Source organism: Actinotalea lenta (assembly GCF_030586465.1).
GTDB lineage: Bacteria > Actinomycetota > Actinomycetes > Actinomycetales > Cellulomonadaceae > Actinotalea > Actinotalea lenta.
On record NZ_JAUQYP010000001.1, the window covers coordinates 57,672 to 113,706 of the forward strand.

Consider the following 56,035-nt stretch of genomic DNA (forward strand, 5'->3'; position numbering starts at 1 on the left):
GCGGTACCCACCCCCGCCGCGACCCCACGCGGACGCACCGCCACCCCAGCCGGAGCCGCCGGCGCGCAGCGCGGCCATGCTCGACTCGCGCCGGCGCCAGTCGACCAGCTCGTCGGGCACGTCGGCCAGGAACCTGCTCGCCGGGAACTCGTTGGGCGCCCCCCAGGCGGTGCGCACCGCGGCTCGGGAGATGTAGAGCCGGCGACGCGCGCGGGTCAAGCCCACGTAGGCGAGCCGACGCTCCTCGGCAAGCTGATCGGGGTCTGCCAGGGAGCGCATGTGCGGGAAGGTGCCGTCCTCCCACCCGGTGACGAACACGACCGGGAACTCCAGCCCCTTGGCGGTGTGCAGCGTCATGAGAGTGACCACGCCCTGGTCCTCGCGGGGACCGCCCTCGGCGGCGCCGTCTGCGACGTCCTCGGCCGGGATCTGGTCCGCGTCGGCCACCAGCGAGACGCGCTCGAGGAAGTCCGCCAGGTCGCCGTCGGGCTCAGCCTGCTCGAACTCGGTCGCCACCGCGTGCAGCTCGGCGAGGTTCTCGACCCGTGAGGCGTCCTGCGGGTCGTCGCTCGCGCGCAGCTCGGCGAGGTAGCCCGTACGGTCCAGCACGGCACCCAGCACCTCGGCGGGCCCCGCGCCGCCTGCGGCGAGCTCGCGCAAGCCGGTCATCAGCTCCCGGAACCCCTGGAGCTGGGTGACACCGCGGCTGCCGATCCCCGGCGCCTCCTCGACCCGCTCGAGCGCGGCGCCGACGCTGATCCGCTCCCGCTCGGCGAAGGCCGCCAGCATCGCCTCGCTGCGGTCGCCGATGCCGCGCTTGGGCACGTTGAGCACCCGGCGCAGGTTCACGTCGTCGTCCGGGTTGGCGATCGCGCGCAGGTACGCGACGGCGTCCTTGATCTCGCGCCGCTCGTAGAACCGGGTCCCCCCGACCACCTTGTAGGGCAGACCGACGCGGATGAGCACCTCCTCGAGCGCCCGCGACTGGGCGTTGGTGCGGTAGAACACCGCCACGTCGCCGGGACGCACGCCGTCGTCGTCACCGAGGCGGTCGATCTCCTGGGCGACGAACCGCGCCTCCTCGTGCTCGTTGTCGGCGACGTAGCCGACGATCTTCGCGCCGGCGCCGGCGTCGGTCCACAACCGCTTGGGCTTGCGCCCGGGGTTGTGCGAGATCACCGCGTTGGCGGCCGAGAGGATGGTCTGGGTCGACCGGTAGTTCTGCTCGAGCAGGATGGTGCGGGCGTCGGGGTAGTCCGCCTCGAACTCCAGGATGTTGCGGATCGTGGCGCCTCGGAACGCGTAGATCGACTGGTCGGCGTCCCCGACGACGGTCAGCTCCGCACGTGGCACCGCGTCCTCGCGCACGTCGCCGTGCCCGGTGAGCTCGCGGACCAGGACGTACTGCGCGTGGTTGGTGTCCTGGTACTCGTCGACCAGGATCGAGCGGAAGCGTCGCCGGTAGTGCTCGGCCACGCCCGGGTGGGCCTGGAGCAGCTGCACGGTGCGCATGATGAGGTCGTCGAAGTCCACCGCGCTCGCCTGGCGCAGGCGGTCCTGGTAGCGCGCGTAGACGGACGCCAGCACGTCGTCGGCGTCCCCGGATCGCGCGTACGCCTCGGGGTCCACGAGCTCGTCCTTGAGCGCGGAGATGCGCGACGCCAAGCCCTTCGCGGGGAACTTCTTGGTGTCCAGGTCCAGCTCGCGGGTCACCAGGGTGATCAGCCGCTGGGAGTCGGCGGCGTCGTAGATCGAGAAGGACGACCGCAGGCCGACGGCGGCGTGCTCGCGGCGCAGGATCCGCACGCACGCCGAGTGGAAGGTCGACACCCACATCGCGCGCGCGGCGGACCCCACGAGGTCGGCCACCCGCTCGCGCATCTCAGCAGCGGCCTTGTTGGTGAACGTGATCGCCAGGACCTCCGACGGGCGCACCCGGCCGGTCGCGAGCTGGTGGGCGATCCGGTGGGTCAGGACGCGGGTCTTGCCCGAACCCGCCCCGGCGACGATGAGCAGCGGGCTGCCGTGGTGCAGCACCGCCTCGCGCTGGGGAGGGTTCAGGCCCTCGAGCAGCGCGTCGGCGCGGGCCGCACGGTCGGCCTGCCAGCCGGAGTCGTCGTCGGTGCGAGGGGGCACGGCGGTGGGCAGGCGCGCCGGGTCGAGGCCGCGCAGGGGGAGGTCGTCGAAGAGCGTCGTCATCGCGACCTCAGCCTAGGCGCTGCCACCCCCAGGTCCGGCGCCGGTGGCGGCGCCACGGTGAGGGCGTTCATGATCACCGCCCCAGGGCGAGCACGTTCTGCGCGCTCGCCCTGGGCTGGTCAGCTCGTGAGGGTCGTGGCGGTGGACTCCAGGCGGCGAGCCGTGGTCTCGAGCTCCTCCGCCGCCGCGCGGACGGCCGCGATCTGCTCGACAGTGCGGGCGGTGGCGTCGTCGACCTCGGTGAGCGTCTCCGCCACGGAGCGACCGCTCGTGGCGACGTCCGCGACCGTGTGCGCCATCGCCTCCGTGGTGGCCGTCTGCTCCTCGACCGCACCGGCCACGGTGGTCTGGTAGTCGCTGATCCGGCCGACGATCTCCGCGATCCCGGAGATCTCCTGGGTGGCCCGCGCGACCGCGTCCTGGATCGCCTGGACCTGGCCGACGACATCCCCCGTGGCCTTGGCCGTCTGCTGCGCGAGCTCCTTGACCTCCCCCGCCACCACCGCGAAGCCCTTGCCGGCCTCCCCGGCCCGCGCAGCCTCGATCGTGGCGTTCAACGCCAGCAGGTTGGTCTGCTCGGCGATCTGGGTGATCGCGGTCACGACGGTGCCGATCTGGGCGCTGGACTCCCCCAACGCCTCGACGCTGTGCGTCGTGCGCTGCGCGGCGGCGACCGCCTGCTCGGCGATCGCGGCGACCTCGGAGGCGTTGCGGGAGATCTCGCCGATCGAGGCTCCCATCTGCTGCGTCCCGGCAGCCACGGAGTCGATGCCCGAGGAGACCTCGCGCGCGGCGTCGCCGGCCTGGGCGGTGCGCGCGGCCGAGACCCCGGCGACCTCGCCGATCTGCTCGCTGGTGCGTGCGAGACGCTCCGCGGCGCCCAGCAGCTCCACGGACATCCCGCCGACCTCTCGGGCCACGACCGCGTTGCGGTCGAGCGCTTCGTTGAGAGCGCCCGCCAGCCGCTCGAGCTCGGTGCGACCCGACCCCGTGTCCAGTCGCGCGGACGGGTCGCCCTCCCGCAGCGCCCGCGTCACCTTCTCGACCGGGCGGACCACCGAGCGGGCGGTGAAGAAGCCAGCGACCGCCAGCAGGACCACCAGGGCCCCTGCGGCCAGCATGATGCTGCGCGCATCGGCCCACGCGGCACCACGCACGTCGTCCACGTAGACACCGGACCCGACGATCCAGCCCCACGGCTGGTAGCCGGCGACGTAGGAGACCTTGGGCTGCGCCGTGTCCGACCCCGGCTTGGGCCACAGGTAGTCGACGAACCCGGCTCCGTCCGCCTTGACGACGTCGACCATCGTCATGAACAGCGGGACGCCGTTCGCGTCGGTGATCGTCGAGAGGTCCGTGCCGTCCAGCTCGGGCTTGATGGGGTGCACGATCATGGTCGGCGTCATGTCGTTGATCCAGAAGTACTCCTGGCCGTCGTAACGCAGCGACGCCACCGCCTGGGCGGCGCGCTCCTTCGCCACGTCCTGCGTGAGCGTGCCGGCCTGGGCGAGGTCGCCGTAGTGGCTGACCACGCCGAGGGCGGACTCCACCACGGCGCGCGTCGCCTCGCGGCGCTCGGCCATGATGCGGTGCTCGCCCTGCACGACGGCGATGCCGGTGAGGGCAACCATCGCGACCGCGGCCAGCACCACGGAACCTGCGAGCTTCATGCGGATGGACATGGTCGGCTTGCGCATGGTGACACCTCAGCGGGGGGAGCCGGACAGGACCGCTTGCGCCCTGCCCATCGACCGGGGTGCCTACCCCGTGAGCGTTCGAGCACGTCCTGGGACCAACGTCACCTCATCGGACGATCAGAGCAGCCGCCGGGCCGCCGCCCACCGGGTCAGCTCGTGGCGGGACGAGAGCTGGAGCTTGCGCAGCACCGCACTGACGTGCGTCTCCACGGTCTTGATGGAGATGAACAGCTCCGAGGCGACCTCGCGGTAGGAGTAGCCGCGCGCGATGAGCCGCATGACCTCGCGCTCGCGCGCGGACAGCCGGTCCAGCTCGTCGTCCCCCGTGGCGACGTCGGCCGTCGCCCCGAAGGCGTCGAGCACGAACCCGGCGAGCCGCGGGGAGAACACGGCGTCCCCTCCCGCGACCCGGCGCACCGCGTCGGACAGGTCCGCACCGCTGATCGCCTTGGTCACGTAGCCGCGCGCGCCGGCTCGGATCACCGCCACCACGTCCTCAGCGGCGTCCGAGACCGACAGGGCGAGGAACCGGACCTCGCCGGCCAGGTCCGCGCACCGCCGCAGCACCTCGGCGCCGCCGCCACCATCCCCACCGGGCAGGTGGACGTCGAGGAGCACGACCGGCGGTCGCAGCTCGTGCACGACTGCGACGGCCGCGTCCACGGAGTCGGCCTCGCCGATCACCGCCACACCGTCGTCGAGCGAGGCCTTGACCCCGGTCCGGAACATCAGGTGGTCGTCCACCAGCACCACGTCGATCGGACGCCGGCCGGCCGGCTCGCTCATCGCCCGCTTCCTTCCTGTGCCTCCACGGGCAGCCGCAGGGCCACCTCGGTCCCCTCGCTGCGCGAGCGCACCCTCGCGCTCCCGCCCAGCCGGCGCATCCGGCCGACGATCGACTCTCGCACGCCGAACCGGTCCTCGGGGACCGCATCCGGGTCGAACCCGTCGCCGCGGTCCTTGACGAACACCTCCACGGTGTCCGGGCCGATCTCCAGGTACACCGACACCGGCGGACGCCCGTGCCGCACCGCGTTCGTGAGCGCCTCGCGGGTGGCACGGAGCAGGCCCGCGGTGCGCTCGCACGGGACGCGGTCGCCCACCACGACCACCTCGACGGGCACCCCGTGCTGGTCCTCCACCTCGGCGACCACCGCACGCAGGTCCGCCGCGACCGACGTGCCCGGCGTGACCCGGTCGTCGTACAGCCATGTGCGCAGCTCGCGCTCCTGGGCTCGGGCCAGGCGTGCGACCTCCTCGGAGTCCGACGCCCTGGACCGGATCAGCGCAAGCGTCTGCAGTACGGAGTCGTGCAGGTGCGCGGCGATGTCCGCGCGCTCCGAGGCGCGGGCGCGGGCCAGGCGCTCGTCGGAGAGCTCGCGGACCAGGCGCAGCCACCACGGGGCGAGCACCAGCGCCGCGCCCATGAGCACCGCGAGCGCGGCCAGGCCCGAGCGCACCAGGTCCTCCATCGGCGCCTCCCGCCCGACCAGCAGGAACACGCCCGAGGTGGCGAGCGCCGTACCGCCCAGCAGGCGCAGCACGCTGACCGGCGTCCCCCCGCCCCACGTCCCCGGCTCGCGGTGCACGCCGTCGAGCTGGCTCCAGCCCAGCGCGGTGCCACCCAGCAGGATGAGCGCGGGCAGCACCCACGAGCCACCGACGTCCACCCCGTTTCGGATCGCCACGAGCACCCCGGCCGCGGTGAGCAGCAGGACGCCGAGGGCGATCTCCGCGACGGGCAGCCGCCTGCCCGGCTCGCGCAGCCGAGGGGCCAGTCGCACCGACGCGGCCGGCCGCAGCTCCTCCGCCGCTGCGAGCGGGTCGCCCGACGGCACGGTGACCCACCAGAACACGTAGAGCACGACGCCCGCCCCCCCGAGCGCGACGAGGAGCACGAGCGCCACACGCACGGTCGCCACGGGCAGCCCGAGGTGCGCGGCGAGCCCGGCGGCGACGCCGCCGAGCACCCGGCCGCGCTCGGGCCGTCGCAACGGCAGCCGGGCCCTGGTCTCCACGGGAGCATCGTCACACGTACGCGGGCGTCGCAGGCGGGCTCAGGGGGTGGATCCGGGCAAGGTTCAGGGGTGCGGGGCCCGAGTTCAGGGTCGGCTCAGGGATGGGCCCTGATGTGCGCGGCAGGACGGCGGACGAGCATGGCGGTCATGACGCAGATGCCGTACGACCCGCCTCCCCCGCCGCCGCAGGCTCCCCGGCGGGGCATGGACGCCTTCTTCGACTCGATCCGCGGCGTCGGGATCCGACGCTCGACCGAGCGGTGGATCGGCGGCGTCGCGGGCGGTGTGGCGCGACGGCTGGACGTCGACCCGCTCGTCGTCCGCGGCGTCCTGGCCGCCTCGGTGCTGCTGGGCGGGCTCGGCCTGGTGCTCTACGGCATCGCCTGGCTGCTGCTCCCGGAGGAGTCCGACGGGCGCATCCACGCCCAGCAGATGCTGCGCGGCGACGTCGACGTGGCCGTGCTGGGCGCGGGCGCCGCGATCCTCGCGGGGCTGTCCGTCCCCGAGATGTGGCTGCCGTGGTTCGCCCAGGGGTTCGCCGGTTGGTGGCGCGGTCTGACGTGGCTCGCCCTCCTCGGGCTGGTCGTCGTGGTCATCGTGACCGCGTCCCGCGGACGCCGGAACGCACCGCGCTGGCAACCCCCTCCGCCTGCCTGGCAGCAGACCCCGCCCGGCCCGGCCGGCTGGCAGCAGCCGCACGGGCAGCAGACCCCGCCCGGCCCGGCCGGCTGGCAGCAGCCGCGCGGGCAGCAGACCCCGCCCGGCCCGGCCGGCTGGCAGCAGACCCCGTGGAGCGCAGGCGCGCCCGCGGCCCACCCGACAGGAGAACCGATGAGCACCACCAGCGAGCCCTTCGCCGGTGACCGCGGGGCGGTCACCGAGAACGTCCCCGCGGACCCCGGTCCGGCGGACGAGCTCCCGGCCCAGGAGGCCGAGCCGACCGCGCCGACGACCCCCGGCACACCCCCGCCCCCCGTGTGGAGCAGCCAGGGTTGGAGTGCTCAGAGCTCTGGTGCACCGGCACCCGCGGGACCCGGCTGGCCCGGGGGCCCGGGCACGCCCGGCGGACCCGGCTGGGGCACGCCCGGCCCACAGCCGTCCGGCGGCGGGTGGCCCGTCACCCGCACCCGCGAGCGCGGGCCCGGCGGCGCCGTCCTGGGCGTCGTCGGCGCGGTGACCCTGCTCACGCTCGCGGGCCTGCTGTACGCCGAGCGGATCGGGGCCTTCGACGGTCCGGTGGCGCTGACCACGCTCACCGTGGGGCTGGTGCTGCTCGGCGTGGCGATCGTGATCAGCGGCGTACGTGGCCGACGCGCCGGCGGCGTGACCGCCCTGGCGATCATCGGGCTGCTGGTGGCGGTGCCGCTCGCGGGCACGGCCCGGTGGGACGGCGACCTGCACTGGGTGGGCGACGTCCAGGTCGGTCAGGTGACGCACACCCCGACCACGGTCAGCGCGGCAGAGGGCGGTTTCCGGCTCGGGGCCGGCCAGGCGACGGTCGACCTCACCCAGGTCCCGCTCAGCTCGACGACGACCGTGGACGTGCCGATCCGGATGGGGGCCGGGAACCTCGTGGTGATCCTGCCCGCGCACGCAGCCGTGACGGCGCACGTGGAGATGGGGGCCGGGAACGTGACCTGGGTCGACGGCTCCAGCCGCTCGGGCGCCGGGGGCAACACCCACGAGCTGGAGACCAGCGCGGCAGCGGCCGGCCGGCACGTCGAGCTCGCGCTGGACGTGCGGACCGGGCTGGGCGACGTGACCTTCGAGGAGGAGAACCGATGAGCGAGCAGCCTGCCGAGCGCCCCGAGGAGCGCCCGGCCACGACGACGGCCCCGATGACGACCCCGCGGGGCCCGGCCGAGAACCGCGGCATCCGGGTCGGCACGGTCGTGTGGGGCCTGGTGGTCATCGCCGTGGCCCTGGGCCTGCTGGCGATCGGCAACGGGTTGGTGTTCGACGTCCAGCTGGCCGTGATCCTGCTGGTCGCGGGCGCGGGCCTCGCGGTGCTGGTCGGCTCGTTGCTGGGCGCGAGGCGCCGGGCGAGCTGACGGTCGGCCGGGAGGAGGGCCCGGCCGACGACGACAAGGGCGGCCTCCCCGATCGGGGAGGCCGCCCTTCGTCCTGGCAGTCTGTCGACTGTGGGTCAGACCGTCGCGGCCGTGGCGGTCGCGGCGACCCGGGTGCCGGCCAGGGCGGTGATCGCCCAGCCGAACAGGATGGTCAGCACGCCCATGCCCATGGCGAACGCGGCGACACCGAAGGCGACGACCGAGGTGAACAGCGAGGCACGCAGGAAGTCACCGTTCATCGCGGTGGCCCGCTTCGGGTCCTCGCGGTCGAGCTGCGCGTAGGTCTTGCCACCGGTGGCCTTCAGCACGTGGTGCTTGATCGCCTCGGCCTGGTAGTACGCGTCCAGCGGGCCGTTGACCTCCTTGTTCCCGAAGGCGGGAGCGTCGGCGGACACCGTGATGTGCTCCTCCTTCAGCTGGCTGGACACCAGGCCCCAGGTGACCCCACCGGCGATGATCATGAGCAGGCCGGCGACCATGGCCACGATCCCGGCGATCTTGACGCCCTTGGCGTTGAACATGTGAGTGATCCCTTCCCATACGTTCGGGCTTCGGGCCCGAGAGCCGCTTGTCACGGCGTCTGCCAAGAGAATCGCGGATCGCGAAGGTCGATTTGTAGGTCCAATGTCCGGGGGACATTGGACCCGGGACATCAGACCCAGGTCATGGGACGACTTTCTTCCGAGGGGTGAGACCGGCGGGTCGCCGGCCAGGACGACCGCGACATCCCGGGGCAACGACTCCTCAGCGGTCGACCAAGGTCCTGGCGCGCGCGTACTCGACCAGTGCCCGGTCCAGGACCAGGTCCCAGGTGAAGGGCGGCCGGGACGCACGCGCCGCGCCCTGCAGCCGGGCCAGCAGGCCGGGGTCGCGCACCAGCCGGACCAGGGCGCGCGCCATCCCGGCATCGTCGTCCACCAGCAGCCCGTCCTGGCCGTCGGTGACGAACTCCGCCACCCCGGTCCCCCGGTGGGCCACCACGACGAGGCCTGCGGACCGCGCCTCGAGGGCGGCGATCCCGAACGCCTCGAGCACGGCCGGCGCGAGGAACACGTGCGCACCCCGGTAGGCGTCCCGGAGCGTCTCTCGGGGAACCCCGCCGCGCAGGGTGACGACGCCGTCCAGACCGCGGCGGTGCACCGAACGCGCCATGCGTTCCCGCACCGGGCCGTCGCCGAACACGTCCACCACGAGCGACCCGGGCTCGAGCTGGGTCATGACGTCCTCGAGCACCGCGACGAGGGCGGGCCCACGCTTGCGCGGGGCGAGCCGCATCGTCGCCACCGCGCGCAGCGGGCCGGACCCCGGCTCGGCATCCGGGGCCCACCTCGCCACGTCCATCCCGTTCGGGATCACGTGGACCTCGGACCCGAACACCTGGGCCACCCGCTCGGCGGCAGCGGCGCTCACGGCGGACAGCGCCACCGGGGCGCGCCGCCAGCGCGTCCGCGCCGCGAGCGCACGCAGTGCCGGCACCGCACCGTCCAGCATGCAGTGCCAGGTGATGGCGGTCGGCACCCCGGCGTCCAGCGCCACCCGTGCCCCGTCGTACGCGAACGGGGAGACCACGCCGGCGTGCACGTGCACGACGTCCGGCGCGTGAGCGGTGAGCAGGCGGCGCATCTCGGGCACGGCCGCCGGGTTGACCGGCAGGTCGAACGGGAGCCGGGCACCCAACCGGTGCACGGTCACCCCCTCGTCGTCGGTGACGGCCCCGCCGCGTTCACCGGCCGGCCCGAGGGTCGCCGTCAGGACGTGCACGTCGTGCCCGGCGCGGACCTGCGCCCTGGCCAGGTCCCGGACCTGGGTCTCGATGCCGCCCGTGCGCGGGGCGTAGCAGTCGGAGACGTGGACGATGCGCACCGCCCCAGGCTAATCCCGCCCGCAGGGATGCCGATTCTCCCGTCGAGCGGCGGAGGAGGGCTGCGTGGACCCACGCGTGGTGCACGTCGGTGTCGGGGCGGGCGTCACCGCCCTGGCCCTGGTGTGCGCACTCGGCGGGGCCGTCGGTCAGGGCCTGGCTGTGCTGATCGCGAGCATCGTGCCGGTGGCGACCTTCACCGCGCAGCGCCGGACGGGCAGGTCCCTGCACTCGGACGCCTGGTCCCTGCTGCTCGGCGGGTTCGTCCTCCTCGTCGTGCACAACGCCGTCTCGCTCGCGGCGTACACCGCGAGCGGGGGGCCGTACCGGGGGCTCTGGTACGGCGCGACCCTCGCGCTCGGCTATGCGCTGCTCGCCGCGGGAGGGTTGGTCGCGACCGCCCCGATGCTGCGCTCGGACCCCGGGGCCGCGATCGACACGGCGATCGTGGCGCTCGCCGCCGCGGGCCTGGTCTGGGTCACGTCGCTGGGCCGGGACACCTCCGGCGCGTCGACCGGTTCCCAGGTCCGGCAGGCCGTCGTCCTGGTCCTGGTGTGCGCGATCGTCGGCCTGGTCGCCCGTGCGGCGACCATGCGGATGGTCTCGTCCTACGCCCTGGGCTACCTGGTGCTCGCGGTGTCGGCGACCCTGCTCGGCACGGTCTCGAGTGCGCTGAGCGAGTGGGCCGAGCCGCACCAGCGGCCCTGGTGGGTCGCCCTGACCTGGTGCACGGCCAGCCTGGCGGTCGCGGCCGTCGGTGCGCGGCCGGCCAGCGTGCAGGTGGTCTCTCGGGCGACGCCGGGACGCCTGTCGGCACGTCGGCTGACCTTCCTCGGGGGCGCCCTGGCGCTGTTCCCCGCGATGGCGACCCTGGAGCACCTGCGCGGTGCACACGGACAGGAGACCGTCGTGAACCTGGCGGCCCTGGTGCTCGTTCCCCTGGTCGTGGCGCGCATCGCCCTGCTGGCCCGGCTGCATGCGGCAGCCGTGCACCAGCTCACGGTGCTGGCGACCCGGGACGACCTCACCGGCCTGCTCAACCGCCGCGCGCTGTCGGCCCACGTGACCACGGTCCTGGAACGGGTGGCCGGCAGGACGTCACCGGGTCTGGCCGTGCTCTTCCTGGACCTGGACGACTTCAAGGTGGTCAACGACCGCTACGGGCACCACGTCGGCGACCGCTTCCTGGCCGAGGTCGCGCGCCGGCTGAGCGCGCAGGTGCGCTCCGCCGACGCCGTGGGCCGGTTCGGTGGTGACGAGTTCGTGCTCGTGCTCGAGGGCGAGCCGCACGCGGCCCGGTCGGCCGGGCTGGTGGCGGTCGAGCGCGCCCTGGCCCAGCCGATGGACCTCGGCGAGGTCGTGGCGTCCAGCCACGCGTCGGTCGGCTCGGCGGTCGCGCGGACGGGAGAGCGCACCACCGCCGAGCGCCTGCTCAGCGCCGCGGACGCGTCGATGTACCGCGTCAAGCGCGCCCGGCAGGGCGCAGACGGCGCAGCCGAGAACGTGGCCGACGCCGACGTGGCCGACGCCCCGTCGGGGTGAACCGCGACCCGGTCTCCTCACATCACGGCGTCGACGGCCGATGCGGACGTCGAGCGCCGAGGCACCCCCGGCCGAGGCGCCCTCGAAGGCACCTCGGAGGCACGTGATGCTGCGACGCCAGCCCGTCCGGCTGGCGTTGCCCGCTGCCCTCGTGGTGCTCACGCCGCTGTGCGTGCTGGGCGACGACGTGGCGCGCGCCGGTGCGGTCGCGCTGGCCACCGCGGCCGCGGAGATCGCGCTCGCGACGTCCCCCCTGCGGCGGGTCCGGGCCGCCCGGATCCGGACCGCCCACGCCCTGCTGATCGCCGGGATGACGATGCTCCTGGCCCACAACGTCCACACGTTGCTCTCCCTGCTGCGACACGACGGCGCCCCGGACGGCATGGCCTACGCGGCGACCCTGGTGCTGGGCTACCTCGGGCTGCTGGTCGGGGGGACGGTGATCACGGTGTCCGGGGACGACGTGGGCGGCCACGCGGACAACGCGATCATCGCGGTGGTGGCCACCAGCCTCGCGTGGACCGTCATCATCCAGCCGGTCGAGCTGGCCGCCGGCCACTCCCTGGCGGCGCAGACCTACGAGGCCGTGCTCATCCTGCTCGTCGGGGGGATGGCCGGGGTCGGGATCCGCGCCTGGACCACGAACGCCAACGGCCGCGACCCCGTCGGCCACCTCGTGGTGGGCGTCCTGGCGGTGCTCGCGGGCCACCTGGTCGCCGTCCTGTCCGACGACCCCGCGACCGGGGCCGACAGCCCGTGGGTGGACGTCTGCTGGGTGATCTCCTACCTGGCTCTGGCTGCGGCCTTCTCCCACCCGAGAGCGGTCCTGATGAGCGCGCCGCAGCAGCGGACGCCGCGCCTCACGCGGGGCAGGCTGGCCATGCTCGGGCTGGCTCTGCTCGTGCTACCGGTCGCGATCGCCGCGACCGACCTGCACTCGGGGAGCCGCAGGAGCGTCGTGCTGGCCGTCGCCGCCGCGGTCCTGGCGCCGCTCGTCCTGGGCAGGATCGCGACCCTCGCCTCGCTGCACGCCGCCGCCGAACGCCGGCTGCACACCCTGGCCACCGTGGACGAGCTCACGGGCCTGCCCAACCGGCGCGCGATCTCGGCCCACCTGACCGAGATCCTTGCCCGTTGCGCCACCGCGGACTCGCCCGGCGTCGTGGTGCTGTTCCTGGACCTGGACGACTTCAAGCTGGTCAACGACGGGTACGGCCACGCGACGGGCGACCGGTTGCTGGTGGAGGTTGCGCAGCGGCTGCGCTCCGCAGTGCGCTCGACGGACCTCGTCGGCCGGTTCGGAGGCGACGAGTTCGTGGTGGCGATGGAGGGCCGCCCGGAGGCGACCCGGGACGCCGCCCTCACCACCCTGAGCCGGGCGTTGGCAGCGCCCGTCGTGCTGGACGACGCGGAGGCGTCTGCAGCGGCGAGCATCGGCGCGCGCCTGGTCCGCCCGGGCGAGAGGGTGAGCGCCGAGCAGGCCCTGTCAGCCGCCGACGCCGCCATGTACGTCGTCAAGCGCGGGCACCGGAGCGACGTGGAGGTGGCCGGCAAGCCGGCCTAGCGGCGGGTCACTCCCACTCGATGGTGCCCGGCGGCTTGCTCGTGACGTCCAGCACCACGCGGTTGACCTCGGGGACCTCGTTGGTGATGCGCGTGGAGATCCGGGCGAGCACGTCGTAGGGCACGCGTGTCCAGTCGGCGGTCATGGCGTCCTCGGAGCTGACCGGGCGCAGCACCACGGGGTGGCCGTACGTGCGCCCGTCGCCCTGCACACCGACCGACCGGATGTCGGCGAGCAGCACCACCGGGCACTGCCAGATGTCGCGGTCGAGGCCCGCGGCCGTCAGCTCGGTGCGCGCGATCGCGTCGGCGGCGCGCAGCACCTCGAGGCGCTCGTGCGTGACCTCGCCGATGATCCGGATGCCCAGCCCGGGGCCGGGGAACGGCTGGCGCCAGACGATCGCCTCGGGCAGGCCCAGCTCCAGGCCCACCGCGCGGACCTCGTCCTTGAACAGCCGGCGCAGCGGCTCCACGAGCTCGAACTGCAGGTCGTCGGGCAGGCCGCCGACGTTGTGGTGGGACTTGATGTTCGCCGCGCCCTCGCCGCCCCCGGACTCCACGACGTCCGGGTACAGCGTGCCCTGCACGAGGAAGCGGACCTCCTCGCCGTGCGCGCCGGACTCGGCGACGACGTCGCGCGCCGCCTGCTCGAAGACCCGGATGAACTCCCGGCCGATCGTCTTGCGCTTGTCCTCCGGGTCGGTCTGGCCCGCGAGCGCGGCGAGGAACCGGTCGCGCGCGTCGACGGTGACCAGGCGCACACCGGTGGAGGCGACGAAGTCGCGCTCGACCTGCTCGACCTCCCCGGCGCGCAGCAGGCCGTGGTCGACGAACACGCAGGTCAGCTGGTCGCCGACGGCGCGCTGCACGAGCGCAGCCGCGACCGCGGAGTCGACCCCGCCGGACAGGCCGCAGATCACCCGGGCGTCGCCGACCTGCTCGCGGATCGCCTCGACCTGGTCGGCGACCACGTTGCCCGGCGTCCAGGTGGGCGACAGCCCGGCGCCCAGGTACAGGAAGTTCTCCAGCGCGCGCTGCCCGAGCGAGGAGTGCTTGACCTCGGGGTGCCACTGCATGCCGTACAGGGACCGGTCGGCGTCCTCGAACGCGGCCACCGGGGAGCCGGCTGAGGTCGCCAGCACCCGGAAGCCCTCGGGTGCGCCCTGCACCGAGTCGCCGTGGCTCATCCACACCGACTGCTCCACCGGGGAGCCGGTCAGCAACGTGCCGGGAGCGTCCACCGTGACGTGCGTCCCGCCGTACTCGCGCGTCCCGGTGCGGGCGACCTCGCCGCCGAGCGCCCGCGCCATGGCCTGGAAGCCGTAGCAGATGCCCAGTACCGGGACGCCGGCCTCGAACAGGGCACGGTCGACGGACGGCGCCCCCTCGGCGTACACGCTGGCCGGACCGCCGGAGAGGATCACCGCCGACGGGCGCCGGGCGAGCATCTGCTCGACGGACCAGGTGTGCGGGACGATCTCGGAGTACACCCTCGCCTCGCGCACCCGGCGCGCGATGAGCTGGGCGTACTGGGCCCCGAAGTCGACGACGAGGACCGGCCCGGCGGGGCCGTCCGGATCGGTGGTCGGGGTCTGCGCAGCTGCCACGCGGGGAGTCTAGTGAGCGGCGTCCGCGGCTCGGAGGGTCTGCCCACCGGCCGGGCCACCCGTGGCGATCTGCGCCGCCGCGTCGGTGTGCACGCGACGCTCGAGGACGAAGGACATCACGGGCACCACGCCGGCGAGGGCCATCGTCACCAGACGACCGAAGCCCCAGCGGACGGTCGACCACAGGTCGAAGACCGTCACGAGGTACACCACGTAGATCCAGCCGTGTGCGTACGGGATCCAGCCGATCAGGCGGACCACCGACTCGTCGACGCCGACGACGTACTTGAGCAGCATCTCCGCGACCAGCAGGAGAAGCATCGTCCCGGTGACGTAGGCCATCACGCGGTATCGGGTGAGTGCTCCGGCGGCCCGGTCCGGCCACGCCTTCTCAGCCACTGCTCCTCCTGTCCGTGCGACGCTCGCGCCCCCCATCCTGCCCGACGAGGGCGCCGGTCTCTCGCCGAGGGACGTGGCGCCCCGGCCGGTCCCGGCGGGATCAGAACCCGTCGTCGTCGGGCGAGACGTTCGCGTACCGCACCGAGGTGCGCGGTCTGGCCATCATCGGCTCCACGGTCGCGCGCCAGAGGGCGTAGTGCGCGGTCTGCTTGTGCGCGGCCGCGGCATCCTCGTCCCGGTACACCTCGACGAGCACCAGGTGGGTCGGGTCGGCCCGGTCCACGAGCACGTCGAACCGAAGCACCCCCGCCTCTTCGCGGCTCGCCTCGGCGTTGACCAGTGTCGCGGCCCGGAACTCGTCCTCCCGTCCCGGCACGACGGCGACGTCCACATGCACCACCAGCAGCATCCAGCCAGGGTATCCCCGACCCCGCGGGCGGACCGGAAAAGTCGTCGCCCGGTGTCGGTGGCGGGACCTACCGTCTCCGGGTGCGCCAGATGCCCTACGCCGACCCGGGACGCCCGCCGCTGACCTCGGCCTCCGCCTACCTGTGGTGGGTGGCCCGAGGGCAGGCCGGGCTGGTCGGGTCCTGCGTGGCGTGGTCGTCGCTGGCCTTCGTCTCCGCCGCCGCGCTGCCCTACCTGCTGGGCGTCGCGGTGGACGCCGGCCTCGAGCGCGGCCCGGTCCGCGCGCTGTGGTCGGCCGTGCTGCTGCTGCTCGCGGTGGGGCTGCTGGGCGCCCTGGCGAACGTGATGGAGCACCGGCGCCTCGTGGAGGGCTGGATCCGGGCTGCTTTCCGGTCCTCCCAGCTGCTCGGGCACCACGTCACCCGCACCGGGGACGCCGTGACCGCCGAGCTGCCGACCGGCGAGGTCGTCGCGACCGTGGCGTCCGACTCGCTGCGCGTCGGCGAGGTGTTCTGGATCCTGCCGAGGCTCGTCGGGGCGCTGGTCTCCTACGCCGTCGTGGCCGTGCTTCTGCTGCGCGCGTCGGTCGCGCTCGGGCTCGCAGTGCTCGTCGGGCTGCCGACGGTGGCCGCGATGCTCGCCCTGATCGTGCGTCCGCTGTCGCGCCGCGAGGCGGATCAGCGGGCAGCGGGCGGACGGCTGACGACGCTCGGTGCGGACACCGTGGCCGGGCTGCGCATCCTGCGCGGCATCGGCGGCGAGGACGTGTTCGCCGGCCGCTACCGGGACCAGTCACAGCGCGTGCGGCGCGCAGGCGTACGCGTCGCACAGACGGAGTCGGTGCTCGACGCGCTCAAGGCGCTGCTGCCGGGGCTCTTCCTGGCCGCGGTGGTCTGGTACGGGGCCCGCCTGGCGATCGCGGGGACCATCACGCCCGGCGAGCTCGTGACGTTCTTCGGCTACGCCGCGTTCCTCACCCAGCCGCTGGACGTGGCCACCGAGGCGCTGCGCATCGTCACGCGCGCGGTGGTGGGCGTGCGGCGGATGCTGCGCGTGCTGTCGGTGCCGCCGACGGGTGCCGACACCCGCGAGCAGCCGCTGGACCTGGGCGAGCGGCCGCCGGCGACCGAGGCGTCGTCGCTGGTGGACGAGGCGACCGGCGTGGCGCTCCCTGCGGGCCGGCTCACCGCCGTGGTCAGCCCGGACCCGGACGAGTCCGCCGCGCTTGCGCTGCGGCTCGGGCTGCTGGGCTCGGGGCACGACCGACGCGTGCGGCTCGGCGGCATCCCGCTGGCCGAGCTGGGCCTGGCGGAGGTGCGGCGACGCATCGTCGTGGCCGAGTCCATGCCGCACCTGTTCACCGGTTCGCTGCGCGAGGAGCTCGACGTGCGGGGCGGCAGCGACGACGCCGCGAAGCTCGCGGCCCTGCACGTCGCCGACGCACACGACGTGCTCGAGTCGGTGCCGGGTGGGCTCGACGGGCACGTGGCGGAGAAGGGTCGCTCGCTGTCCGGCGGCCAGCGTCAGCGCCTCGCCCTGGCGCGCGCGCTGCTCACCGAGGCCGAGGTGCTCGTCCTGGTCGAGCCGACCAGTGCCGTGGACGCCCACACCGAGGCACGGATCGCCCGGCGGCTCGCCGCGGCGCGGGCGGGCCGCACCACCGTCGTGGTCACGGCGAGCCCTCTGGTGCTGGACCACGTGGACCACGTGGTTCTCCTGGCCGGCGGGCGGGTGCTGGCCGAGGGGACGCACCGCGGGCTGCTCGCAGCCGACGACGAGGGCGGCCGGCGGTACCGCGGCGTCGTGTCGCGTGCGGCCGCCGAGGACGACCTCATCGACCCCTACGACCCCCGGGAGGAGGACCCCCGTGCGACTGCCCATCGCTGACGCCGCGACCCTGCGCGCGCACACCCTGGCCCTCGTGCGCCGCCACCGGCGCCCCCTGGCCGGGGTGCTGGTGCTGCACGCGCTCGCGGCCCTCGCCGGGCTCGCGGGACCGTGGCTCCTGGGCCGGCTCGTCGACGCCGTCGGGCGCGGCACCACGGTCGGGTTCGTCGACCGGGCGACCGCCTGGCTGGTCGCCGCGGTCCTCGTGCAGACCGTGGCGATCCGCTATGCGCAGCGCGCCTCGCGCGTGCTGGGCGAGACCGTGTTCGCGGACCTGCGCGAGGAGTTCGTCACCACCGTGACCCGACTGCCGCTGTCCGTGGTGGAGCGGGCCGGCACGGGCGACCTGCTGGGCCGGACCACCAACGACATCGACCGCGCGCAGCACTCCGTCCGGTTCGGTGTCCCGCGGATCCTGGTCACGTCAGCCACCGTGGTCCTGACGGCGGTGGCGGCCGTCGCCGTGGACTGGCGGGTGGCGGTCGCGCTGCTCGTCGGCGTGCCGACCCTCACGGCGACCGCCCGTTGGTACCTGCACCGCGCCGCAGCGGGCTACCTGCGCGAGTCCGCCGCCTACGCGACGCTCAACGGGACGATCAGCGAGTCCGTCGAGGGTGCGCGGACCACCGACGCCCTCGGCCTGGGCCACCGGCGCCGCAGCCGCATCGACGACGACCAGCGCGAGGCGTTCGCCGCCGAGTCGCGAACCCTGTTCCTGCGCACGGTGCTGTTCCCGGGCGTGGACGTGTCCTTCGTGCTGCCCGTCGCGGCCTCGCTGCTGTGGGGCGCGTGGCTGGTCTCGCAGGGCCTGAGCACGGCCGGCGCGGTCACCACCGTCGCGGTGTACGCGTTGCAGATCCGGCACCCGATCGGCGAGCTCATCTACTGGCTGGACGAGATCCAGATCGGCGCGACGTCGCTGGCGCGGATCCTGGGCGTGGGGTCGGTCGAGCCGGACCGGACCGCGGGGGCCGAGCGGCCCGCCGGTGACCAGGTGGTCGCGAGCGACCTGCGGTACGCCTACCGCGAGGGGCACGACGTGCTGCACGGCATCGACCTGGCACTGCAGCCCGGTGAGCGGCTCGCCGTGGTGGGGCCGTCCGGTGCGGGCAAGTCGACCCTCGGCCGGATGCTCGCCGGCATCCACCCGCCGACCGGCGGCCGGGTCGCGATCGACGGCGTGCGGCTGGTCGACCTGCCGCTCGCGGAGCTGCGCGGGCACGTCGCTCTGGTCACCCAGGAGCACCACGTCTTCGTCGGGACGCTGGCCGACAACCTCCGCCTGGCGGACACGGAGGCGGACGACGCGGCCCTGCGCCGTGCCCTGGCCGCCGTGGACGCACTCGCCTGGGTGGAGGCGCTGCCGGGTGGGCTGTCGACCGAGGTGGGGTCGGGCGGTGTGACGCTGACCCCGGGGCAGGCCCAGCAGGTGGCGCTCGCCCGGCTGGTCCTGCTCGACCCGCACACCCTGGTGCTGGACGAGGCGACGTCGCTGTTGGACCCGCGCGCAGCCCGGCACCTGGAGCAGTCGCTGTCCCGGGTGCTGTCCGGGCGCACCGTGGTGGCGATCGCACACCGCCTCTACACCGCGCACGACGCCGACCGGGTCGCGGTCGTCGACGACGGCCGGATCCGCGAGATCGGCCCGCACGAGGAGCTCGTCGCCGCGGGTGGGGACTACGCAGACCTGTGGCGGTCCTGGCAACAGGAGTGACACGCGAGGTCGGCGGCCCGCCGGATCGCCCCCTCGTCCAGCGGACCACCGGTGACGTAGCGGCGGTGGAACAGCGGACCGGCGAGCGCGTCGAGGATGGCGTCGGCATCGGCCGGCGAGTCCGCCAGTGCCCGGGCCAGCCCCGTCGCCAGCGCGAGCAGATCGCCCGCGAGCGTGCCGGTGTCGGGCGCCGCGGGCATCGGCAGCGCGACACCGAAGGCGTCCCGGACCAGGGCTCGCTGGTCCGGCCAGTGGCGGTAGATCGTCGTCTTGGCCACGCCCGAGCGCGCGGCGACCGCCTCGATGGTGGTGCCGGCCACGCCGTCGGTGGCGAGCAGCTGTGTGGCCGCCGCGAGGACGGCGGCGCGCGACCGGACGACCCGGGGGTCGGTGCGGGTCATGTCCGGGCCCCCGACGCGAGTGCCCCGGGGAGCGCCCACCGGCCGCGATGGTCGTGGACGTACTCCGCCACGGTCCGTCCCGGCCGGCCGAGCAGGCGCTCCAGGGTGGGATCGACGTGGTCGGCCTGACCGCGGCGCAGCCCCACGTGCAGCACGGTCTGGACGGCGACCTGGGCGAGCGGGAGCCCGGTCCGCCGCAGATGCGCCGCGTAGGGCAGGACGCCTGCGGGTCGGTAGGTGATGGCGCGGCCGAGCTCAGCGGCCAGGATCGCCGCGACCTGCGGGAAGTCGAGGGCTTCGGGACCGGTCAGGGTGTAGCCGGCGCCGTGGTGCGCCGCCGGGTCGCCGAACACCCGCGCCGCGACCCCGATGTCGCGGGTGTCGACACCGCCCGGCCCGCACCGAGGGGGTGGACGCACCTCGGCAAGGTGGCATGGTTCGGGCTGCTGGCTGGTTGTCCACAGATGGGGTTGCTGCGCCCCGCGTGTCAGGGGTTCTTCGTACACTTGTTCGCATGGCGGGTGGCGAGCGGGTGGCGGGGGTGCTGTCCCGGTTGCGCGCGGACGTGGCCGACCTGGCCGCCGCGGACCTGTCGGGGGTGGACGGCGCGGACGGGCCGAGCCTGCACGCCGAGCTGGCCCGGTTGGCCGGGCAGATCACCGCGGTGGCGGCCCGGGTCCTGGCCCGGGTCGAGGACGACGGGCGCTGGCAGGCCGGACCGGCGCGCACGTTCGGTCAGTGGGTCGCCCGCCGGGAGGGCACCTCGGTCGGCGCCGCGCGCCGCCAGGCCACGTTGGGGCGGGCACTGGACCACGACCTGCCCGCCACCGCCGCCGCTGTTGTCGAGGGGGCCTTGACCCTGGAGCACGCCCAGGTGCTGGCCCGGGCCGCGACCTCCCCAGCCCACAAGCAGGCCCTGGCTTCCTCCAACCCGGCCGTGAACGAGGCATGGCTGGTGCGCCAGGGGCGCCACCAGGGCGCCGACCAGTTCGCCCGGACCGTGGCCCGCTGGGCCCAGACCGTGGACGCAGGCACCGCAGAACGCGACCACCAGGCCGCCGCGGCCCGCGAACACCTGACCCTGTCCCGCCGCGGCGACGGCCTGGCCCTGCACGGCTTCCTGACCCGCGAGCACGGCGAGGTCCTGGCCACCGCCCTGCGCGCCGTGGGCGGGGTCCCGCCCGCCGAGGAGACCCGCACCGTCGACCAACGCCACGCCGCCGCGCTCGTGGACACCGCCCGACTGGTCCTGGACCGCGGCCTGGCCGGCACCGGACAGGCCGTGCGCCCCCACCTCAGCGTGCACGTCGGCTGGGAAGCCTTCCACCACCAGGTCGCGCGCGCCGCCCAGGCCGACGGACCCGGCGCGGCCACCTGGCTACCGGCCACCTGGCACCGCGTCGGCGAGGACCCCGACCGGCCCGACTGGGCCGCGTTGGCACCGGCCCAGTTCGACGACGGCACCCCCGTGCCGCCCTCCGTGCTGGCCCGCCTGGCCTGCGACTCGGAGATCACCCGCGTGATCTTCGGCCCCGACTCGGCCGTGCTGGACGTGGGCCGTGCCCAACGCACCTTCACCGGACAGCAACGCCGCGCCGTCATCGCCCGCGACCGCACCTGCCAATACCCCGGCTGCCACGCACCCCCCACCCTCGGCGAGATCCACCACGTCCGATGGTGGCAACGCGACACCGGACCCACCGCCGTGCCCAACGGCATCCTGCTGTGCTTCCACCACCACGACCGCGTCCACCAACACCACCTACACATCACCCGCGACCACGACCGATGGCTGTTCACCCGACCCGACGGACACGCCATCACCCACCACCGCGCGGGTCCACCCGACGACCCGCCCTTGCCTGAGCACCCCGGGCCACCCGGACCCCACCGCCCACCAGACGACCCGCCCCCACCCGACGGCACGACGGCACGCGGGCGACCCGACGTGGACCAAGGCGAGCTTCCGCTCGCCGGTTAGGACGCGCGCGTGCAGCGACTGCCCCGCAGCGACCTACGCAGAGTGCGCTTCGTCCCGGGGCCCGGGCCGGACACCGTCAGGGCGCTCGGGCCGGTCACCGTCCGGGTGCGCGCGCCCGAGATCGTCGTGCGGCTCGGGCCGGACGTCGCTCTCAGGCCGGGGCTCGCCACCGTCCCCCGCGTCGGCAGCCCTGCGCTCGCGCGCCTCGTCGCCGAGCATGCGCCACCACAGCGCGAGCGCGAAGCCGCCGAACAGCCACCACTGCAGCGCGTAGCCGAGGTTGCGCCAGTCGACCCCGCCCGCCGTCGTGCCGGGGGGACCCAGGGCGACCATGCCCGCGGGGGGCGCGCCGTCGATCGTGTCGACGACCAGGTAGCCGGTGTAGATCGGGCCACCCCAGCTGTTGACCAGCTCGGCGGGGCTGATGGCGTCGGTCTGGCCCGCCGGGAACCCTCCCCGGCCCGCGGCCTCGCCCACCTGGAGCCAGCCGACCACGGTCACCTCGCCGGCCGGCGGGGGCGCCGTGCCAGCCGGGTCCTCGACCCCGGACACCCAGCCCTGCACCACGGGCAGGACGGCGCCCGTGCCCGCGACCCGCAGCGGCGTGAGCACCAGCGCACCGGTCCGTCCGTGCACCACGCGGCCCGTCACCAGGAGCTGGTCGGACTCGAAGGTCCCCGTGACCGTGACGTGCTTGCCCACCAGGTCGGAGGTGAACGTGGTCTGCGGAGGCAGCACGCTGCCCAACGGAACGGGTGCGGCTCTCTCGGTCCGCTCGGCGGCCGCCTGAGCTCGCGCCTCACCGCGAGACAGGGCCCGGTCGAGCTGCCACACGCCCAGTCGCGCGAACACCGCCGCCATGATCAGGAACGCCGCGAGCACCGCAATCATCCGCGGACGCGCTGCGGCACGCAGCCGCTCGCGCACGGTCGGACCCATGGGACCACGGTAACCGGGACCAGCCGACGAGACCGCCGCGAGCAGGCTCGTCGCTCTCCGTGTGGTGGGCACCTGGATGTGGTGAAGTGGGAACCGCACAGTCCAGCACGAACGGCTCGACCAGCCCCCCGCAGGGCCAAACGTCCCATGTTTGGCCGAGGATGAGCGCGAGACCCTGGGGCGGACCACGGCCGGGCCCCGGCAGCACAGGAGACGACATGACCGAAGTGCCCGCTGCGACCGGTGCGTGGCGTACCGGTTCCGGTGAGATCAGCGACAGCGTCCTGAGCCGGATCGACACGTGGTGGCGCACGGCCAACTACCTGTCGGTCGGCCAGATCTACCTCCTGGACAACCCCCTGCTGCGCGAGCCGCTCACCGCGGACCACGTCAAGCCGCGGCTGCTGGGGCACTGGGGGACGACGCCTGGACTGACCTTCCTCTACGCGCACCTCAACCGCGCGATCGCCGAGCGTCAGCAGTCCACGATCTACATCACAGGCCCGGGTCACGGCGGCCCGGGCCTCGTCGCGAGCGCCTACCTGGACGGCACCTACTCCGAGGTGTACTCCGACATCACCGAGGACGCGGAGGGCCTGCGCAGGCTGTTCCGGCAGTTCTCCTTCCCCGGTGGTGTCCCGAGCCACGTCGCACCGGAGACCCCAGGGTCGATCCACGAGGGCGGCGAGCTGGGCTACGCCCTCTCGCACGCCTACGGCGCCGTGTTCGACAACCCCGACCTGCTGGTCGCCGCCGTGGTCGGCGACGGCGAGGCCGAGACCGGCCCGCTCGCCACGAGCTGGCACTCCAACAAGTTCGTCAACCCGAGGGCCGACGGCGTCGTGCTGCCGATCCTGCACCTCAACGGGTACAAGATCGCCAACCCGACCGTGCTCGCCCGGATCAGCGAGGACGAGCTGACCGACCTCATGGTGGGCTACGGGCACAAGCCGCACGTGTTCACGGCGGGCTTCGACGACGAGGAGCCCCTCTCCGTCCACCGCCGCTTCGCGACCCTGCTGGACGAGGTCCTGGACGAGATCGCCGCGATCAAGGCCAAGGCCGCGCAGGGCGACCTCGAGCGTCCGATGTGGCCGATGATCGTGTTCCGCACGCCCAAGGGCTGGACCGGTCCCGACTACATCGACGGCAAGAAGACCACCGGGTCATGGCGCGCCCACCAGGTCCCGCTGGCCAACGCGCGGGACACGCCCGAGCACCTCAAGGTGCTCGAGGACTGGCTGCGCAGCTACCGCCCCGAGGAGCTGTTCGACGCCGACGGTCGGGTGATCGAGGACGTGCGGGCGCTCGCCCCGACCGGCACCCTGCGGATGAGCGACAGCCCGTACGCCAACGGCGGGCTGCTGCTGCACGACCTGCGCCTGCCGGACTTCCGCGAGTACGCCGTGGACGTGCCCTCCCCCGGCGGCTCCATCTCCGAGGCGCCGCGCGTGCTGGGCCAGTGGCTGACCGACGTCATCCGGCTGAACCCGGACAACTTCCGGATCTTCGGGCCGGACGAGACGGCGTCCAACCGGCTCCAGGCCGTGTTCGACGCGACCGACAAGCAGTGGAACGCCGAGTTCGACGGCCCCGAGGTCGACGAGCACCTGGCCCGCGCCGGCCGCGTCCTCGAGATGCTCTCGGAGCACCAGATGCAGGGCTGGCTCGAGGGCTACCTGCTCACCGGGCGGCACGGGTTGTTCAACTGCTACGAGGCGTTCATCCACATCGTCGACTCGATGGTCAACCAGCACGCCAAGTGGCTCAAGGTCACCGCGGACATCCCGTGGCGCCGACCGATCGCGAGCCTGAACTACCTGCTGTCGAGCCACGTGTGGCGCCAGGACCACAACGGGTTCTCGCACCAGGACCCCGGCTTCATCGACCACGTGATCAACAAGAAGGCCGAGGTCGTCCGGGTCTACCTGCCGCCGGACGCGAACACCCTGCTGTCCACCTACGACCACTGCCTGCGCAGCCGCGACTACATCAACGTCGTGGTCTCGGGCAAGCAGCCCGCGCCCAACTTCCTGACCATGGAGCAGGCCGTTGCGCACTGCACCCGCGGGCTCGGGATCTGGGACTGGGCAGGTACGGAGATCCCCGGCAAGGAGCCGGACGTCGTGCTCGCCGCCGCGGGTGACGTGCCGACCCTCGAGGTGCTCGCCGCCGCGGACATCCTGCGCCGCGAGCTTCCCGTGCTCATGGTCCGCGTGGTCAACGTCGTCGACCTCATGCGCCTGCAGGACGAGCGGGAGCACCCGCACGGACTGTCGGACCGCGAGTTCGACAACATCTTCACGGCGGACCGGCCCATCGTGTTCGCCTACCACGGGTACCCGTGGCTCATCCACCGCCTGACCTACCGCCGCAACGGGCACTCCAACCTGCACGTGCGCGGCTACAAGGAGGAGGGCACCACGACCACGCCCTTCGACATGGTCATGCTCAACGACCTGGACCGCTACAAGCTCGTGATCGACGTCATCGACCACGTGCACTGGCTGCGGACCGGGCAGGCGAACCTGCGCCAGAAGATGGTCGACGCACGGCTGCGGGCCCGGGAGTACACCCGGGCGTACGGCGAGGACATCCCCGAGGTCCGCGACTGGGTGTGGCCGGAGGCCGGCGACGGAGCCGCCGCGGCCATGTCCGCCGCATCCGCGACCGGCGGCGACAACGAGTAGACCCCCCACCGCCGGCCGACGGTCGGCACGACACAGCAAGAAGGACACCGTGGCACGCAGCATCTACATCACCTCTGCCGAGGGCGACACCGGCAAGTCGACCGTCGCCCTCGGCCTGGTCGACCTCCTGACCCGGACCGTGGCCCGGGTCGGGGTGTTCCGCCCCGTCGCCCGGTCGGTGCAGCAGCGTGACTACGTGCTCGAGCTCCTGCTGTCCCGGGAGGGCGTGGACCTCAGCTACGACGAGTGCGTCGGCGTCACCTACGAGGAGGTGCACCACGACCCGGAGGCCGCACTGTCGCGCATCGTGTCGCGCTACCACGAGGTCGAGCGGAAGTCCGACGTCGTGGTCATCGTGGGCACGGACTACACCGACGTCGCGGCGGGGCCGACCGAGCTGGCGTACAACGCCCGGATCGCGGTGAACCTCGGTTCGCCGGTGCTGCTCGTGATCCGCGGGTCAAACCGTCGGCCGGACGAGGTGCACTCGATGGCCGAGGTCTGCCTGGCCGAGCTGCGCACCCAGCACGCCGAGGTGATCGGCCTGGTTGCCAACCGGTGCCCGGGCCAGCACCTGCTCGCGATGCGGGCCGCGCTCGGCTACGACCTGCCGGCCTGGGCCATCCCGGACGACCGCGTGCTCATGGCACCGACCGTGCGGGCGCTCATGGAAGCCGTGGACGGCCGCCTGGTCGCGGGCGACACCGACCTGCTGTCCCGCGAGGCGCTCGACGTCCTGGTCGGCGCGATGTCCGTGGAGCACCTGCTCGAGAAGCTCACCGACGGGGCCGTGATCATCACCCCCGGTGACCGCTCGGACGTCCTGCTCGGTCTCCTGTCCGCCCACGCCGCGGAGAGCTACCCGTCGCTCGCCGGCGTGATCCTCAACGGCGGCTTCTACCCGCCGCCCCAGGTCGCGAAGCTGGTGGACGCGCTCGGTCAACGGCTGCCGATCATCCGGTGCGACTACGGGACGTTCCGGACCGCGAGCGCCGCCGCCTCGATCCGGGGCCGGCTGTCGGCGGACTCGCAGCGCAAGGTCGACACCGCGCTGGCCCTGTTCGAGAAGCATGTCGACGGCGAGGCGCTGCTGGCCCGGATGGACGTGTCCCGGCCCAGCGTCATCACGCCGCTGATGTTCGAGTGGGAGCTGCTGTCCCGCGCCCGGTCGGACAAGAAGCACATCGTGCTGCCCGAGGGCGAGGACGACCGGATCCTCCGGGCCGCCAGCACGCTGCTCCAGCGCGAGGTCGCCGACCTGACCATCCTCGGCAACGAAGCCGCGATCCGCGGACGCGCCACCGAGCTGGGCCTGGACATCTCCGCGGCGGACGTCATCGACCCCAAGGACGGCGAGCTGCACGAACGGTTCGCACGGGACTACGCCGAGCTGCGCAAGCACAAGGGCATGACGGTCGAGCGGGCACGGGAGATCGTCGGCTCGGTGTCGTACTTCGGGACCATGATGGTCCAGCTCGGGCTCGCCGACGGCATGGTCTCCGGCGCGATCCACACCACCGCGCACACCATCAAGCCATCGTTCGAGATCATCAAGACCCAGCCGGGGACGTCCATCGTCTCCAGCGTGTTCTTCATGTGCTTGGAGGACCGGGTCCTGGTCTACGGCGACTGCGCCGTGAACCCGGACCCCACCGCGGAGCAGCTCGCTGACATCGCGATCTCCTCCGCGGACACGGCCGCGCAGTTCGGGATCGCACCCCGGATCGCGATGCTGTCCTACTCGACCGGCGAGTCCGGGACAGGCGCGGACGTGGAGAAGGTCCGGGAGGCGACCGCCCTCGTCCGCGAGCGCCGCCCCGACCTCGAGGTCGAGGGTCCTATCCAGTACGACGCCGCCGTGGACGCGTCCGTTGCCAAGACGAAGATGCCGGACTCGACCGTGGCCGGCCGGGCGACGGTGTTCATCTTCCCGGACCTCAACACCGGCAACAACACCTACAAGGCGGTGCAGCGCTCCGCCGGGGCCGTCGCCGTCGGACCGGTGCTCCAGGGTCTGCGCAAGCCGGTCAACGACCTGTCGCGCGGCGCCCTGGTGCAGGACATCGTCAACACGGTGGCGATCACCGCGATCCAGGCGCAGGCCCTCTCCGGGGTGCCTGCCGCCGGCGCGGCGGACGGCACCCCCGTCGCGGTGAGCCCGGCGGGCACCGCCATCACTTCCGGAGGAACCCTCGCATGAGCACCCACGTCCTGGTCGTCAACTCTGGGTCGTCGTCGATCAAGTACCAGCTGATCGACGTCGGCACCTCGGAGTCGCTCGCGTCGGGCATCGTCGAGCGGATCGGCCTGGAGATGGGCCACGCCAAGCACGAGGGTCCCGACGGCAGGACCGAGATCGACCGTCCCGTGCCCGACCACACCGCGGGCATGGCGATCATGATGGAGCTCTTCGAGGCCCACGGCCCCGAGATCGACCCCGAGCACCTGGCCGCCGTCGGGCACCGCGTGGTGCAGGGGGGCGCCGTGTTCTCGGGCCCCGCCCTGATCGACGACACGGTGCAGCAGCGGATCGCCGACCTGTCGCCGCTGGCTCCGTTGCACAACCCGGCGAACGTCGAGGGCATGGTCGCCGCGCGCACGACCTTCCCCGCCGTGCCCCACGTGGCCGTGTTCGACACGTCCTTCCACCAGGGCATGCCGCCGGAGTCCTACACCTACGCCCTGGACCGTGAGGTCGCGGACCGCTACCAGATCCGCCGGTACGGGGCGCACGGCACCTCGCACCTGTACGTGTCGCGCACCACCGCGGAGTACCTGGGGCGGGACTACGGCGAGCTCAACACCATCGTGCTGCACCTGGGCAACGGCGCCTCGGCCTCGGCCGTACGGGGCGGGGTGTGCTTCGACACCTCGATGGGCCTCACGCCGCTCGCGGGCCTGGTCATGGGGTCACGGACCGGGGACATCGACCCGGCGGTGATCTTCCACCTGCGGCGCGTGGCCGGGATGTCCACCGACGAGCTGGACGACCTGTTCAACCGGCGCTCGGGGATGCTCGGCATGTGCGGGATGTCGGACATGCGCGACGTGCACGACGCCGTCGCCGCCGGCAACGAGGAGGCCCGCACGGCGCTCCAGGTGTACTACCACCGGATCAAGGGCTACGTCGGCAACTACTACGCCCAGCTCGGGCACGTCGACGCGATCGCGTTCACGGCGGGCATCGGCGAGAACGACGACATCGTGCGGCTGAACTCCCTCGCGGGGCTCGAGCGGCTCGGGATCCGGGTGGACCCCGAGCGCAACGCAGGACGCAAGAAGGAGATCACCGTCATCTCTCCCGACGACGCGGAGGTCACCGTCCTCGTGGTGCCCACCAACGAGGAGCTGGAGATCGCCCGCCAGGCCGTGGAGCTGCTCGGGGCCTGACACCCTCCCCGCGCGTGATCAAGGAGTTCGTGCCCTGTCGCCGGGCACGAACTCCTTGATCACGGGGATCAGTCCAGGGCCAGGACCTCGCGGACCTTGGGGTCCACGAGGTCCAGGGCGGCGGCCCGGGCCTCCGGTGCGGTGAGCGCGCCCCGGGCGGCGGCCGCCATCTGGCGGCAGACGTCCAGGGTGTGCGCCCGTAGGGCGTAGCGGACGCCGGGGACCGCCGCCGGGGACATGGACAGCGAGGTCACCCCGAGGCCCGTCAGGACGAGCGCCATCACGGGGTCGGCGGCCGACTCGCCGCACACCCCGACGGGCTTGCCCAGCTCCACGCCGGCCTCGGCGGTCATCGCCACCAGGTCCAGGACCGCGGGCTGCCACATGTCCAGCAGGTCCACCAGCTCGCCACGGAGCCGGTCGGTCGCCATCGTGTACTGAGCCAGGTCGTTGGTGCCGATCGAGACGAAGTCGACCTCGGCGAGCACGTCGCGGGCCCGGAGAGCGACCGCAGGGACCTCGACCATCACCCCGACGGTGTGGACCCCCGCGTCACGGGCCAGTGCGGCGAACTCCGCAGCCTCGGCCACCGTGGCGATCATCGGCGCCATCACCCAGGGCCTGCCGCCGGTCTCGGCCTGCGCCCGGCCGATCGCCGCGAGCTGGGTCGCCAGGAGCTCGGGGGCGGCACGCACGAGCCGGTAGCCACGCACGCCAAGGGCGGGGTTGTCCTCCCCGGGCTGCGTGACGAAGGCCAGCGGCTTGTCTGCGCCGGCATCCAGGGTCCGGATCACGACCTTCCGCTCGCCGAGCGCGGTCAGTGCCCGGGCGTAGACCGCGGCCTGGTCGTCCTCGCTCGGCGCGGTCTGGGCGTCCAGGAACAGCACCTCGGTGCGGAACAGACCCACGCCCTGGACGGCCGCGTCCGTGAGACGCTCGGCGTCCTGGGCCGTGCCGATGTTGGCGAGCAGCTGCACGCCGTGGCCGTCCGACGTCGCTCCGTCGGCGGTGTCCTCCGCGAGCGCCGCCAGCGCCGCGCGCCGCGCCACGACGGCGGCCTTGACCTCCTCGTCGGGCTCCACGATGACCGTGCCGCGTGCGGCGTCGACCGCGACCTCCTCGCCGTCCGTCAGCTCTGCGACCTCCGCGGCGCGCACCACGCAGGGCAGGCCGAGCTGGCCGGCGATGATCGCGGTGTGCGAGGTCGGGCCACCCTTCTCGATCACGATGCCCAGCACGTTGGCCAGGTCCAGCACCGCCGTGTCCGCCGGGGACAGGTCCTCCGCGACGACGATCGACGGGCGGGTGAGCGCCGGGACACCGGGCTCAGGCAGGCCCTCGAGCTGCGCGATGACGCGGTCGCGCACCGACGCGAGGTCGGTGGCACGTTCGGCCATGTAACCGCCGGCGGCGGTGAACATGTCGATGAACTGCCCGGCCACCTCCTGCACCGCCCTCGAGGGGGCGACGCCCTCACGAACCTTGGCCGCAGCCTGCCCGGCGAGCGCCGCGTCCTGCGCCATCAACGCGGTCGCGGACAGCACGTCCTTCAGCGTCCCCGTCGCGGCGTCGGCGCGCGCCTGCAGCGTCTCGGCGACCTCGGCGAACACCGTTCCCAGCTGCTCCGCCGCCGCCTCCGGGTCCGCCGGTGCCGGCGCGTCGGCGGGCACCGTCGGCACCGGATGGGCCCGCGCGACCGGGCCGACCACGGCGCCACGGCCCACCCCGACACCTGTGATGGTCCGCATGATCACTCCGCGTCCATGTCGGTGGCGAGCATCGCCACCATGTCGTCCAGGACCTTCTCGTCGTCGCAGGCCAGCACGACCTCCTCGCCGTGCTTCACCCCCAGGCCCATGACGAACAGGATGCTCGAGGCATCCACCGGGGGCTGCCCCGGCCGGGCGATGGTCACGGTCGTGCCGCTGGCGGCGACGGCCTGGGTGAACAACATCGCCGGACGAGCGTGCAGCCCGACCTTCGACGCGACGGCAACGGTCCGCTCAGCCATGGTGGTCCTCCTCGGGGTTCCCGGCGTGCTTGAAGCCAACCTAGCGCCGCGCACGGCACCAAAGGTCCTGATCGTCCGCTCTCGCGGCCCGTCATGGTGCGCCCCGGGGCCGGTCGGCCCCGGGGCGCTTTCGACGACAGTGTGCACCGACCCCGAGCCCTCGGCGCGGTGCTCCGCCGTCAGGGCAGGATCGTCACCTTGATCGCCTCACCCCGAGAGACGATCCCGATCCCGTCCAGCACCTGGTCGAGCGGGAGGCGGTGAGTGATGAGGTCCTTGACCGGGACCTTGCCCTCCGCGATGAGCTGCAGAGCACGCTTGTTGTGGTCGGGGCTCGACCCGTTGGCGCCGACGATGGTCAGCTCGCTGTAGTGCACCAGGTTGGAGTCCAGCGTGATCGTCGGCTTGTCCTTGGGCAGCCCGCCGAAGAAGCTGATCCGGCCACCGCGCGCGAGCATCTGCAGCGCCTGCTCCTGGGCGGCCCCTGAGGCGGCCGCGGTGATGGCGACGTCCACGCCGCGCCCGTCGGTCAGCTCACGGATCGTGGCGATCGGGTCCGCGTCCGCGCTGCAGATCGCCGCGTCCGGCGACACCAGGGCCGCGGCCATGTCGAGCCGCTCGCGGGACAGCTCGACCAGGAAGACGCGGCCCGCGCCGAACGAGCGTGCCAGCCGCACGTGCAGGCAGCCGATCGGGCCGGACCCGACGACCACGACGTCGTCGCCCGGGTTGATGCGAACCAGCTCCTGGGCGTTGAGCGCGCAGGCGAGCGGCTCGGCGACGCTGGCCTCCTCGAAGCTCAAGCCGTCAGGGATCCGGTTCAGCCCGTCGACGTTGAGCACGTTGACCGGGACGATCATGAACTCGGCGAAACCGCCGTCGAAGTGGTAGCCCATCGACACCTGGTTGGGGCAGATGTTCTGCTGCCCCGCGGCGCAGAAGGAGCACTCGCCGCACGGGATCGCGGCGATCACCTGGACCCGGTCACCGGCCGTCCAGCCCGGGACGTCGGCGCCGACCTCGACCACCTCGCCGGCGATCTCGTGCCCCATCACCCGGGGCGGGTCGATGTGGTGGTGGCCGAACCGGGAGATCTTGACGTCCGTGCCGCACGTGGAGCACGCGCGCACCCGGATCTTGACCTCCGCCGGCCCCGTGGTCGGCTCGTCGATGTCCTCGAGCCGGATGTCACCGGGGGCGTAGAAGCGGGCGACTCTCATCATTCTCCTTCGTTGGCGGGGCTCGGGGTGAGCATCCGCAGGACGGTGTCGGGGTCCGCGGCGTTGCGCAGGGCCGCGGCCTGCTCGGGGACCATGAGGATCTGGGCGAGCTGGGCCAGGACGTCGACGTGCCCGTCGCCCTGCGCCGCGATCCCGATGCAGATCGTGACAGTGCTGCCGTCCCAGTCCACGCCCTCCGGGAAGCGGAGGAAGCACAGGCCGTCACGCAGCACAGCCTCCTTGCCGGCCAGCGTGGCGTGCGGGATGGCGACCCCCTCGCCGATGTGGGTGGAGATGCTCTTCTCGCGCTCGAGCATCGCGGGCACGTAGGCCTCCTCGACCACACCGGCCTCGACCAGGGCGCGGCCGCACGCCTCGATGGCGGCCTTCTTGTCCGCAGCCTTCTCGTCGAGCCGGATCGACTCGCGCGCGAGGAGCACCGCGAGGTTGATGTCAGACATCGAACGGCTGCCCGCTCTTGAGGCCGTTGACGACCTTGGTGACGGCGGGGTCACCGAGGAAGAGGTTGAACGGCACCACCGGGGTCGAGCCGGCCACACCACGCGCACGGTCGAGCAGACCGGCGTGGGTCAGGACGATGTCGGCGTCGGCGGGGATGCCGGCGACCGCGGTGTGCTCGACGGTGATGCCGTCCTTGGCCAGCTGCTTCTTCAAGGTTCCGGCGAGCATCGCGCTGCTGCCCATGCCTGCGTCGCAGGCGACGACGAGCTTCTTCACGGTGCCGGGGTCGATGGTGGTCATGGGGTCCTCCAGTGGGGCTCGGACGCGGGGTGGGGTGTGCCGGCCTGGGCCGGCCGGGGGTGGTGCGCGTGCCGCGAGGCGGTGGCACCCGCAGCCGCCGGGTCGGGACCGCGCTCCCGACCCGGCGACGGCGTCAGGCGGTGGCGGTTCCGGCGGCGGCTGCGCCCTTGGACTCGGACTTGCGCGCGGCGACCTCGGCCTGGGCGGCCTCGAGGTCCGCCTCGGACTTCTCCTTGCGACGGAATCCGAGCAGTGGAGCGGCCACGAGGAAGGAGACGACGGTCGCGACCAGGACCGCGAGGAGCGGGCCGATGACGCCGCTCTTGGGGAGCATCGCGAAGTAGGCGAAGATCGACCCCGGCGACGGCGAGGCGACGAGCCCGGCACCGGTGACCACGGCGGTGAACACACCGGCCATGCCACCGAGGATGGTCGCGGCGATCAGCTGCGGCTTCATCAGGATGTACGGGAAGTAGATCTCGTGGATCCCGCCGAAGAAGTGGATGATGATCGCGCCCGGCGCCGAGGGACGCAGCGCGACGGGACCGAAGAACATGATCGCGAGGAGCACACCGAGGCCCGGGCCGGGGTTCGTCTCGAGCATGAACATGATGGACTTCCCGGCGTCCTGCGCCTGCACCACGCCGATCGTGTCGAGCACGCCGTGGTTGATCGCGTTGTTGAGGAAGAGCACCTTCGCCGGCTCGATGATGAGGGAGGCGAGCGGCAGCAGGCTGTGATCCACCAGCCACTGCACCCCGTTGCCGGCAGCGGTGGTCAGCGCGTTGACGATGGGGCCGATGATGTACAGGCCGAAGATGGCCATGGCGCCGCTGATGATGCCGGCGCTGAAGTTGTCGATCAGCATCTCGAAGCCGGCCTTGACCCGTCCCGCGAGAGCCTCGTCGAGCTTCTTGACGACCCATGCCGTCAGGGGGCCGATCCCCATGGCGCCGAGGAACATCGGCACGCTCGAGCCGATGATCACGCCGACCGTCGCGATCGCGCCGACGACGCCACCGCGGGTGCCGTGCACCATCTTGCCGCCGGTGTAGCCGATGAGCAGCGGCAGGAGGTAGGTGATCATCGGGCCGACGAGACCGGTGTGGGCGGTGCCCGCAGCGTCCTCGAAGCCGCCGATCGCAGCGACCGGGGTCCACCCGGTCTTGATGAAGAACGCGGTGATGAGACCCCAGGCGATGAAGGCACCGATGTTCGGCATGACCATCCCGGCGAGGTAGCCGCCGAAGCGCTGGACGGTCGCCTTCACCCCCGTCCCCGTGACGGTCGGTGTGTATGCGCTCACTGGAACTCCTTCGTTGCCAGACGTGCACGAGGCCTGCTGACCCCGCGCGGTGGGTGGGCTATGCGGTCCCGACGAGTGGTTGGGGCAGGAACGCGTCGGTCTCGTTGTCCGGCAGGACCACCGCGGCGGCGGGATCCACGTCGGACGGCCCGGGCATCTGGGTGCCCGGGAGCTGGACTGCGGCCGCGCCCCACGCGAGGGCTGCGGCCATGGCGGCGCGGCGGCCACCGTCGTGCGCGGACAGGAAGCCCGCGAGGAAGGCGTCACCGGCGCCCACGGTGCTGCGGGGGGCGATCGCGACGGATGTGCCCACCAGGACGCCGTCGGCGTCCACCAGCACGGCGCCGGCCGGCCCGAGGGACACCAGGACGGCGCCCACGCCCGCCGAGCGCAGCTCGCGTGCGGCCTCCACGACGTCGGACCGGTTGCGCAGCCGACGGCCGACGGCCTCCGCCAGCTCCTCCGCGTTGGGCTTGACCAGGGCCGGGCATGCGGCGAGCGCCTCGACCAGGGCCGGTCCGGAGGTGTCGACGGCGACGCGGGCCCCGCGCTCGACGAATCGCGGCACCATGCGCGCGTAGGTGTCCGCCGGAGCGCCGGCGGGCAGGCTGCCGCAGAGCACGACCCACGCCCCGGGGCGCGTCGCGCCGAGGGCGGCCTCGACGACCGCGTCGAGCTCATGGTCGGCGAGCGCCGGACCAGGTTCGTTGATCTTGGTGACGGTGCCGTCGGCCTCGGCGATCGTGACGTTCGAGCGGGTCTGCCCGGTGATGGCCACCGTGATGGCGTCCACCCCCTCGGCGCCGAGGAGGTCGACGACCTGGCTGCCCACCGATCCCCCGACCGGGAGCACGGCGCGCGCCGCGACACCGTTGGCCAGCAGGGCGCGTGTGACGTTGACACCCTTGCCGCCAGGGTGCAGGTGGCCGCCGGTCGCCCGGTTGACCTCGCCGATGCGGAGCCGGGGCACCTCGACGGTCCGGTCCAGGCTCGGGTTCAGGGTGATCGCCAGCACTGCCCGATCTTGCCCGTTCGCGCCCATCTCATCTCCGTTGACCGCCCGAATGTTTGGCAAGACCTGTGTCTAGTTGGGAAACGGCGCTTTGTCAAGCCAATCCACAGATGTGCGGACCGGAACGGGCTGACTCGGACTCTTCTCGTGTCCGAACGGACGTGCGCTACTCGGGCTGCACGCGCGTCGCGATGCGCGGGGCGCTCACGACACCACCACCTGCCTGGTGACGATGTCCGCGACGGTGGCGGCATCGGGGGCCTGCAGGATCGAGGTGCGGAAGGAGTCGTGCACCAGGCGGCGGGAGAGGGCCGCGAGGAGCCTCAGGTGATCGTCACCGCCGCCGGCGGGGACGGCGATGAGGACGACCAGCGTCGCCGGACCGTCCGGGGCACCGAAGTCCACGCCGCGGGGGGCCCGCCCCACGGCCAGGCTGGGGGCGAGCACGCACGCGGACCGGGCGTGCGGCAGGCCGATGCCCCCGGGCATCCCCGTGGCAGTCTGCGCCTCACGGGTTCGCACGTCGGCATGGAACGCCTCGGCGTCGGTGACCCGGCCCGCGGCCACCATGCGATCGATGAGGACCCGGGTCGCGGCGTCGCGGTCCGCCACGCCGAGGTCCATGACGACCAGGCCGGGCGTGATCAGCGGGTGTCCCATGTCACTGCTCCTTCGACGCCACCTTCCCTGCGTCAGCTGCCGGTCGCGTCGAGGTGCGTGCCGCCCGGTCGGCCCCCTCGACCGGCAGCCGCGCTCCACCCGGGATCCGGTCGGGAGCCGGGTCGAGCGCCGTCATGCACGTATCACCCGCGTGCCCGTCTGCTCGATCTCCTCGGCGAGCTCGAGGTCCAGATCGGTGTCGGTGATCACCGTGTCCACCGCGGACAGCGGGGCGACGTGCGCGAACTCCGAGCGCCCGATCTTGGTGTGGTCGGCCAGGACGACCGTCCGTCGCGCAGCGGCGACCAGGGCGCGCTTCACGCCGGCCTCCACGAGGTCCGGGGTCGTCAGCCCCTGCTCCACCGTCAGCCCGTTGATGCCCAGGAAGACGACGTCGGCGTACACGTCGCGCACGTCACGCTCGGTCCAGGTGCCCACCGCGGCGAGAGTCCGGCCGCGGATCACCCCACCCAGCAGATGCACCGAGAGGTGGGGCCGACCGGCCAGGGCCATCGCGATCGGCAGCCCGTGGGTCACCACGGTGAGCTCGCGATCCGCGGGCAGCAGCTCGGCGAGCCTGGCCGTCGTGGTCCCGGCGTCCAGGATGATCGCTCCCCCGTCGGGGAGCTCGTCCAGCGCCGCCCGGGCGATGCGCTCCTTCTGCGCGGCCATCACTGCCTCGCGCTCGGAGACCGCCGGCTCGAAGCCGAGGCGCTCGACCGGGATCGCGCCACCGTGGACCCGATGCAGCAGGCCGCGACGCTCCAGGGCCGTGAGGTCGCGACGCACCGTCTCAGGTGTGACGTCGAGCTGGTCGGCGAGCTCACGCACCTCGACCCTGCCGTCCAGTCGCGCCTTGCTGAGGATCTCCTGCTGCCGCTCCGTCGCGTACACGCGTGCCTCCTAGTGCGGGGTGTAGGGCGAGACCACGACCTCCACCCGCTGGAACTCCTTGAGGTCGGAGTACCCCGTGGTCGCCATCGCCCGGCGCAGCGCCCCGATGAGGTTGAGCGTGCCGTCCGCCTGCCGTCCGGGCCCGAACAGGATCTCCTCGAGCGTGCCCGCGGTGCCGACCTCGACGCGCTCGCCGCGCGGCAGCTCGGGATGGTGCGCCTCGGGACCCCAGTGCCAGCCCCGTCCCGGCGCCTCGACCGCGCGCGCCAGGGTCGCGCCGACCATCACCGCGTCGGCGCCGCAGGCCACCGCCTTGACCAGGTCGCCCGATCGGCCGACCCCGCCGTCGGCGATGACGTGCACGTACCGACCGCCAGACTCGTCGAGGTAGTCCCGCCGCGCGGCGGCCACGTCGGCCACCGCCGTGGCCATCGGCGCGTGGATGCCCAACGAGACGCGGGTGGTGTGCGCGGCCCCGCCGCCGAACCCGACCAGCACACCCGCCGCGCCGGTGCGCATCAGGTGCAGCGCGGCGGTGTAGGTCGCCGCGCCGCCCACGATCACGGGCACGTCGAGCTCGTAGATGAACCGCTTGAGGTTGAGGGGCTCGGCGCGTCCCGACACGTGCTCGGCGGACACCGTGGTGCCACGGATCACGAACAGGTCGACGCCGGCGTCCACCACCGCGCGCCACAGCTGCTGGGTGCGCTGCGGCGACAGGGCACCGGCGACGGTGACACCCGCGGCCCTGACCTCGGCCAACCGCGCGGAGATCAGCTCCGGGATGATGGGTGCCGAGTAGATCTCCTGCATCCGGGACGTGGCCCGCTCCGGCGGCAGGGCGGCGATCTCGTCCAGCAGCGGGGCCGGGTCCTCGTACCGGGTCCACAGACCCTCCAGGTCGAGCACGCCCAGGCCGCCCGCCTGCCCGAGCGCGACGGCGGTCGCGGGGCTCATCACCGAGTCCATCGGCGCCGCGACGATCGGCAGGCCGAAGTGGTAGGCGTCGATCTGCCAGGAGACCGAGACCTCCTCCGGGTCCCGCGTGCGACGCGAGGGCACGACGGCCACGTCGTCGAACGAGTACGCGCGGCGCCCGCGCTTGCCACGGCCGATCTCGATCTCGTTGCTCACCGGGCCAGGCTAGCGGCGCACGGCGGGTGGCCGCGGGGACGTCCTTCCGGCGAGGTTCGCGGGCCTCAGGCGGCAAGCTGTGCGAGCGCCTGGTCGAACGCCCCCAGGTCGTCGGGCCGGCGGCAGGTGAGCAATGGGTAACGCTCCCCGGAGAGCACGATCGGCTCGTCGACCCACGACGCTCCGGCGTTGCGGATGTCCGTCGCGAGGCTCGGGTACGAGGTGAGTTGCTTGCCCTCGACGACGTCGGCCTCGACGAGCAGCCAGGCACCGTGACAGATCGCCGCGACCGGCTTGCCCGCCTTGGCCATCTCCCGGACCAGTCGGACGCTGTCCGGATCGGTCCGCAACGCGTCGGCGTTGAGGGGGCCACCGGGGATCACCAGCAGGTCGAGGTCCCCCTGACGGACGCGGTCCACCGGCCGATCCACCCGGTAGACCCCGGCAGGGGCGACGTCGTGCACGACCGTCAGCACGTTCCCCGGGCCGGGCGCGAGCAGCACCGGTCGGCCGCCGGCGAGCTGCACGGTCCGCCACGGCTGGGTCAGCTCGGCGTCCTCGACACCGGCATGGCTGGTGAGAAAGCCCACCGTCCGGCCAGCCAGCACGCCACCTCCCTCGACGTCGTGATCGAAGGATGCCGCCACCGCGCCGGGACCGCATCCCGGCGTGGCGCGCCGGGCTCTGTCGGAGGCTGCTGGCACAGTGGCGAACGAGGGGCCGGCGGGGCCCGGTCGAGGAGGTCGGCGATGGGCTGGATCGACGAGCCGCTCGTCGGGTTCGACACGGAGACGACAGGCGTGGACGTCGACCGGGACCGCATCGTCACCGCGGCGCTCGTCCGCCGCACCGCCACCGGGACCCGGACCAGCCGGTGGCTGATCGACCCCGGGGTCGAGATCCCCGCCGCCGCCACCGCCGTGCACGGCATCACCACCGAGCACGCCCGCGCGCACGGATGCGCACCGCGGGAGGCCCTGGGCGAGATCGCCACGGCCCTCGCCGACGCCGTCACGCGGGCCGAGCCGATCGTCGCCTTCAACGCCTCGTTCGACCTCACGCTGCTGGACGCGGAGCTGCGCCGGCACGGCCTGCCCACGATGCCGGAGCGGCTCGGGCACCCGGTGCGGGCGGTGCTCGACCCGCTCGTGCTGGACCGCCACGTCGACCGGTACCGTCGCGGCAAGCGCCGGCTGGGCGACCTGTGCACGCACTACGGCGTGCTGGCGGACGGCCTGCACAGCGCCGACGTCGACGTGATCGCCACGCTCGACGTGCTGGCCGCGATGGCGCTGGCCCACCCGCACCTCGCCACGACGGACCTGGACACGCTGCACGAGCGCCAGGTCGACGCGCACCGGCTGTGGGCCGAGTCCTTCAACGCGTGGCGACGGTCCCAGGGGCTGGCGGGGCCGGGCGCAGAGCTGCACTGGCCGTGCCGGACGGTCACGACCGACCGGGCAGGTGGCGCGCGGGTCGCCTAGGGCGCACTCCGCACCTCGTCGATCCGCCTCGCCCTCGATGCGATCGCGGCCCCATTGCCGCAGGGTCTGACCGCGGCCACGGGCGCGCGGATCGCGGATCGCGGATCGCGGATCGCGGAAAGCGGATCGAGCGTGCTTGAGCAGCCGGCGCGGTTCATGTGACAGGGGTGGCGGACGGGGCAGGTGAGGCAGCGGCTCCGTCCCTGCCGCGCCCTTGAACCGCGTGGGCGGCTCGCCGACGCCGTCGGGCACCTCGCTCTGGCGGCGGCCGACGCGGCGAAGCGGGTCGGAGCCACGGATCAGCGTCCACACTGTGGACCGCCCCGCACGGAAGGGTGTCTGAGCGCCGCCTCGCCGCGTGGGGCGCCGGGACCACGTCGCCGGACACGGCCCGCCGAGCGCTCATCGGTCCCGGGCGGGGGCGCGCATCACACCGCGATCGCACCGCAATCGCACTCGTAGGGCCTCGCCCGCACCGGGCCGCCGAGCGCGGTCGCGTCCGTCACTCTCCCTGCATCGCCGCGCGCAGCAGTGACGCGGTGCCCGGCTCGGCCGCGACCACGAGCGGCCCACGCCACCGCCCGACCGGCCGGTAGTCCGCTCCGTCGATGCCGACCACCGCTCCGCCCAGCTCGCGCACGAGCACCGTCCCCGGTGCGTGGTCCCACGGCCAGCCACCCCAGTAGCCGAGGCCGTCCAGGGTGCCCCCGGCGACGTCACCGTAGAACCGCCCGCACCACAACGGTCCCTCGACGGCCAGGTCGAGCCCGGGGAGGGCCGTCGCGTCGGGACGGCCACCCCGGCGGGGCGAGACGCGTACCCGTGGCACCTCGGGGCGTGCGGGGGGCGCCACCCGCGTGCCGTCGCGGAAGACCCCCGATCCGCGCTCGCCGACCCAGGTCGTCGCGCGGGAGGGCAGGCAGATCCAGCCGGCGACCGGTTCGCCGCGGACCACGAGCGCGACCATGACCGCGTAGTCGGGCCGCCCCTCGACGAACGCGCGGGTGCCGTCGATCGGGTCCACCACGAAGGCGGCCGCCGAGTCACCGAGAGCGTCGAGCACCGCCGGATCGGCCGCGACGGCCTCCTCCCCCACCACCGGGACGTCCGGGGCGATGGCCGTCAGGCCTTCCACGATGGCGGCCTCGGCCGCCGTGTCCACCACGGTCACCAGGTCGCCCGGTGCCTTGTCGGCCACGTCACCCGAGGCCAGGTGGCCGAACCGCGGGAGGACCACCTGGTAGGCGACGTGCTCCACGAGCGCGGTGACCGCGTCGACGTCGACCCTCATCGGCTGGAGTAGTTGGGCGCCTCGCGGATCATCTGCACGTCGTGCGGGTGCGACTCCTTGAGCCCGGCCGAGGTGATCCGCACGAACTTCCCGCGAGCCTGGAGCTCCGGGACCGTGCGGGCTCCGACGTAGAACATCGACTGGTGCAGGCCGCCGACGAGCTGGTGGGCGACCGCACCCAGCGGACCGCGGTACGGGACCTGGCCCTCGATGCCCTCGGTGATGATCTCGTCGTCGGACAGGTCGCCCTGGAAGTAGCGGTCCTTGGAGTAGGACCGCCGGTCCCCCCGGGACTGCATGGCGCCCAGCGACGCCATGCCGCGGTACCGCTTGTACTGCTTGCCGTTGACGAAGACCAGGTCCCCGGGCGACTCGTCGCAGCCGGCGAGCAACCCGCCGATCATCACCGAGTCCGCACCGGCGACGAGGGCCTTGGCGATGTCGCCGGAGTGCTGCAGACCACCGTCGCCGATCACGGGGACACCGGCGGGCTTGGCGGCCTTCGCGGCCTCGTAGATCGCGGTGACCTGGGGGACGCCGACACCCGCCACCACCCGCGTCGTGCAGATCGACCCCGGGCCGACACCGACCTTCACGGCGTCCACCCCGGCGTCCACGAGCGCCTGGGAACCCTCCCGGGTCGCGATGTTGCCGCCGATCACCTGCACGTGCCGGGTGCCCCGGTCGGACTTGATCCGCCGCACCATGTCCAGCATTTGGCGGGCGTGCCCGTTGGCGGTGTCCACGACGAGCACGTCGACGCCGGCCTCGACGAGCGCCGTGACCCGGTCCCACGCGTCGCCGAAGAACCCGACGGCGGCACCGACCCGCAGCCGACCCTCGGCGTCCTTGGTCGCGTGCGGGTACTTCTCCGACTTGGCGAAGTCCTTGACGGTGATCAGGCCCTCGAGACGGCCGGCGTCGTCGACCAGCGGGAGCTTCTCGACCTTGTGCTTGGCCAGGATCGCCTGGGCGTCCTGGCGAGCGATCCCGACCGGGGCTGTGACCAGGGGCATCGCCGTCATCGCGTCACGGACCCGCATGCGCGAGAAGTCGGCCGGGTCCAGGAACCGCAGGTCCCGGTTGGTGATGATCCCGACCAGGCGCCGATCGTCGTCGACCACCGGCAGGCCCGAGACACGGTAGGTGCCGCACAGCGCGTCGAGTTCGGCGAGCGTCGCATCGGGGCCGACGGTCACGGGGTCGGAGATCATCCCCGACTCCGAGCGCTTGACGAGGTCGACCTGGTGCGCCTGGTCGGCGATCGGCAGGTTGCGGTGCAGCACCCCGAGGCCGCCCTCCCGGGCGATCGCGATGGCCATGCGGGACTCGGTCACGGTGTCCATGGCCGCAGAGACCAACGGGATGCGCAGCGAGACGTCCCGGGTCAGCCGGGTGGTGGTGTCGACCTCACTCGGTACGACGTCGGTCTCGCCCGGCAGGAGCAGGACGTCGTCGTAGGTGAGGCCGACGAACGCGAAGGGGTCAGGGTCGGGGTGCGGGCTCACGCCACGATGGTACGCACCCGTCGGACCGGGCCCCGCGCGCGTCCGCGACGCTCAGCTGATCAGGCCGGTACGCAGGCCGATGGCGACCGCCTGCGCACGGTCGGAGGCACCGAGCTTGCGGAACAGCCGCCGGGCATGCGTCTTGACGGTGTCCTCGGACAGGAACAGGTCGGCGCCGATCTGCGCGTTGGAGCGCCCGTGGCTCATGCCCGACAGGACCTCGAGCTCCCGGCGGGTCAGCTCACCGGTCGGCGCAGGGCGGGTGCGCGTGGCGGTCGCCCCCGTCGCGCTGTCCGAGAGCCCGGGCGGCGTGACCTGGGCCTGCTGCGGGACCGCGGACAGACCGTGGGCCACGACGGCGGCGAGCTCGCTACGGTCGACGTCGGGTGGCAGGTACCCACGCGCGCCGAGCGCCATCGCCCGGTCCAGCGTGATCTCGTCGCCGGGCACGGCCAGCATGATGACGGTCGCGTCGGCGCCCAGGCCGCGGATGCGGCGCAGCGCCTCGACAGCGCCGACCCCGGGCAGGTGTGCGTCGAGCAGCACGAGGGCGGGTGCGGTCCGGCGAACCAGGGCCACGAGCTCCTCCGCCGTGGCGGCTGCTCGGGCCGGTGCCAGCGAGGGCACCCCGTGGGCGGCGGCGACGATGCGATCGCGCACGCCTGCCGAACCGTGGCAGACGATGACGCCGCTCATCGATCACCCCTCCCGTGGGCCACCACGGCGCTGAGCCCGGTGGGCGCGGCTCCCTGCCGCGCACTGTGCTCATCGGCCGACGGGGCCCGGGACCTTAGCGCCGTAGCGGGTGAGAACCCGCGCGAGCGCTGCACCGGACGCCGGCCGGGTGTGGTCGCGAGTGGGGTGCGGTAGCGGGCCGGGTGAGGGTCGGCGGGTACTGCGTCTCAGGACAGCACGGCGGCGACTTCGTAGCACGCACCGGCGAGGCTGCGGACACGGTGCACGCGCAGGCCGTCGGGGACGGGGCCGCGGCCCTCTTCGTGCCAGAAGACCATCAGGTCGTCCGCGCCGTCGAGGCGGCGCACCAGGTCGACCGCGTCCGGCGTACCCCGATGGCCCGCGTGCACCACGAGCACCTGGGCGCGTGCCCGGGCGACGGCCTCGGCGGCCGTCTCCGGGGTGCCGCCGACCAGCACCGACGCGGGCACCCCGCGCCCTGACAGTGCACCGGCGAGCACGTGCGCCTCGAGGTCCGTCGCGGCCCCGGTCGGCGCCACCAGTGCCACGGGGGCGGCGGGGACGTCCTCGGCCGTGCGCGTGGCGAGCGCCACGGAGCGGCTGCGCAGCTCGGCGTAGCAGGAGGCCTCCAGCCGGTGGCACGAGCTCTCGCCGGCCCGCTCGAGGACCGGCTCCGCCGCCAACGTCGACATCGCGGGTCGCACGAGCGTGGCGTACCACTCCAACGGGTCGCGCGGGTGCACGCGTGCGAGCATCCACCGCACGGCGGCGTTGTCACCGTGCCGGGCCGCCGCGACCAGGGCGTCGGGGTCCGGGGGCATCTCTGCGTCGGCGTAGGCGTCCAGGACGTCCAGCTCCGAAGGGGCGGCCTCCTGCCGCGGCGTGCTCAGGGCCGTGCGCGCGGCCTCGCCGGGCGCCACGCCCTCGAGCGTGAGCCGGCGCATCGTCAGCAGGCGTGCCAGGTCGTCCGGCGAATACCGCCGGTGCGCGCCGGCGGAGTGCTCGCTGGGGCCCAGGCCGTAGCGGCGGTCCCACGTGCGCAAGGTGGCCGGGGCGATGCCGAGGCGTCGGGCGACTGCCGCGACACTCAGTGCCGCCTCGGGCTGCTCGCTCACTGCGTCCCCCGCAGCGGGCGGCCATCGATGCCGGTCATGGCGCGATTCTGCCCAACCTCCGGCGCGCTTGCCACCAGGATCGCGGGGGAATCGCGTCATTGCCGCGCCACAACCGCGTCGAGGCGGCCTGGCGACCCGGATCGCCACCACCGGGTCCGCGCGAGGGGCCGGTCTGTCCCGATCCGCCCGGCACTCCCAGGGGTTTCCCAGTGAATCAGAAGGAGATTCGAAGTGAAGCGGTTGTGTGGGGTCCTTGACGCGCTTCTGGCGCGGTTCTAGGTTGGTCAGCAACGTCGTCAGGCACGCACCACAGGAGGAAGCATGACGGAGATCTCTCGCCTTCCGGGCCCCGTGATGGACCTGTGGGACTGGCAGTACGAAGGAGCGTGCCGCGAGGCAGACCCCACCTTGTTCTTCCACCCGGAGGGCGAGCGTGGCGCCGCTCGCCGCCGCCGCGCCGCGGCCGCCAAGGCGGTCTGCGCCGAGTGCCCCGTCATCGATCAGTGCCGCGAGCACTCCTTCCAGGTCCGCGAGCCCTACGGGGTCTGGGGCGGCCTGTCGGAGGACGAGCGGGCAATGGTCCTGTCCCAACGCCTGCGGCGCGCGAGCTGACCGCCGCAGCCACCTGCACCAGCAGCGAGGCCCCGGACCGAGAAGGTCCGGGGCCTCGCTGCTTGCGGCTCGCCGGCTGACGACTCAGCGTCGTCAGGTTCAGCTGACGACTCAGCGTCGTCAGGTTCAGCTGACGACTCAGCCCGACGTCGTCAGGTTCAGCTGACGACCGCGAGGATGTCGCGGGCGGACAGGATGAGGAACTCCTCACCGCCGTACTTGACCTCGGTGCCGCCGTACTTGGAGTAGATGACCTTGTCACCGACGGCGACGTCGACCGGCACGCGCTGGCCCTTGTCGTCGATCCGGCCGGGACCCACCGCGAGGACCTCGCCCTCCTGGGGCTTCTCCTTCGCGGTGTCCGGGATGACCAGGCCGGACGCCGTCGTCTGCTCCGCCTCGAGCGTGCGGACGACGACCCGGTCCTCAAGCGGCTTGATGGAGACCGACACTGCGGACCTCCCCTTCACAGTCGTGGGAACGGATCATGGCCGCGGGCTCGGTCGCCCGTCGTCGCGGGTGCCGGTCGACCTGACCGTTGCGGCTGTTTGGCCCCGTGCGGAGCCAGGACAGCAATCTATGCGGCGGTTAGCACTCGGTCAACACGAGTGCCAGCGCGCCGTCACGTCGCGGTGCACCGCAGGGGCCCCGCCTGGCAGGATCGAACCATGGACGCCGCCGCCCTGACCCAGCTGCTCAGCCCCGAGGGGTGGGCCTTGCTCGGCGCGCTGCCCCCGTACGACGAGCGACTCGCGCTCGTGCTGTCCGAACGGCTGCGCTCGGAGGGCGTCGCGCCCGACCTCGTCGCCGCCGCCCTGACCCAGTCCCGGTTGCGCTCGGCCGGCCGCGCGAAGTTCGACGACTTCGCGGACGGCATGCTGTTCACCCAGGCGGGCCTGGAGCAGGCCACCCGCTTCAGCGTCGCGGCGCGGCACGCCCAGCGCTACGCCGCCGCGGGCTGCACCACGGTCGCGGACCTCACGTGCGGGATCGGCGGCGACTCCATGGCGCTGGCCGCTCTCGGGCTCGGCGTCGTCGCGATCGACTCCGACGAGCTCACCGCGGCCCTGGCCACCGTGAACCTCCGGCACTTCCCCGAGGCCGAGGTCCGGCACGGCGACGGCCTGACCACCGACCTCAGCGGGGTCGACGGACTGTTCGCCGACCCCGCGCGGCGCACCACCGCGGGCCGCCGCGCGCACGACCCTGCGGCCTACAGCCCGCCCCTGGACGCCGTGCTCGCGCTGCGCGAGAAGGTCCCGGCGCTCGGGGTCAAGGTCGGACCCGGCATCCCGCACGCCGCGCTGCCCGAGGACGCGGAGACGCAGTGGGTCAGCGTGGACCGGGACGTGGTGGAGGCCGGGCTGTGGTTCGGCCCGCTCGCCCCGGAGGGGCCGGGACGGGGCGCCCTGGTGCTGCGCGGCACCCGGGCGACCGCGGTGCGCGAACCCGCGGACGGGCTGCCGGAGGTGGACGCCGGGGCGCCCGCGACCTACCTGTACGAGCCGGACGGCGCCGTGATCCGGGCCGGTCTGGTCGCCATGGTCGCTGCCGAGGTGCAGGGCCGCCTGCTGGACCGCACCATCGCCTACGTGACCGCCGACCATCTGGTCCCCACCCCGCTGGCCACGGCCTACCGGGTGCTCGACGTCATGCCGTTCGGGCTCAAGCGACTGCGCACCGCGCTGCGCGAGCGCGGCGTGGGCCGGGTCACCATCAAGAAGCGCGGCACCGCCGTGGTGCCCGAGCAGCTACGCCGCCAGCTCGACCTGCGTGGCGACGCCGAAGCCACCGTGGTGCTCACCCGGGTGCGCGGTGCCCAGCAGGTGCTGCTCGTCGAGCCCGCCGGGGAGGAGCCGTGACGACGCACGTCCCGTTCGCCCGCTCCGAACGCTCCACGATCGGCGTGGAGTGGGAGCTCGCCCTGGTCGACACCGACTCGGGCGACCTCCGCCAGGTCGCCAAGACCGTGCTCGACGCGGTCGCCCCGCCGGGCGGTGGCGAGCACCCGACCATCAAGCAGGAGCTGCTGCTCAACACCGTCGAGATCGTGACCCGGGTGTGCCGGACCGTCGGCGAGGCCGGCCGCGACCTGCAGCGCTCGATCGAGGAGCTGCGGCGGGTGACCGACCCGTTGCGGGTGGAGCTGATGTGCGCCGGCACGCACCCGTTCGCGCGGTGGAGCCACCAGAAGGTCACCGACAAGCAGCGCTACGCGACCCTCATCGACCGCACGCAGTGGTGGGGTCGGCAGATGCTCATCTACGGCGTGCACGTGCACATCGGCATCGAGGACCGCGCGAAGGTGCTGCCGATCCTGCGGGCGATGCTCACCTACGTCCCGCACATCCAGGCCATGAGCGCGTCGTCGCCGTTCTGGGGCGGCAAGGACACCGGCTACGCGTCCAACCGCGCGCTGATGTTCCAGCAGCTGCCCACCGCCGGGCTGCCGTTCCAGTTCGAGACGTGGGAGCAGTTCGAGGCGTACGTGGCGGACATGCTGCACGTGGGCGTCATCGACGAGGTGGACGAGATCCGCTGGGACATCCGCCCCTCGCCGCGGTTCGGCACGCTGGAGATGCGGATCGCCGACGGGTCGCCCAACCTCACGGAGGTGCTGGCGTTCGCTGCGCTCATCCACTCCCTGGTCGAGCACTTCTCGACGATGCTCGACGAGGGCAAGGAGCTGCCCAGCCTGCCGCCGTGGTTCGTGCAGGAGAACAAGTGGCGCTCGGCGCGCTACGGCATGGACGCGATCATCATCCTGGACCGGCACGGCAACGAGGAGCTGGTCACCGACAACGTCGACAAGCTCCTGCGGACCCTGGAACCGACCTCCGAGCGGCTCGGCTGCCACGAGGAGCTGGGCCAGATCCGCACCATCCTGCGCAAGGGCGCCTCGTACCAGCGCCAGCGGGCCGTGGCCCGCCGCAACGACGGCGACCTGGGCGCAGTGGTCGGGTCGCTGGTCGCCGAGATGCGGGCGGGCCGACCGCTGTAGGACCGCCGGCGCGCGGGCCGGGCCCGGGCCCGCGCCGGACACCGGCGGCCCACGCGGCGAAGCGCCCCGCGCCCTCCGGAACGGTCCGCATCCCGGACGGCCGGTGCTGCGGCACCGTCGTCGGTGTGCCGTCGCCGCGTGGGGCGCCGCCCGGACCCCCTGCCCAGAGCTGCACGTCGATCACCGCCCCCTGCGAGCCGAGCCCGGCGCACTACTCTGCTCGACCACCTGGCCCCTGCGACGCCAGGCGAGACCCGCCGGCTGCACGCCACGGTCAGACCAGCACCTGGGTCAGCGGCATCGAGGAGTCGACCGGCAGGTCCAGCGGGGAGGGCGGCAGGTCGCGACGCAGCACCGCAGCACCGAGCGCGGCGATCATCGCGCCGTTGTCCGTGCAGTACTTGATGGGCGGGATCCGCACGTCGATGCCGGCCTCGGCACAGCGGGTCGCGGCCATGTCCCGCAGCTGGGAGTTGGCGGAGAACCCGCCGCCGACGATCAGGGTGTCCACGCCGTGCGCGCGGCACGCCGCGATGGTCTTGGCGGTCAGGACGTCGGACACCGCGTCGGAGAACGAGGCCGCGACGTCGTTGAGCGGGATCTCCTCGCCGGCGTCCTGCTTGGCCTCGACCCACCGCGCGACGGCGGTCTTCAGGCCCGAGAACGAGAAGTCGGTGGCGTGCTTCGCCTGGTCCTTGGCCGCGGTCAGGCCGCGCGGGAACCGGATCGCGGTGGGGTCGCCCTCGCGGGCGAGCCGGTCGATGTGCGGCCCGCCGGGGTAGGGCAGCCCGAGCAGCCGGCCGACCTTGTCGAACGCCTCGCCCGCCGCGTCGTCGAGCGTCTGGCCGAGCTCGGTGACGCCCACCGTGTCGTCGATCATCAGCAGGGAGGAGTGCCCACCGGAGACCACCAACGCCATCACCCGCTCGGGGAACGGCCCGTGCACGAGCTCGTCGACCACCGCATGGCCCACGACGTGGTTGACCCCGTACAGCGGCACCTCGAGCCCCACCGCGAGCGCCTTGGCCGCCGCCGCACCCACCGTGAGCGGCCCCACCAGGCCCGGCCCGGCCGTGACCGCGATCGCGTCCAGGTCGCTCAGCTCGACCTCGGCGCGCTCCAGCGCCGTGGTCACCACCGGGATCATCTGCTCCAGGTGAGCGCGCGAGGCGATCTCGGGGATGATCCCGCCGAACCTGGCGTGCTCGTCCATCGAGGATGCGACCACGTCGGCCAGCAGCTCGCTGCGCTCCGCGTCCAGCCGGACGACGGCGGCGCCCGTCTCGTCGCACGAGGTCTCCAGGCCCAGGACGAGTCGCGACATGGGACCAGCCTAGGTCCAGGTCGCCCCGATCTCCCCGCCGGACGGGAGAGCGCACCGCGATGGCCGTGGGCGCTCGCCGCTAGTGTGCCGCCCATGGGCAACGGCATCGTGGTCCTCGTCGTCGTGGGCCTGGCACTCATGGGTACCGTCACTTACCTGTCCTGGCTCAGCGCGAAGCGTAGGCGCGAGGCGCTCCAGGCCGTCGCGGCCCAACGCGGCTGGCGCTACGCGGCCAGGGACGACGCCTGGGTCGACGCGTTCGACGGCGAGCCCTTCGGAACGGGGCACAGCAGGCGCGCCACCAACGTCCTGCGCGGCGAGTACGACGGGCGCGGCTTCGTGGCGTTCGACTACGTCTACTCCACCACCGAGTCGTCGACCGACGCCCAGGGCCGCACCACCTCACGCGAGCAGTCGCACCCCTTCACCGTGATCGCCGTCGACACCGGGTTCGTGCTGCCCTCGCTGCACGTGACGCCCGAGACGTTCTTCGCCCGGACGGTCGGCCGGCTCGTGATCCGCGACATCCAGTTCGAGTCCGAGGAGTTCAACCGGGCCTTCACCGTGCAGTGCCCGGACCGGAAGTTCGCCTTCGACGTGCTGCACCCCCGCATGATGGAGTTCCTGCTCGCGCACCGGGACGCCGCGTTCCGGTGCGACCGTGGCCACGTCCTGGCCGTGCGAGAGGGACGCGCCTCGGTCGCGCAGATCGACGACTCCCTCGCCCTGGTCGACGCGGTGCTCGACCGGATCCCGGAGTTCGTCTGGCGTGACGCCCGCGGAGCCTGACGCCCGAGGGCCGCGACGACGGCGCGCCGGCGTAGTCATCCCATGTCCGGGAATTCCGCGCGGGTGGTGCACCGTTCAACCCCCCGTGACGACCACCACGGAACCCACGCTGACCACCGTCGAGCAGATCTTCCACGAGGGCCGCTCCGCCCGAGCGTGGTCGACCCAGCCGGTCGACGACGCCCTGGTGCGCCGCGTGTACGACACGGTCCGGTGGGGACCGACGCTCATGAACACCTCGCCGCTGCGGCTGCTGCTGGTCCGCTCGCCCGAGGCCCGCGAGCGCCTGGTGAGCCACATGGCCGAGGGCAACCGCGAGCGGGTTCGTAGCGCGCCGCTGGCCGTCGTGGTCGCCGCGGATGCCGACTTCCACGAGCACCTGGACGCCCTGGTGCCGCACGTCCCCGGGGCACGCGACCGGTTCGCCGACGAGGCCACCCGCGCCCGGATCGCACGCGAGCAGGCCTGGCTGCAGGCCGGGTACCTCGTGGTGGGCCTGCGCTCGGAAGGCTTGGACGTCGGCCCGATGTCCGGGATGGACGCCGCCGGCATCGACGCCGACCTCCTGGGCGGTACCGCGTGGCACTCGCTCATGGTGCTCAACCTCGGCTATCCCGCGGCCGAGGAGGCCGCGTTCCCGCGCGCGCCGCGCCTGGAGTTCGACGCTGCCGCCGCGGTCGCCTGACCGTCACAGCTCCAGGCGCATCGTCCAGGCGTCGACGTCCTCGGGCTGGTAGTAGCGACGCCGGCGCGTGAGGATCTCGAACCCCTCGGACCGGTACAGCGCGATCGCCGGCTCGTTGTCCACCCGCACCTCGAGGAAGAGGGCCTGAGCGCGGTCCGACCTGGCCCGGTCCAGCAGCGTGCGCAGCAGGGCGCGCCCCCAGCCCCGGTGCTGGGCCCGGGTGGACACCGCCAGCGTCATCACCTGGGAGACGTCGCCGTCGAACCAGGAGCCCGCGTAAGCAGCGAGGCCGGCCTCGTCGTCGATGCCCACGTAGTAGCGGCCGAAGGCGTCGAGCTCCTCGCGGATCATCACCTCGGGCCAGGCGGACCGCTCGAACAGCTCGCGTTCGAGGGCGGCGACCGCGGGCACGTCGGCCGGGGTCAGCGGGCGCACGACGGGCACCGCGCCGGACGCGGGCGCGAGCGGAGCGCCGGCGGTGGGCTCGCCGGCCGGCCCGGGTGCGAGCTCGTCGGCCATGCGGTCAGCCGGTGACCCGCTTGCCCGCCCCGGGCGGCGCGGCGTCGGGCCGCCGCAGGTACAGCGGTTCGGTCGGCACGGCCACCCCTCGGGCGGCGCGGTCCACGGCCAGGCGCGCAAGCACCGCCGGGTCGACGGAGTGCGGCGGGCTCGCGGGCAGACCCACGACGTCTGCGACGGCGACGGCAGCGGGACCGACCAGGAGCGTCGCCCCCCCGCGCGACACGTCGGCAGGGTGCAGCACGGCCAGGGGCTCGACCGCCTCGACCTCGTTGCCCGGCGCGGCGCGGAACCGGCCCACGTAGACCTCCTTGCGCCGCGCGTCGGAGACCACGAGCGCCTCGGCGTCGACCGATGCGTCGGCAAGGGACTGCGCCGCTAGCACCTCCAGGCTCCCCACGCCGTGCACCGGCACGCCCACCGCGAGCGCGAGGCTGCGGGCCGTGACCAGCCCTGCCCGCAGCCCGGTGAACGGCGCCGGGCCGGTCCCCACCGCGATCGCGTCCAGGTCCCGGGGCCGGGCCCCGGCCTCGGCGAGGGCCTCGGCGATCAGCGGGCTGAGCAGCTCGGCGTGCCGGCGCTGCTCGTGGGCGGACCGCGCAGCCACGGCCGCGCCGTCCCGCACGAGAGCCACGGCGATGTCGGCGGAGGTGTCGAGGGCGAGGACCAGCACGCCCCCATCCTGGCATCGGTCGGCCCCGCCGGCCCACGGGGTCGCGAACCGGCGCCGTCGCGACGTGGATAGGGTGCGAAGGGAAGGGAGTCGCCATGCGTGTGGTCGTCATCGGCGGGACCGGGCACGTCGGATCGTTCCTGGTGCCGCGTCTGGTCCGAGGCGGGCACGACGTGGTCGTCATCAGCCGCGGCGCGTCGACGCCGTACACGGACGACCCGGAGTGGACCGACGTCGAGCGGGTCACGGCGGACCGAGCCGACGAGGACCGCACGGGAGTCTTCGCGGACCGCGTCGCGGCGCTGCGCGCGGACGCGGTGATCGACCTGGTGTGCTTCACGCTGGAGTCCGCCACGGCCCTCGTGCAGCGCCTGCGTGGCGAGGTGGGCCACCTCCTCCACTGCGGGTCGGTGTGGCGGGCCGGTCCCAGCCACGTGCTGCCGGTGTCCGAGGAGAACGCGACGCCGCCCTTCGGCCGGTACGGGGTCCAGAAGGACCTCATCGCGCGGATGCTCAAGGAGGAGACCGCCCGGGGCGGCCTGGTGACCACCTCGCTGCACCCGGGTCACATCAGCGGCCCCGGTTGGGTCCCGATCGGACCGACCGGGAACCTCGACACGTCGGTGTGGACGACCCTGTCGGCCGGGCTGCCGCTGCAGGTCCCGGGACTGGGCGCCGAGACCATGCACCACGTGCACGCCGACGACGTGGCCCAGGCGTTCGAGCGTGCCCTCGCACACCGCGACGCCGCCGCCGGTGAGGACTTCTTCATCACCGCCCCGGACGCGTGGAGCGTCCGAGGCTACGCCGAGCTGGGTGCGTCGTGGTTCGGGCAGCGTGCGCACCTGGAGTCGGTGACGTGGGAGCAGTTCCGCGCCGGGCTGAGCGCGCAGGACGGCGAGGCGAGCTGGGAGCACCTGGTCCGCAGCCACGTGTTCACGATCGACAAGGCACGACGGCTCATCGGCTACGACCCGCAGCACTCCGCCGGGCAGACGGTGCTGGACGCTGTGCGCTGGCTCGTCGAGCACGGCTCCGTGCAGGTGGCGGCACCGCTGCTCGTCTGACCCCGCCGCTCAGGCCACCCGCGGTCACACGGGCGGCAGCGCGACCCCGGCCCACCGTTCGCCGACGCCGCGTACGGTGATCCGGCGTGGCACCGCGACGTCCTCACCGACAGCGGTCTCGGCGACCTCGCCGGCGTCGCCGCCGTGGCCGCGGTCCAGGGTGATCTCGAGCCGGTCGGCGCTGAGCACCTCGACCAGGCCCTCGCCCCACTCCACGACGGTGACGGAGTCCTCCAGCGAGGTGTCCAGGTCGAGCGCCTCGAGCTCGTCGAGGGAGCCCAGCCGGTACGCGTCGGCGTGCACGAGCGCCGGCCCCTCCTCGAGCGGCGGATGGACCCGCGCGATGATGAACGTCGGCGACGCGACCTGGCCGCGCACCCCCATCGCCTCGCCCAGGCCCTGGACCAGGGTCGTCTTGCCTGCTCCCAGCGGTCCGGTCAGCAGCACCAGGTCCCCCGCCCGCAGCACGGCGGCCAGGGCCCGACCGTAGGCCCGGGTGGCGGCGGGATCCGTCAGGGTGCCGACCCTCGCCTCGCCGCTCATGCGCGCTCCTCCAGGTAGACCCGCGGCACGCGGGCACCCACCCGCGTGACGATCTCGTAGGAGATGGTCCCCACCACCTCGGCCCAGTCCTGGGCAGTGGGTTCACCGTGCTCCCCGGGCCCGAACAGCACCACGGTGTCCCCCGCGGCCTCGGTCGCCCACGGCCCGAGGTCCAGCACGAACTGGTCCATGCACACCCGGCCGGCGACGCCCAGGCGCCGGTCACCGACCTGAACCGGGCCGCCCCACGCCGCGGCCGTGCCGGACGCGTGCCGGGGCACGCCGTCGGCGTACCCGATCGGCACGACGCCGAGCACCGTCTCGCGTGGCGTCGTGTAGGCGTGCCCGTAGGAGACCCCGTGCCCGGCCGGCACCCGCTTGGTCAGCGCGAGCTCAGCCTCGAGGCGCATCGCGGGCCGCAGGCCGTAGTCGGCCGGGCCGCCCAGGTGGGGCACGGGCGACAGGCCGTACACCGCCAACCCCGGACGGACCAGGTCGTAGTGCATCGAGGGATCGGTGAGCGTGGCCGCCGAGTTGGCCAGGTGCCGCACCTCCAGACGTGCGCCGCGCGACTCGGCGAGCGCGACCGCGTCGGCGAACACCTGGGTCTGCGCGCGCACGGTCGGGTGACCCGGGTCGTCGGCCCAGGCGAGGTGCGACCACAGCCCGACCATCCGACACAGTCCCTGTGCCTCCGCGGCGAGCACGGCGTCCAGGACGTCCGGCAGGTCGCGGGGCATCACGCCGCTGCGCCCCAGCCCGGTGTCGACCTTGACGTGCAGCCGCGCGGTCCGGCCGGTCGCGCGCACGGCGTCCAGGATCTCGCCGAGCATCCACGGCGCCCCGACGGACAGGTCCACGTCGGCGAGCAGCGCGTCGGCGAACCGGGCGCCCGGCGCGTAGAGCCAGCACAGCACGGGTGCCGTGATGCCGGCGGCCCGCAGCTCCAGCGCCTCGTCCAGCTGCGCCGTGCCCAGCCAGGCGGCGCCCCCGTCCAGGGCGGCCAGGGCGGCGGGGACCAACCCGTGCCCGTACCCGTCAGCCTTGACCACCGCGAGCACGCCGGCGTTGCCGGCACGCTCGTCCAGGGCGGCGACGTTGGAGCGGATGGCGGACAGGTCGACGACCGCACGGGCGGGGTAGGTCACGGCGCCCATCCTGGCAGGTCCCCGCCACGGCGGCTGAGCGGCCCCCGCGCCGAGCCCGGCCGCCCGGCCTAGTACTGCCCCTTGACGACGAAGAACGACCCGCGGATCGTGCCGGCGAGCTTGGACCGCTGGCGCGCGAACTTGAAGGCGGAGAGCTCCTCGGGGACCTCCATGCCGTCGGAGAGCTTGAAACCGACGGCACGCTTCTTGCCGTCCTCGAGGCTGTAGAGCACGTTGACCGACAGCCCGGACTCGTAGAACACGTAGGACCAGCGCACCCCGTCGACCTCGAAGGACGTCGCCTCCAGCGGGCGCGAGGCGATCACGATGCCGCGCTCCTCGGCAAGGATCCGATGGACGAGGTCGACGACGTCGGCCGCCTCCTGCGCCGGCGACACGGTGAAGACGTGGCCGTACTTGGTGCGGAAGTACCGCGCCTCGTTGGCGCGCAGCCCGGCGAGGGCGTCGGCGACGGGCGAGGACTCCAGGCCCACGGTGGAGACCTGCGCGAAGTCGACCTCCTGCGGCACGACGACCTCCCGATGTCGAGTGACACGTGGAGCGTACCCACCGTGGCCGGTTGCTCAGGTCACGACGAGCAGGGCGTACATCCCGGCGGCGTAGTGGCCCTCGATGTTGCACACCAGCTCGTAGCGGCCCGGACGCAGGTCGAGCGTGACCCACCCGCTGGCTCCCGGGGCGATGCCGTCGCCCGCCCCGGCCGCGTCGGTTGCGGACGCCTCGCCCAGACTGGCGGACTCGTCGACCGTTCCGTCCGGCCCGACGGTGCGCCGGCCGACCTGCTGACCGGCGGGCAGCGGGAGCACCACGAGCTCGTGGTCGACGGTGCCGACGTTGTCCAGCCGTAGCGTGACCGTACCGGCGGGTACGTCGGCGCGGTCCGGACGCAGGCGCATCGTGCCCATGCCCCAGCGCCGGTTGCCCATCATCCCGCGGCCGCCCATGTCCATCGCGACCACGTCGACGACGGTGCCGGGCAGGTCCGCGGAGCTGCCCGAGGCGTCCCGGCCCTGCCACGGCGCGACCTGTGACGTGCTCGTCCCGGCGCTGAGGCCGCCCCCGATCGCCCAGGCCACGGAGCCGACCAGGACGGCGACCGCAGCGACCAGCGCCGCGATCGTCCAGCCGCGCGCCCGCCGGGTCACTGAGGGTTGCCTCGACCCTCGAGCAGCGCCGCGCGCGTCGCGCGGTAGGTCTCCACGTCGATCTCACCGGCCGCCAGCCGGCGGTCCAGGATGTCCAGCGCCGAGCCGGGGCCGGAGCCGTGCGGCGCGGGTGGAGCGGCGGCCGGGGGAGCCGGCGGGACGGCGGGCGGCGGGGCCTGCTGCTGGGTCGAGCGTCCGGGCAGCAGCCGGACGACCAACCAGATGATCACCCCGAGCAGTGCGAGCCAGAACAGGCCCATGAACAACCAGCCGAACCCGGTCATGCCCCAGCCGTAGTCGTGCCAACCCATCATCGTGATTCCCCTTCCCGTGCCACCAGGATCGCGCCGACGCATGTGAGCAGGCCGGGAGAGCGATGAAGCATCCATGAAGATGTTCGGCTCCACCGGCCACCCGCGCCGCGACTCTCGTCGCTCACCCGAGCAGGTTCGCCAGCGTGCGCGGTACGGCGGCCGCGACCGCAGACGCGGTCACCGGCCCGCCGCCGGAGGCGTGGACCGCGGCACGCCCGTGCACCGAGGCGGCCACCGCCGCGGCCGCCGCCACGGTGTCCTCGTCGAGCCGCTCGCCGGGCGCCCGGGCGGCCAGTCCCGCGAGCAGCGCACCCAGCACACCCGCCAGGACGTCGCCGGCCCCCGCGGTGGCGAGCCAGCCCGTGCCGTCCGCAGCCGTCCACACGGTCCCGGCGCCGACGACGAGGGTCACCGCGCCCTTGAGAAGCACCACGGCGCCGGTGCGATCGTGCGCCTCGCGCGCCCACCGCAGGGGCTCCGCCTGCACGGCGTCCCGGTCCACGTCCACGCCACGGCCCTGCAGGAGCGTCGCGAGCTCCCCGGCGTGCGGCACCAGGACAGCACCCTCGGCGCTCCCCGGCAGCACCCCGAGCGCACCCGCGTCCACCACCACCGGGTGCCCCTCGCGCAGCGCCGCGGCCACCCGCTCCCCGGCGACGCCCCACCGGTCGTCGGTCAGGCCCGGGCCGATCACCCACGCCTGGACGCGGCCGTCGCCGACGACGACCTCGGG

The 56,035-nt window shown here is 73.5% G+C and carries 54 protein-coding genes (2 of these 54 only partly in view); 17 read left to right on the forward strand and 37 right to left on the reverse strand.

Features of this window, described 5'->3' with window-relative positions; genetic code table 11:
• The 4 genes from Q6348_RS00260 to Q6348_RS00275 all read right to left on the reverse strand — a co-directional run.
• A protein-coding gene (locus Q6348_RS00260; protein WP_304599338.1) for a UvrD-helicase domain-containing protein crosses the window boundary here: on the reverse strand, positions 1-2,199 show its 5' portion. 291 nt of this gene lie to the left of the window's left edge; 2,199 of the gene's 2,490 nt are visible here — the first part of the coding sequence; its start codon is at positions 2,197-2,199; its stop codon lies beyond the left edge, outside the window.
• A gap of 119 nt (positions 2,200-2,318) precedes the next feature.
• Entirely contained in the window at positions 2,319-3,896 is a 1,578-nt protein-coding gene (locus tag Q6348_RS00265) for a methyl-accepting chemotaxis protein (protein WP_304599339.1), read from the reverse strand.
• Positions 3,897-4,013: 117 nt separating this feature from the next.
• Entirely contained in the window at positions 4,014-4,682 is a 669-nt protein-coding gene (locus tag Q6348_RS00270; protein ID WP_304599340.1) for a LuxR C-terminal-related transcriptional regulator, read from the reverse strand.
• Positions 4,679-5,914, reverse strand: coding sequence for an ATP-binding protein (locus tag Q6348_RS00275; protein WP_304599341.1), 1,236 nt, complete (start codon positions 5,912-5,914; stop codon positions 4,679-4,681). Before Q6348_RS00275 ends, Q6348_RS00270 begins: the two co-directional genes overlap by 4 nt.
• Positions 5,915-6,061: 147 nt before the next feature.
• Between Q6348_RS00275 and Q6348_RS00280 the strand changes: the two genes are divergently transcribed.
• Both Q6348_RS00280 and Q6348_RS00285 read left to right on the forward strand, forming a co-directional pair.
• Positions 6,062-7,699, forward strand: coding sequence for a PspC domain-containing protein (locus tag Q6348_RS00280; RefSeq protein WP_304599342.1), 1,638 nt, complete (start codon positions 6,062-6,064; stop codon positions 7,697-7,699).
• Positions 7,696-7,965: a hypothetical protein gene (locus Q6348_RS00285; RefSeq protein WP_304599343.1), complete on the forward strand. Its 270-nt coding sequence runs from the start codon at positions 7,696-7,698 to the stop codon at positions 7,963-7,965. Before Q6348_RS00280 ends, Q6348_RS00285 begins: the two co-directional genes overlap by 4 nt.
• Positions 7,966-8,060: 95 nt before the next feature.
• Here Q6348_RS00285 and Q6348_RS00290 read toward each other — a convergent pair whose 3' ends face one another.
• On the reverse strand, positions 8,061-8,507 hold the full coding sequence (locus tag Q6348_RS00290) for an aromatic ring-opening dioxygenase LigA (protein ID WP_304599344.1): 447 nt from the start codon (positions 8,505-8,507) through the stop codon (positions 8,061-8,063).
• Positions 8,508-8,730: 223 nt separating this feature from the next.
• A complete protein-coding gene (locus Q6348_RS00295) occupies positions 8,731-9,849 on the reverse strand; it encodes a glycosyltransferase family 4 protein (protein ID WP_304599345.1) in 1,119 nt (372 codons plus the stop codon).
• Between the two features lie 64 nt (positions 9,850-9,913).
• Here Q6348_RS00295 and Q6348_RS00300 point away from each other — a divergent pair, with 64 nt between their 5' ends.
• A complete protein-coding gene (locus Q6348_RS00300) occupies positions 9,914-11,389 on the forward strand; it encodes a GGDEF domain-containing protein (protein WP_304599346.1) in 1,476 nt (491 codons plus the stop codon).
• 106 nt (positions 11,390-11,495) lie between these two features.
• Positions 11,496-12,953: a GGDEF domain-containing protein gene (locus tag Q6348_RS00305; RefSeq protein ID WP_304599347.1), complete on the forward strand. Its 1,458-nt coding sequence runs from the start codon at positions 11,496-11,498 to the stop codon at positions 12,951-12,953.
• Between the two features lie 7 nt (positions 12,954-12,960).
• On the opposite strand, the gene guaA is transcribed toward Q6348_RS00305, so the two are convergent.
• The 3 genes from guaA to Q6348_RS00320 form a co-directional block, all read right to left on the reverse strand.
• Positions 12,961-14,559, reverse strand: a complete 1,599-nt coding sequence (guaA, locus tag Q6348_RS00310; RefSeq protein ID WP_304599348.1) for a glutamine-hydrolyzing GMP synthase — start codon at positions 14,557-14,559, stop codon at positions 12,961-12,963.
• Positions 14,560-14,568: 9 nt separating this feature from the next.
• A complete protein-coding gene (locus Q6348_RS00315; protein ID WP_434062041.1) occupies positions 14,569-14,994 on the reverse strand; it encodes a DUF3817 domain-containing protein in 426 nt (141 codons plus the stop codon).
• A 64-nt stretch (positions 14,995-15,058) separates the two neighbouring features.
• Positions 15,059-15,367, reverse strand: a complete 309-nt coding sequence (locus Q6348_RS00320; protein WP_304599350.1) for a putative quinol monooxygenase — start codon at positions 15,365-15,367, stop codon at positions 15,059-15,061.
• Between the two features lie 89 nt (positions 15,368-15,456).
• On the opposite strand from Q6348_RS00320, the gene Q6348_RS00325 reads away from it, so the two are divergent.
• Both Q6348_RS00325 and Q6348_RS00330 read left to right on the forward strand, forming a co-directional pair.
• Positions 15,457-17,253 carry an ABC transporter transmembrane domain-containing protein gene (locus Q6348_RS00325; protein WP_304601874.1) on the forward strand — a complete coding sequence of 599 codons (1,797 nt, stop codon included), beginning with the start codon at positions 15,457-15,459 and terminating at the stop codon, positions 17,251-17,253.
• A complete protein-coding gene (locus Q6348_RS00330; protein ID WP_304599351.1) occupies positions 17,234-18,967 on the forward strand; it encodes an ABC transporter ATP-binding protein in 1,734 nt (577 codons plus the stop codon). The genes Q6348_RS00325 and Q6348_RS00330 overlap by 20 nt, the downstream gene beginning before the upstream one ends.
• Here Q6348_RS00330 and Q6348_RS00335 read toward each other — a convergent pair.
• Both Q6348_RS00335 and Q6348_RS00340 read right to left on the reverse strand, forming a co-directional pair.
• Positions 18,931-19,368 carry a TetR/AcrR family transcriptional regulator gene (locus Q6348_RS00335; protein WP_304599352.1) on the reverse strand — a complete coding sequence of 146 codons (438 nt, stop codon included), beginning with the start codon at positions 19,366-19,368 and terminating at the stop codon, positions 18,931-18,933. The two genes, Q6348_RS00330 and Q6348_RS00335, sit on opposite strands and share 37 nt — an antisense overlap.
• Positions 19,365-19,787 (reverse strand): Rossmann-fold NAD(P)-binding domain-containing protein, encoded by a 423-nt coding sequence (locus Q6348_RS00340; RefSeq protein ID WP_304599353.1) that lies wholly within the window; start codon positions 19,785-19,787, stop codon positions 19,365-19,367. The genes Q6348_RS00335 and Q6348_RS00340 overlap by 4 nt, the downstream gene beginning before the upstream one ends.
• A 95-nt stretch (positions 19,788-19,882) precedes the next feature.
• Here Q6348_RS00340 and Q6348_RS00345 point away from each other — a divergent pair, with 95 nt between their 5' ends.
• On the forward strand, positions 19,883-21,349 hold the full coding sequence (locus Q6348_RS00345; protein WP_304599354.1) for an HNH endonuclease signature motif containing protein: 1,467 nt from the start codon (positions 19,883-19,885) through the stop codon (positions 21,347-21,349).
• A 33-nt stretch (positions 21,350-21,382) separates the two neighbouring features.
• On the opposite strand, the gene Q6348_RS00350 is transcribed toward Q6348_RS00345, so the two are convergent.
• Positions 21,383-22,288, reverse strand: coding sequence for an SURF1 family protein (locus tag Q6348_RS00350; RefSeq protein ID WP_304599355.1), 906 nt, complete (start codon positions 22,286-22,288; stop codon positions 21,383-21,385).
• 218 nt (positions 22,289-22,506) lie between these two features.
• Between Q6348_RS00350 and Q6348_RS00355 the strand changes: the two genes are divergently transcribed.
• Genes Q6348_RS00355 through Q6348_RS00365 form a run of 3 tightly spaced genes read left to right on the forward strand, consistent with a single transcriptional unit; the run spans position 22,507 to position 28,368 of the window.
• Entirely contained in the window at positions 22,507-24,978 is a 2,472-nt protein-coding gene (locus Q6348_RS00355) for a phosphoketolase family protein (protein ID WP_304599356.1), read from the forward strand.
• A gap of 49 nt (positions 24,979-25,027) precedes the next feature.
• Entirely contained in the window at positions 25,028-27,178 is a 2,151-nt protein-coding gene (gene pta / locus Q6348_RS00360) for a phosphate acetyltransferase (protein WP_304599357.1), read from the forward strand.
• Positions 27,175-28,368, forward strand: a complete 1,194-nt coding sequence (locus Q6348_RS00365) for an acetate/propionate family kinase (protein ID WP_304599358.1) — start codon at positions 27,175-27,177, stop codon at positions 28,366-28,368. The genes pta and Q6348_RS00365 overlap by 4 nt, the downstream gene beginning before the upstream one ends.
• 68 nt (positions 28,369-28,436) lie before the next feature.
• On the opposite strand, the gene ptsP is transcribed toward Q6348_RS00365, so the two are convergent.
• The 11 genes from ptsP to Q6348_RS00420 form a co-directional block, all read right to left on the reverse strand.
• Entirely contained in the window at positions 28,437-30,116 is a 1,680-nt protein-coding gene (gene ptsP, locus Q6348_RS00370) for a phosphoenolpyruvate--protein phosphotransferase (RefSeq protein ID WP_304599359.1), read from the reverse strand.
• A gap of 2 nt (positions 30,117-30,118) precedes the next feature.
• Positions 30,119-30,379 carry an HPr family phosphocarrier protein gene (locus Q6348_RS00375; protein WP_304599360.1) on the reverse strand — a complete coding sequence of 87 codons (261 nt, stop codon included), beginning with the start codon at positions 30,377-30,379 and terminating at the stop codon, positions 30,119-30,121.
• Positions 30,380-30,558: 179 nt separating this feature from the next.
• Complete coding sequence (locus Q6348_RS00380; RefSeq protein ID WP_304599361.1) at positions 30,559-31,599, reverse strand: zinc-dependent dehydrogenase; 1,041 nt, start codon at positions 31,597-31,599, stop codon at positions 30,559-30,561.
• Positions 31,599-32,060 (reverse strand): PTS mannitol transporter subunit IIA, encoded by a 462-nt coding sequence (locus Q6348_RS00385; RefSeq protein ID WP_304599362.1) that lies wholly within the window; start codon positions 32,058-32,060, stop codon positions 31,599-31,601. Before Q6348_RS00385 ends, Q6348_RS00380 begins: the two co-directional genes overlap by 1 nt.
• Complete coding sequence (locus tag Q6348_RS00390) at positions 32,053-32,361, reverse strand: PTS sugar transporter subunit IIBC family protein (RefSeq protein ID WP_304599363.1); 309 nt, start codon at positions 32,359-32,361, stop codon at positions 32,053-32,055. The genes Q6348_RS00385 and Q6348_RS00390 overlap by 8 nt, the downstream gene beginning before the upstream one ends.
• Before the next feature lie 133 nt (positions 32,362-32,494).
• Complete coding sequence (locus tag Q6348_RS00395) at positions 32,495-33,667, reverse strand: PTS transporter subunit EIIC (RefSeq protein ID WP_350339628.1); 1,173 nt, start codon at positions 33,665-33,667, stop codon at positions 32,495-32,497.
• A gap of 58 nt (positions 33,668-33,725) precedes the next feature.
• Positions 33,726-34,709 carry a 1-phosphofructokinase gene (gene pfkB / locus Q6348_RS00400; RefSeq protein WP_304599364.1) on the reverse strand — a complete coding sequence of 328 codons (984 nt, stop codon included), beginning with the start codon at positions 34,707-34,709 and terminating at the stop codon, positions 33,726-33,728.
• 174 nt (positions 34,710-34,883) lie between these two features.
• Positions 34,884-35,339 carry a PTS sugar transporter subunit IIA gene (locus Q6348_RS00405; protein WP_304599365.1) on the reverse strand — a complete coding sequence of 152 codons (456 nt, stop codon included), beginning with the start codon at positions 35,337-35,339 and terminating at the stop codon, positions 34,884-34,886.
• Positions 35,340-35,471: 132 nt separating this feature from the next.
• A complete protein-coding gene (locus Q6348_RS00410; RefSeq protein ID WP_304599366.1) occupies positions 35,472-36,233 on the reverse strand; it encodes a DeoR/GlpR family DNA-binding transcription regulator in 762 nt (253 codons plus the stop codon).
• 9 nt (positions 36,234-36,242) lie between these two features.
• A complete protein-coding gene (locus Q6348_RS00415) occupies positions 36,243-37,367 on the reverse strand; it encodes a GuaB3 family IMP dehydrogenase-related protein (RefSeq protein ID WP_304599367.1) in 1,125 nt (374 codons plus the stop codon).
• 65 nt (positions 37,368-37,432) lie between these two features.
• A complete protein-coding gene (locus tag Q6348_RS00420; protein ID WP_304599368.1) occupies positions 37,433-37,975 on the reverse strand; it encodes a DJ-1/PfpI family protein in 543 nt (180 codons plus the stop codon).
• 141 nt (positions 37,976-38,116) lie between these two features.
• On the opposite strand from Q6348_RS00420, the gene Q6348_RS00425 reads away from it, so the two are divergent.
• Positions 38,117-38,851 (forward strand): exonuclease domain-containing protein, encoded by a 735-nt coding sequence (locus Q6348_RS00425; protein WP_304599369.1) that lies wholly within the window; start codon positions 38,117-38,119, stop codon positions 38,849-38,851.
• A gap of 502 nt (positions 38,852-39,353) precedes the next feature.
• Here Q6348_RS00425 and Q6348_RS00430 read toward each other — a convergent pair.
• The 4 genes from Q6348_RS00430 to Q6348_RS00445 form a co-directional block, all read right to left on the reverse strand.
• The gene (locus Q6348_RS00430; protein WP_304599370.1) at positions 39,354-40,142 is read right to left on the reverse strand and encodes an inositol monophosphatase family protein; all 789 of its coding nucleotides are present in this window, start codon (positions 40,140-40,142) and stop codon (positions 39,354-39,356) included.
• Complete coding sequence (gene guaB, locus Q6348_RS00435; RefSeq protein ID WP_304599371.1) at positions 40,139-41,650, reverse strand: IMP dehydrogenase; 1,512 nt, start codon at positions 41,648-41,650, stop codon at positions 40,139-40,141. The genes Q6348_RS00430 and guaB overlap by 4 nt, the downstream gene beginning before the upstream one ends.
• Positions 41,651-41,701: 51 nt before the next feature.
• Entirely contained in the window at positions 41,702-42,346 is a 645-nt protein-coding gene (locus Q6348_RS00440) for a LuxR C-terminal-related transcriptional regulator (protein ID WP_304599372.1), read from the reverse strand.
• 206 nt (positions 42,347-42,552) lie between these two features.
• Positions 42,553-43,560: a MerR family transcriptional regulator gene (locus Q6348_RS00445; RefSeq protein ID WP_304599373.1), complete on the reverse strand. Its 1,008-nt coding sequence runs from the start codon at positions 43,558-43,560 to the stop codon at positions 42,553-42,555.
• A 222-nt stretch (positions 43,561-43,782) separates the two neighbouring features.
• Between Q6348_RS00445 and Q6348_RS00450 the strand changes: the two genes are divergently transcribed.
• A complete protein-coding gene (locus tag Q6348_RS00450) occupies positions 43,783-44,073 on the forward strand; it encodes a WhiB family transcriptional regulator (RefSeq protein WP_304599374.1) in 291 nt (96 codons plus the stop codon).
• A 158-nt stretch (positions 44,074-44,231) separates the two neighbouring features.
• Here the strand turns inward: Q6348_RS00450 and groES are convergent, their stop codons facing one another.
• Positions 44,232-44,525 (reverse strand): co-chaperone GroES, encoded by a 294-nt coding sequence (gene groES / locus Q6348_RS00455; RefSeq protein ID WP_304599375.1) that lies wholly within the window; start codon positions 44,523-44,525, stop codon positions 44,232-44,234.
• Between the two features lie 216 nt (positions 44,526-44,741).
• On the opposite strand from groES, the gene Q6348_RS00460 reads away from it, so the two are divergent.
• Together Q6348_RS00460 and Q6348_RS00465 are read left to right on the forward strand one after the other, a co-directional pair.
• A complete protein-coding gene (locus tag Q6348_RS00460) occupies positions 44,742-45,935 on the forward strand; it encodes a THUMP-like domain-containing protein (protein ID WP_304599376.1) in 1,194 nt (397 codons plus the stop codon).
• Positions 45,932-47,074 (forward strand): glutamate--cysteine ligase, encoded by a 1,143-nt coding sequence (locus Q6348_RS00465; RefSeq protein WP_304599377.1) that lies wholly within the window; start codon positions 45,932-45,934, stop codon positions 47,072-47,074. The genes Q6348_RS00460 and Q6348_RS00465 overlap by 4 nt, the downstream gene beginning before the upstream one ends.
• A gap of 274 nt (positions 47,075-47,348) precedes the next feature.
• Here the strand turns inward: Q6348_RS00465 and tsaD are convergent, their stop codons facing one another.
• Positions 47,349-48,398 carry a tRNA (adenosine(37)-N6)-threonylcarbamoyltransferase complex transferase subunit TsaD gene (gene tsaD, locus Q6348_RS00470; protein ID WP_304599378.1) on the reverse strand — a complete coding sequence of 350 codons (1,050 nt, stop codon included), beginning with the start codon at positions 48,396-48,398 and terminating at the stop codon, positions 47,349-47,351.
• Positions 48,399-48,491: 93 nt separating this feature from the next.
• Between tsaD and Q6348_RS00475 the strand changes: the two genes are divergently transcribed.
• Together Q6348_RS00475 and Q6348_RS00480 are read left to right on the forward strand one after the other, a co-directional pair.
• The gene (locus Q6348_RS00475; protein WP_304599379.1) at positions 48,492-49,187 is read left to right on the forward strand and encodes a DUF3137 domain-containing protein; all 696 of its coding nucleotides are present in this window, start codon (positions 48,492-48,494) and stop codon (positions 49,185-49,187) included.
• 85 nt (positions 49,188-49,272) lie between these two features.
• Positions 49,273-49,872 (forward strand): malonic semialdehyde reductase, encoded by a 600-nt coding sequence (locus Q6348_RS00480; RefSeq protein WP_304599380.1) that lies wholly within the window; start codon positions 49,273-49,275, stop codon positions 49,870-49,872.
• A 3-nt stretch (positions 49,873-49,875) separates the two neighbouring features.
• Here the strand turns inward: Q6348_RS00480 and rimI are convergent, their stop codons facing one another.
• Positions 49,876-50,391, reverse strand: coding sequence for a ribosomal protein S18-alanine N-acetyltransferase (gene rimI / locus Q6348_RS00485; RefSeq protein WP_304599381.1), 516 nt, complete (start codon positions 50,389-50,391; stop codon positions 49,876-49,878).
• 4 nt (positions 50,392-50,395) lie between these two features.
• Positions 50,396-51,064 carry a tRNA (adenosine(37)-N6)-threonylcarbamoyltransferase complex dimerization subunit type 1 TsaB gene (gene tsaB, locus Q6348_RS00490; protein ID WP_304599382.1) on the reverse strand — a complete coding sequence of 223 codons (669 nt, stop codon included), beginning with the start codon at positions 51,062-51,064 and terminating at the stop codon, positions 50,396-50,398.
• A 95-nt stretch (positions 51,065-51,159) separates the two neighbouring features.
• On the opposite strand from tsaB, the gene Q6348_RS00495 reads away from it, so the two are divergent.
• A complete protein-coding gene (locus Q6348_RS00495; RefSeq protein WP_304599383.1) occupies positions 51,160-52,131 on the forward strand; it encodes an NAD-dependent epimerase/dehydratase family protein in 972 nt (323 codons plus the stop codon).
• 24 nt (positions 52,132-52,155) lie between these two features.
• Here Q6348_RS00495 and tsaE read toward each other — a convergent pair whose 3' ends face one another.
• The 6 genes from tsaE to Q6348_RS00525 all read right to left on the reverse strand — a co-directional run.
• On the reverse strand, positions 52,156-52,674 hold the full coding sequence (gene tsaE, locus Q6348_RS00500; protein ID WP_304599384.1) for a tRNA (adenosine(37)-N6)-threonylcarbamoyltransferase complex ATPase subunit type 1 TsaE: 519 nt from the start codon (positions 52,672-52,674) through the stop codon (positions 52,156-52,158).
• On the reverse strand, positions 52,671-53,831 hold the full coding sequence (gene alr / locus Q6348_RS00505) for an alanine racemase (protein ID WP_304599385.1): 1,161 nt from the start codon (positions 53,829-53,831) through the stop codon (positions 52,671-52,673). The genes tsaE and alr overlap by 4 nt, the downstream gene beginning before the upstream one ends.
• A 59-nt stretch (positions 53,832-53,890) precedes the next feature.
• Positions 53,891-54,352, reverse strand: a complete 462-nt coding sequence (locus tag Q6348_RS00510) for a DUF8821 family protein (protein WP_304599386.1) — start codon at positions 54,350-54,352, stop codon at positions 53,891-53,893.
• 54 nt (positions 54,353-54,406) lie between these two features.
• Complete coding sequence (locus Q6348_RS00515; RefSeq protein ID WP_304599387.1) at positions 54,407-54,988, reverse strand: sulfocyanin-like copper-binding protein; 582 nt, start codon at positions 54,986-54,988, stop codon at positions 54,407-54,409.
• Positions 54,985-55,302: an SHOCT domain-containing protein gene (locus tag Q6348_RS00520; protein WP_304599388.1), complete on the reverse strand. Its 318-nt coding sequence runs from the start codon at positions 55,300-55,302 to the stop codon at positions 54,985-54,987. The genes Q6348_RS00515 and Q6348_RS00520 overlap by 4 nt, the downstream gene beginning before the upstream one ends.
• A 121-nt stretch (positions 55,303-55,423) precedes the next feature.
• Positions 55,424-56,035, reverse strand: partial view of a bifunctional ADP-dependent NAD(P)H-hydrate dehydratase/NAD(P)H-hydrate epimerase gene (locus Q6348_RS00525; protein ID WP_304599389.1) — the end only. Its footprint extends 930 nt past the window's final position; the window shows 612 of its 1,542 coding nt (coding positions 931-1,542); its start codon lies off the right edge, out of view; its stop codon occupies positions 55,424-55,426.

What these genes read in the sequence shown, in the direction of transcription:
- Q6348_RS00440 (WP_304599372.1), bottom strand. Translation starts at nt 42,346, where the DNA reads ATGAGCGGCGTCATCGTCTGCCACGGTTCGGCAGGCGTGCGCGATCGC.
- Q6348_RS00305 (WP_304599347.1), top strand. Translation starts at nt 11,496, where the DNA reads ATGCTGCGACGCCAGCCCGTCCGGCTGGCGTTGCCCGCTGCCCTCGTG.
- pfkB (WP_304599364.1), bottom strand. Translation starts at nt 34,709, where the DNA reads ATGGGCGCGAACGGGCAAGATCGGGCAGTGCTGGCGATCACCCTGAAC.
- Q6348_RS00270 (WP_304599340.1), bottom strand. Translation starts at nt 4,682, where the DNA reads ATGAGCGAGCCGGCCGGCCGGCGTCCGATCGACGTGGTGCTGGTGGAC.
- Q6348_RS00355 (WP_304599356.1), top strand. Translation starts at nt 22,507, where the DNA reads ATGACCGAAGTGCCCGCTGCGACCGGTGCGTGGCGTACCGGTTCCGGT.
- Q6348_RS00520 (WP_304599388.1), bottom strand. Translation starts at nt 55,302, where the DNA reads ATGATGGGTTGGCACGACTACGGCTGGGGCATGACCGGGTTCGGCTGG.
- Q6348_RS00375 (WP_304599360.1), bottom strand. Translation starts at nt 30,379, where the DNA reads ATGGCTGAGCGGACCGTTGCCGTCGCGTCGAAGGTCGGGCTGCACGCT.
- tsaD (WP_304599378.1), bottom strand. Translation starts at nt 48,398, where the DNA reads ATGTCGCGACTCGTCCTGGGCCTGGAGACCTCGTGCGACGAGACGGGC.
- Q6348_RS00445 (WP_304599373.1), bottom strand. Translation starts at nt 43,560, where the DNA reads ATGACGCGATTCCCCCGCGATCCTGGTGGCAAGCGCGCCGGAGGTTGG.
- Q6348_RS00345 (WP_304599354.1), top strand. Translation starts at nt 19,883, where the DNA reads ATGGCGGGTGGCGAGCGGGTGGCGGGGGTGCTGTCCCGGTTGCGCGCG.
- Q6348_RS00320 (WP_304599350.1), bottom strand. Translation starts at nt 15,367, where the DNA reads ATGCTGCTGGTGGTGCATGTGGACGTCGCCGTCGTGCCGGGACGGGAG.
- tsaE (WP_304599384.1), bottom strand. Translation starts at nt 52,674, where the DNA reads ATGAGCGGCGAGGCGAGGGTCGGCACCCTGACGGATCCCGCCGCCACC.
- alr (WP_304599385.1), bottom strand. Translation starts at nt 53,831, where the DNA reads ATGGGCGCCGTGACCTACCCCGCCCGTGCGGTCGTCGACCTGTCCGCC.
- Q6348_RS00285 (WP_304599343.1), top strand. Translation starts at nt 7,696, where the DNA reads ATGAGCGAGCAGCCTGCCGAGCGCCCCGAGGAGCGCCCGGCCACGACG.
- Q6348_RS00290 (WP_304599344.1), bottom strand. Translation starts at nt 8,507, where the DNA reads ATGTTCAACGCCAAGGGCGTCAAGATCGCCGGGATCGTGGCCATGGTC.
- Q6348_RS00335 (WP_304599352.1), bottom strand. Translation starts at nt 19,368, where the DNA reads ATGACCCGCACCGACCCCCGGGTCGTCCGGTCGCGCGCCGCCGTCCTC.
- Q6348_RS00350 (WP_304599355.1), bottom strand. Translation starts at nt 22,288, where the DNA reads ATGGGTCCGACCGTGCGCGAGCGGCTGCGTGCCGCAGCGCGTCCGCGG.
- ptsP (WP_304599359.1), bottom strand. Translation starts at nt 30,116, where the DNA reads ATGCGGACCATCACAGGTGTCGGGGTGGGCCGTGGCGCCGTGGTCGGC.
- Q6348_RS00325 (WP_304601874.1), top strand. Translation starts at nt 15,457, where the DNA reads ATGCCCTACGCCGACCCGGGACGCCCGCCGCTGACCTCGGCCTCCGCC.
- Q6348_RS00365 (WP_304599358.1), top strand. Translation starts at nt 27,175, where the DNA reads ATGAGCACCCACGTCCTGGTCGTCAACTCTGGGTCGTCGTCGATCAAG.
- Q6348_RS00460 (WP_304599376.1), top strand. Translation starts at nt 44,742, where the DNA reads ATGGACGCCGCCGCCCTGACCCAGCTGCTCAGCCCCGAGGGGTGGGCC.
- Q6348_RS00450 (WP_304599374.1), top strand. Translation starts at nt 43,783, where the DNA reads ATGACGGAGATCTCTCGCCTTCCGGGCCCCGTGATGGACCTGTGGGAC.
- Q6348_RS00390 (WP_304599363.1), bottom strand. Translation starts at nt 32,361, where the DNA reads ATGACCACCATCGACCCCGGCACCGTGAAGAAGCTCGTCGTCGCCTGC.
- Q6348_RS00430 (WP_304599370.1), bottom strand. Translation starts at nt 40,142, where the DNA reads ATGAGGGTCGACGTCGACGCGGTCACCGCGCTCGTGGAGCACGTCGCC.
- Q6348_RS00385 (WP_304599362.1), bottom strand. Translation starts at nt 32,060, where the DNA reads ATGTCTGACATCAACCTCGCGGTGCTCCTCGCGCGCGAGTCGATCCGG.
- Q6348_RS00380 (WP_304599361.1), bottom strand. Translation starts at nt 31,599, where the DNA reads ATGAGAGTCGCCCGCTTCTACGCCCCCGGTGACATCCGGCTCGAGGAC.
- Q6348_RS00280 (WP_304599342.1), top strand. Translation starts at nt 6,062, where the DNA reads ATGACGCAGATGCCGTACGACCCGCCTCCCCCGCCGCCGCAGGCTCCC.
- Q6348_RS00495 (WP_304599383.1), top strand. Translation starts at nt 51,160, where the DNA reads ATGCGTGTGGTCGTCATCGGCGGGACCGGGCACGTCGGATCGTTCCTG.
- Q6348_RS00315 (WP_434062041.1), bottom strand. Translation starts at nt 14,994, where the DNA reads ATGGGGGGCGCGAGCGTCGCACGGACAGGAGGAGCAGTGGCTGAGAAG.
- Q6348_RS00425 (WP_304599369.1), top strand. Translation starts at nt 38,117, where the DNA reads ATGGGCTGGATCGACGAGCCGCTCGTCGGGTTCGACACGGAGACGACA.
- Q6348_RS00265 (WP_304599339.1), bottom strand. Translation starts at nt 3,896, where the DNA reads ATGCGCAAGCCGACCATGTCCATCCGCATGAAGCTCGCAGGTTCCGTG.
- Q6348_RS00405 (WP_304599365.1), bottom strand. Translation starts at nt 35,339, where the DNA reads ATGGGACACCCGCTGATCACGCCCGGCCTGGTCGTCATGGACCTCGGC.
- Q6348_RS00475 (WP_304599379.1), top strand. Translation starts at nt 48,492, where the DNA reads ATGGGCAACGGCATCGTGGTCCTCGTCGTCGTGGGCCTGGCACTCATG.
- rimI (WP_304599381.1), bottom strand. Translation starts at nt 50,391, where the DNA reads ATGGCCGACGAGCTCGCACCCGGGCCGGCCGGCGAGCCCACCGCCGGC.